Consider the following 57,671-nt stretch of genomic DNA (forward strand, 5'->3'; position numbering starts at 1 on the left):
GCCGGGACCGGGGACCGGGGACCGGGGAAGGCTCTTTGGCCTCGCTTGCCTGTCAAGCGCTTTGAAATTATCTGCGTGGACCTGAATCTGGAAACCACGCAAAACCCCCAATACAACCAACCGCCAGCCGCGGGCGCTATCTGCTGTTCGCCGATACCGACCCGCGCCAACACGCCATTGCTGGCAGCGGCGCTATGCGCGTTGCACCCCCTCAAACCGGCGCGTTCTACTTCGTGGCCGCGCTTTTCCGGGTCCCCGGTCCCTGGTCCCCGGTCCCGGCTTCTACCCCTCCATCTCCACCATCTCGAAATCGTCCTTGGTCACGCCGCAGTCCGGGCAGGTCCAGGTATCGGGCACGTCTTCCCAACGGGTGCCGGGGGCGATGCCCTCTTCCGGCAGGCCGTCGGCTTCGTTGTAGAGGAATCCGCAGACGACGCACATCCAGGTGCGGTAGGTGGTGGCGGTGGTGTCGCTCATCGGATAATCGCGGTCTACAGGCCGGGCGGAGCCGCATTGTCCCACCCCGGCCTTCGCATCGGAAGGCTCACCATGAACGCATCCCCTTCGCCACGCGGCGTGTACCTGATCACTCCCGACGACGACGACGGCGAGCGCCTGCTGGCGCGCGTGGCACCGCTGCTGGGCCAGGGCGTGACCTGGCTGCAATACCGCAACAAGCGCGCCGACGCGGCGCAGCGCCTGCATCAGGCGGCCGCATTGCAGGCGCTGTGCGCGCAGGCCGGGGTGCCGCTGATCGTCAACGACGACGTCGACCTGGCGCTGGCGGTGGGCGCGGCCGGCGTGCACCTGGGCCAGGACGACGGCGACCTGGCCGCCGCGCGCGCGCGGCTGGGCGGCGATGCGCTGATCGGCGCGTCGTGCTATGCGGACCTGGCGCTGGCCCGGGCCGCGGTCGCCGCCGGCGCCAGCTATGTCGCCTTCGGCGCGTTCTTCCCCAGCCTCAGCAAGGCCACCACCGCGCAGGCCACGCCGGCGCTGCTGGCCGCCGCCGCGGACCTGGGCGTGCCGCGCGTGGCCATCGGCGGCTTGACCCCGGAGAACTGCGGCCCGGCGATCGCCGCCGGCGCCGACCTGCTCGCGGTCATCAGCGGCGTCTGTTCGGCACCCGACCCGCTCGCCGCGCTGCGTGCGTATCGCGCGTGCTTTCCGGAGCTGCGCTAGGGTCTGTTAACGCTATCGGGATAGGCCACGTTGTCATGCCCGGCGTCCAGGCGGTCGTGCGTGGCGCCGCGGCAGGCTGGCCGCCTGTCCAAGCCGCGCGCGGCCGCCTTGGCGCCGGACAGGGCAGCGCCGCGACCTCGTGCCATCGGTTCGGTTCGCATCTGCCGCGTACGATGGCGCGCGCCTCCCGTCGCGTCGGGACCTCGCCGCCGCGCCGGCGGCTCTGCCGGTTCACTTCAGTTCGGCGATGGCGGCCGGATCGGCCTGCGCCTGCACCCGCTCGAGCAGGCGCAGCAGGTTGCCGCCCCAGATGTTGGCGATCTGCTGTTCGCTGTAGCCGGCCTGCAGCAGGCGCTCGGTGATGCGCGGCAGCTGCGAGACGTCCTCCAGTCCGGCCACGCCGCCACCGCCGTCCCAGTCCGCGCCCAGGCCGACATGGTCGGGACCGGCGACCTCGAGGATGTGCAGGATGTGCTTCATGTAGTCGTCGAAGGTCGCGCGCGCGACGCCGTACTTGGCGTCCAGTGCCTTGCGCCTGGCCATCACCTCGCGGTACTGCCCGGGCTTGATCGCCTGGCGCCCGCCGTAGCCGGCGAACAGCGCGCGCAGTTCCTCGCCGTAGGCGGGATCGCGGTTGCCCGGGATCAGGTAACCGGACAGCGAATTGACCTGGATCACGCCGCCCTTGGCCGCCAGCTTGCGGATGCGCGCGTCGTCGATGTTGCGCGGATGCGCATTGAGCTCGCCGGAGGCGGTGTGCGACAGGATGATGGGGGCGGTGGACAGTTCCAGCAGTTGGTCGAACACCGCGTCGGAGGCGTGCGACTGGTCGAGCACGATGCCCAGGCGGTTGGCCTGCGCCACCAGTGCCCTGCCCTTCGGGCTGAGCCCGTGCCACTGCGGCCCCTTGCTGTCGGTGGAGGAATCGGCGAAGTCGTTGTTGCTGGTATGCACCAGCCCGAGCATGCGCACGCCGAGCCGGTAGTAGGCGCTCAGCAGCGTCGGATCGGCGGCCAGCGGCGAGGCGTTCTCTATGCTGATGTAGACCGAGCGCCTGCCGGCGGCCTTGATCCTGGCCGCGTCCCCGGGCCCGGTGGCCAGTTCGAACTTGTCCGGATGGGCGGCGACCATCTCGCGGATCTGCGCCAGGCGCTGCAGGCCGAAGTCGCGCGCCTGGCGGTTGCCCGCTTCGCTGCGCTCGCCCTGCGCGGTGTAGATCACCCAGAAGCCGCCGTCCAGCCCGCCTTCGAGCATGCGCGGATAGTCGACCTGGGTGCCGTCTTCGTCGTAGTGGTGGTGGTCGAGGATGTTCCAGCCGGGGCGCGCGAGATTGGCCGGCGTGTCCAGGTGCGTGTCCAGCACCGGGAAGCGCGCATGCAGCGCGCGCGCCCGCGACAGCCCGTCGGCGGCCGACAGGTCGCCCCAACAGGCCAGGCACAACAGCAGCAGGAAAGGACAGGGCTTGGCCATCGGGTATCGGCTCGTACGCAGCGCGGGCATCGGCGGTGCGCGCCGGTGCCTTCGCCAAGGGAAAAGGGCCCGGCCCGCCGCGCGGCGGGCCGGTGCGTGGTCAGAAGTCGTAGCTGAGCGTGACCCGGCCCGAGCGCGGCGCTTGATACGCCACCACCTGGTCCCATAGCGGGTTCGTGCTGTTGTCGGGAAGCTGCGAGAACGGATAGATGTTGGTCGCGGTCTGCTCGTTGGTCACGTTGAACACGTCCAGTCGCAACGCCAGCTTGCCGTCGGCGAACGCAGGCTTGTAGGTCACGCCCAGGTCGAGCTGGGCGATCCAGCCCAGGCGTCCCTGCGAGCCGGGAGGCGACGGGTCGCCGGTGCCGGTTTCGGCGTTGTAGCAGAAGTGATAGGGGCCACCGGTGATCGCGCTGCCGCCGTATCCGGCCGGGTCCCTGCCGGGATAGGTGTCGCCGTAGTAGTTGCCCAGGCAGTTGCGCGGCGCGCCCGAGATCAGGCTGAAATTGGCCGATGCGCCCCACTGCGGGGTGAACTGGTAGAAACCCAGCAGCTTCAGCTGGTGGCGGTGATCGTTGGATTGATCGCCGTTGAAGTGCTCCATCAATGCCGCGTGGTCCCAGCTCTGCGTGGTGGAGACCGAGGCCTGGCCCTGGTAGCTGCCCAGCGCGCCGCCGGTGCGCCACAGGTCCGAGCGTACCTGGCCTTCGGTGGTGCCGTAGCTGTGCGACCACACGTAGTTGGCCTTCGCATACCACTTGCCGTCGAACGGACGCTCCAGATTGAATTCCAGCGCCGAATAGTTGCGCTTGAACTCCGGGAAGCCCGCCGCCTGGCGGCTCACCGACACCTCATGGAACTGCCCGTCGGTGCCGATCACGCCCCAGGTGTTGGTCTGCCCGGGGTTGATCAGCGCCGCGCCGGAGACTTGCGACCAGTCGATGGTGACGCCCTGCGCGGCGGCGGCCTCGATCAGCGCGGTGTTGGAGACGTCGTAGTTCTGGTCGTCGATACCGGCGTTCAGGCGGCGATGGGTGCCGCGGAACCCGAACACCCAGCCGCTCTCCAGCTGCTGGGTGAAGCCCAGGATGATCTCGTCCTGGTTCTCGCCCTCGATGTCCTTGGCCACCGCCGTGCGCACGTCGGCGATGCGGCCGAAGCGCGAGTTGGCCGACACCGCCGAACCCAGCTGCTGGGCGAGCACCGGCGTGCCGTCGGCGTTGACGCCGCTGTAGGTGAAGTAGGTGTCGGTGTTGGTCGCCGGCGTGAACAACCCGACCGGCGACAAAGGCAGGCCCAGATAGTAGCGGCCGACGCTGCCGAACACCTTCAGGCTGGAATCGCCGTTGACGTCCCAGCTGAAGCCCAGGCGCGGCGCCCAGGCATCGTCGACGTCGATGTAGGCGGCGCCGAACGGGGTGTAGTTGGTGAACTCGTCCTTGCGCAGCCCCAGGCTGAGCAGCAGGTTGTCGGTGACCTGCCACTTGTCTTCGATGTAGTACGCGCGCTGCTTGGCTTCGTAGGAATAGAGGCTGGTGTTGACGGTACGGATGACGTAGTAGCCCTGCGCCCCGTAGACCGGATCCACCAGGCCCGGACTCGGCGCGCCGACGCCGCCGGCCTCGTTCGCCGACTGGCTCACCAGGCCGCCGGTCTGCAGGCCGAGCGGATCGCTGGTCTGGCCGTACGTCCACGAATAGCCGGGGCCCGACAGGATCGACCCCACGTCCGTGCCCTTGGACTTCTGGTTGTCGATGCCGAAGTTGAGCGTGTGCTTGCCCACGCGCCATTCCAGATTCAGCCGCTGGTTGTCCTTCTCGTATTCGCGGTCCGGCGAACTCACCGAGGTGACCAGCTGCCGGCCGATGATCGGCGCGCCGCCGACATAGGCGGGGTTCTGCAGCGCCGCGCTGATGATCACCGGCCCGTTGCCGGCGTCGTAGTTGTACGCGGTCAGTTCGTCCGGGGTCTTCATCTTGCCGTACAGCGCGGTCAGGGTGATGTTGTCGCCGAAATAGCCGGTGTATTTTCCGGAGAACAGCGTCGGCCCGGTCTTCCACGTGGACTCGTCGGTGAGATAGCTGCCGCGCTCGCGATTGACGTAGTCGTAGCGGTAGATGGAGCCTTGGGTTTCGGCTTCGTCGCTGGCGCCGGTCACCTCCAGCAGATGGTTGTCGGTGATGTACCAGTCCAGCTTGGCGTACCAGCGCTTCTGTTCGTAGTCGTAGTCGGTCAGGCCGCCGGTGCGTCCGTTGTCCGAATCGCGATTGGAGACCGCGCGCACGCCGTCGGAATCCACCTTCTCCGCGGCCAGGAAGAAGAACAGCTTGTCCTGGACGATCGGACCGCCGATGTAGGCGCTGTACGTGGTCTGGCTGGCTTCGGCCTCGCTCTGCGGCTGGTACAGGCCGTTGGCCGAGCGCGCGTACCGGTAGGCGGCGTTGTTCACGCTGCTGCCCTGGCTGTCGGGACGCCAGTACAGATCGCGCTGGTTGGCCTTGAGGCCGTTCGGCTCCCAGATCACCGCCGCGCCGAACTTCCATTCGTTGCTGCCGCGCTTGCCGATCTGGTTGATCACCCCGCCGTTGGAGCGGCCGTACTGCGCGCCGTAGCCGCCGGTGAAGATTTCCTGTTGATCGATGGCGCCATACGGCAGGGTCAGCCCGCCCAGGCTGTTGCTGGCGGTGGTGGTGTTGAAGCCGTTGAGATAGTAGGCGTTCTCGCTGGCCGCCGAGCCGCCGAAACTGGGCAGCGAGCCGCCGAGCGGGCCGTTGTCGAAGCCGCCGCTGTTGACCACCACGCCCGGCGCCAGCAGCGCGATGGCTTCGGCGGTGCGCCCCAACGGCAACTGCTGCAGTTGTTCGGCGGTGATCACGGTGCGCGTGTCCACGCTGCTCACGTCGATCGGCGACAACCCCGAGGCGTTCACGGTGACCCCTTCCAGGGTCTGCACACCGGCCGCGGAGAACGACACGTCGGTGCTCGCGCCGACGGTGATGCCGACGTTCTCGCGGGTCTGCACCACCGCGCCATCGCGCTTGACCGTCACCGTATAGGTGCCCAGCGGCAGGTTGCCGGCCTGATAGCGGCCGCGCGCGTCCACCGGCACCTCGCGACTGAACCCGCTGTTGTTCTCCACCAGCACGCTCTGGCCGGCGCCATCGGCGACGCTGCCGGCGATGCTGCCGGTGGTGGACTGTGCGAAGGCGCCGCCGGCGGCGGCGGCCAGCGCGAGCGCCAGGGCGCTCTTGCGGATCAATCGATTCATGCTCTCTCCCCGAAGATTGAAAATCGTTGGCATCCCAACGAAAAAGGCGCAGCGCGACGCCGGGCGGCGATCCGCCCTAACACTCTGGAAAACCTGCCCGATGCATGACCAATCACCATCGGCTATCAGGTCATGCGTCCCCTGGCCGCTTCGATAGTAGGCAGCGCGCCACGCGGCACACCCGCCCGCGACGGGTAGGTCCCCCGCTTGCGGGTAGGGGCGGCATGGCGCAGACCGGCGGCAGCCGCGACAATGGGCGACATCGCTCCGCGCCCGGCCTATCGGCCCCGCCAGCCCCGTCAAGGATTCCCCGCCATGAACCATTCCCGCTCCCACGCCCTCTTCAGCCAGGCGCAGTCGCTGATTCCCGGCGGCGTCAACTCCCCGGTCCGCGCCTTCAAGTCGGTCGGCGGCGAGCCGTTCTTCGTACAGCGCGCCGATGGTCCCTACCTGTACGACGTGGACGGCAACCGCTACATCGACTACGTCGGCTCGTGGGGCCCGATGATCGCCGGCCACAACCATCCGGCGGTGCGCGAGGCGGTACAGCGCGCGATCGGCGACGGGCTGTCGTTCGGCGCGCCGTGCGCGGCCGAGGTGACCATGGCGCAGACCCTCGCCCGGCTGGTGCCGTCGTGCGAGATGGTGCGCATGGTCAATTCGGGCACCGAGGCCACGCTGTCGGCGATCCGCCTGGCGCGCGGCGCCACCGGGCGCAGCCGCATCGTCAAGTTCGAAGGCTGCTACCACGGTCATGGCGACTCGTTCCTGGTCAAGGCCGGCAGCGGCATGCTGACCCTGGGCGTGCCGACCTCGCCGGGCGTGCCGGCCGGCCTGAGCGAGCTCACCGCCACGCTCAGCTACAACGATTTCGACGGCGCCACCGCGCTGTTCGACCAGATCGGCGGGGAGATCGCCGCGGTGATCATCGAACCGGTGGTCGGCAACGCCAATTGCATCCCGCCGCGCGAAGGCTACCTGCAGCACCTGCGCGCGCTGTGCACGCAGCACGGCGCGCTGCTGATCTTCGACGAGGTGATGACCGGTTTCCGCGTCGCGCTGGGCGGCGCGCAGGCGCACTACGGCGTCGTCCCGGACCTGAGCACCTTCGGCAAGATCATCGGCGGCGGCATGCCGGTGGGCGCCTATGGCGGGCGCGCCGAGCTGATGCGGCAGATCGCCCCGTCCGGGCCGATCTACCAGGCCGGCACGCTCAGCGGCAACCCGGTGGCGATGGCGGCGGGCCTGGCGATGCTGGAACTGGTGCAGGCCCCGGGCTTCCACCAGCGCCTGGGCGATGCCACCGCGCGCCTGTGCGCCGGACTGGAGGACGCCGCGCGCCAAGCCGGCGTGGCGGTCACCACCAACCAGGTCGGCGCCATGTTCGGCCTGTTCTTCACCGATCAGAAAGTGGAAACCTATGCGCAGGCCACCGCCTGCGACATCGGCGCGTTCAACCGCTTCTTCCACGCGATGCTCGAGCGCGGCGTGTTCCTGGCGCCGTCGGCCTACGAGGCCGGGTTCGTGTCCAGCGCGCACGATGAGGCTGTGATCGCGGCGACCGTAGCAGCCGCGCGCGAGGCGTTCCAGGTCGTCGCCAGCGGCTGAACCCGCAAAGCGTGCGCTCGCGGCTTTTGCTTTTGTAGCCAACGTGTCATAAGTTGGCCACAGACCGCCAACGGACGGCAGAGGGCGGGGGCCCATGGATTCGGCGCAGCTTCGTTGCCTTCCGCGGTCCGCGCGGCAGGGCGCGCAGCGCGGCCGCTTCCGTACCGTTTCCGGAACCGCCAGAAGGCGCGACGGAAGCAGATCCAGACATTCCTGGCGTCATGCTCAAGCCTGTCACGTTGTTGAACCCGCGTTCGTCGCCGGGCGCGCACGATTGCATGGCTGTGCCCGATTGGGTGCTGGTCGACAAGCTGGTGCCGCCGCGGCAGCGTGTGGCTGCGGTGCCGCGCGAAGCGTTGCTGCAGCACCTGCAACGCGCCGCCGAGCTGCCGCTGGCGCTGCTGCTGGCGCCACCGGGCTTCGGCAAGACCACGCTGCTCGCGCAATGGCATCAGCGCCTGCGCGAGCGCGGCGACATCGGCGTGGCGTGGTTGTCGCTGGACGAGGACGACGCCGATCCGGCGCGCTTCCTGGCCTACCTGGCGCTCGCCGTGCAGGAGGCGGGCCTGGAGCTGGGCGCGGCGCTGCAGGGGCAACTGCTGCAGCACGGCCAGGACCTGGACGTGGCGACGACGCTCGCCGGCCTGATCCGCGCGATCCGCGCCGCGCCGCGGCGCCTGCTGGTGATCGTCGACGACTACGACCGCGGCCACAGCGCCGCGGTCGACGATGCGGTGCTGCGCCTGGTCGACCACGCCGGCGGCCCGTTGCATCTGCTGCTGGCCACCCGCCGCGCGCCGGCGCTGCCGCTGGCGCGCCTGGCGCTGCAGGGCCGGGTCGAACGCATCGGCCCGCGCGAGCTGGCGCTGGACGAACACGAGACGGTGGCGCTGCTCGGTCCGCAGGTGCCGCTGGAGATGGCGCGGCAGCTGCGCCGGCAGACCGAAGGCTGGGCCGTGGCGCTGCAGCTGGCGGGGCTGTGGATGGGCGACGACGAACAGCGCCGGCACGACATCGGCCGCTTCTCCGGGCGCACCGCGGAACTGGCCGCCTACCTGGCCGAGCAGGTGTTCAACGACCTGGATCCGGAGCTGCGCGAGTTCCTGCTGCAGCTCTCGCCGCTGGACCGCTTCAACGCCGCCCTGGCCGACGCGGTGCGCGATCGCCACGACAGCGGCGTGCTGCTCGCGCGGCTCGGGCATTTCCAGGGCCTGCTGGTGTCGCTGGACGGCGAGCACGAATGGTTCCGCTTCCATCCGCTGTTCGCCGACTACCTGCACCAGCAGCTGGAGCGCACCGCGCCGGCGCTGCCGCCGTTGCTGCACCGGCGCGCGGCGCACTGGTTCGACGCGCACGGCCAGCTGCTCGACTCGGTGCGCCATGCGCTGCGCGGCGACGCCATCGACGCGGCGGCCGACAGCATCGCCCGCGCCGGCACCTGGCAATTGCTGCTGCGCCACGGCACCGCGCCGGTGCGCGCGCTGCTGCGCCTGTTCCCGCGGCGCAGCGTCGGCGAACGGCCGGCGCTGAACCTGACCCAGGCCTACCTGCACATGAAGCTGGGCGAGTTCGACCATGCGCAGACCCTGCTCGAGCGCTTCCGCGATTTTCCCGAGCCGCTGCGCGCGCCGTTCGAGCGCGACTACACCGTGGTGGTGGCGCTGCTGCGCGACCTGCTCGACCAGGTGTGCGGCAATCCGCGCGGCTTGCCGCAACTGGCCGCGCAGGCCGCGGCGCTGGACGAGGACGACCATCTGGGCCGCGGCACGCTGTGGTGCATCTGCGCCACCACCGCGCTGGGCCGTGCCGAGTTCGACGCCGCCGAGCGCTATGCGCGCATGGCCGGCACCGCGATGCAGCGCAGCGGCAGCGAGGTCGGCGCCAACTACGCGCTGACCCACCTGGCGCAGAGCCACTACTACCGCGGCCAGCTCGACCAGGCCGAGGCGATCTGCCGCCAGGCGCTGGCCCTGGCGCAGCGCCAGCAGCAGCTCGACGGCGCCTTGCACGCGGTCGGCCAATGCCTGCTGGCGCAGTTGCAATGCGAGCGCGGCCGCTACGACGACGCCGCCGACTGTCTGCAGCCGGCGCTGGCCTTCCTGGAGCAGCACGACGGCTGGCTGGACATCTTCGCCGCCGGCTACGAGACCGCGCTGGTGCTGGCGCGGCAGCGCGACCGCAGCGGGCGCGCCGCGCTCGACCTGCTCGACCACATCGATCGCGTCGCGCACGCGCGGCGGCTGAGCCGGCTGAGCGACCTGGCGCTGGCCTGGCGGCTGGACGTGCTGCTCGACCAGCCGCCTTCGCCGGCGGTGGACCTGCTGGTGGCGCGCAGCGGCGGCGAGTCGCGCTTCGCGCACGCGCTGGCGCAGCCGCAGGACTGGCGCTTCCGCGCCGCGCTGGGGTTCGCCCTGGCGCGCTGGCATCGCCTGTCCGGACGCGCCAGTGCCGCGCTGGCGGTGCTGCATGGCGTGGAGGCGGCCTGCGAAGCCGCCGGCAACCGCTGCCATCTGGCCCGAACCCGCGCGCACATCGCGCTGGTGCTGCACGATCGCGGCCAGTCGGCGGCGGCGCTGCCGTATCTGCGCGACGCGCTGGCGCACGTCGCCGCCACCCAGAGCTGGCAATGCGTGCTGGAGCTGGGCGTACCCGGCAAGGCGCTGTTGCGCCTGGCGCGGCAGCAGGACCCGCAGGCCGCGCCGAACACCACGCTGGCGATGACGATCCAGACCCTGCTGGACAAGCTGCGCCACGACCAGGACAACGGCGCCGAACTGTTCAGCGAGCGCGAACGGGAAGTGCTCGCGCTGCTGGCGCAGGGCGATGCCAACAAGCAGATCGCGCGCCGCCTGGCGCTGTCGGAGAACACGGTCAAGTTCCACCTGAAGAACCTGTACCGCAAGCTGGAGGCCGGCAGCCGCGAAGCGGCGCTGGCCAGCGCGCTGCAGCGCGGGCTGTTGCGGCGCGCAGCGCCGCCGGCGCTGGACCCGGGGTCGGACTGACCGCGGCGCGTCTGCGCCGGCCGTGGGTTTTTCCATTCGCCGGGGCGTTCCGCTCGCTGGCCAGCGGATCACGTACTGTTGGTGCCGGTTTGCTGCGATGTGCTGCGCCGCGCCGGACTTCGTCTCCATCGAGCGGCGTTTTCAGCCGGCGCCTGGCCCCGGACCCTCACCCCAACCCCTCTCCCGGCGGGAGAGGGGCCAAGGCGCGCTGTGGCGGCTCCCTTCTCCCACCGGGAGAGGCGCTAAGGCGCGCGTGGCGGCTCCCTTCTCCCACCGGGAGAAGGTGGCCCGCAGGGCCGGATGAGGGTACGAGCGAAGCCTCGCGCACCCGACTCTTCCCTGATCCATTTTCAGCCGAAGACGAACTTGCCCTTCATTATCGCCCAGTGGCCCGGGAACGAGCAGAAGAAGGTGTAGTCGCCGCCCTTGCTCAACTTGGCGGTGGAGAACTTGACGGTATCGGTCTGCCCGGCGCCGATCACCTTGGTATGGGCGATGACCCGCGGGTCGTTCTTCGGCAGATAGTTGTCGGCCAGGCTGGAACCGGTGCCGGCATTGGCCACCGCCTGGAAATCGGCGGTCTTGGTCAGCACCCAGTTGTGGCCCATCACCGCCGCGTCCAGCTTGCCGCTGTGCTTGAGCGTCAGCGCCACCTCGGTGCAGTCGGCGGCGAGCTTGATCTGCGACTGGTCGAACGTCATCTGGTCGGTGCCGGTGATGGTCACCGCACAGGTCTTGGACCAGGCCGCGGGCGCGAACGCCAGTGCGGCCAGGACCAGCAACGGAGACAGATACTTCGGTTTCAAGACGGACTCCTCGAACGTTGGGGATGGCGCAGTGTCGTGCGTGTCGCCGCCGCCCGATGCGCGCGGGCCGGCGTCGCCCCGACTGTCTGCCTTTGCGCGAACGTTTGTCAACGCGCTTCGTTCGTGCATTGCAACATGCGCTGCGCCGGCCTCAGGCGTCGCGGAAGAACGCCTGCAGCGGATCGCGCAGCGCCACCGCCGGCGCCACCGGCAGCGGCCCGCGCTTTCCCGCCGCGACCTGCGCGAACGCTTCCTTGAAGCGCGCCATCTCCGCCGCGGTGCCGATGGTGATGCGCGAGCAGGTCGGCCATACCGGCCAGCTGCGCCCGACGAACACGCCGTAGCTGGCCATCGCGTCCATGAACTCCTTCGCCGGCCGCTTCACGTCGACCATGAAGCAGTTGCTCTCCGACGCGGTGCAGGCATGGCCCTGCGCGCCCAGCCAGGCGACGACGTCCTGGCGCAGCGCGCGGTTGAGCGCGCGCCGCTGCGGCACCAGCGCCGGATCGCGCAGGCTGGCCAATCCGGCCGCCACCGCGGTCACCGGCAGGCTGTTGACGCTGTAGAACTTGAGCCGGTCCAGCAGGTCCGGACGCGCCACCGCGTAGCCCAGGCGGATGCCGGCCATGCCGTAGAGCTTGGAGAAGGTGCGCAGCACGATCACCTCCTCGCCCGCCGCGACGCGGTCGACCATGCTCGCCGCGCTGTCGGCGAAATGCAGGTAGGCCTCGTCGACCACCAGCACGCTGCCCTTGGGCTTGTGCGCCAGCGCGTAGTCCAGGTCCTTGCGCGCGGTGACCGAGCCGGTGGGATTGTTCGGGTTGCAGATGTAGATCACGCCGGCCTTGGCGTCGACCGCGCACATCGCCCGCACGTCGTGCGCATGGTCCTTGCGCAACGGCACCTTGATCACCGTGGCGCCGTTGCGCGCGGCCGCGCGCCAGCCGGACTCGAAGGTGGGGTCGGCCGTGACCAGCGCCGCGCCCGGCGAGGTGAAGGCGAGCATGGCGTAGTCCAGCGGCTCGGTGGAGCCGGCATAGGCCATCAGATGGTCCATCGGCACGCCGAGCTGGCCGGCCAGCGTCCGCAGAAACTCCACTTGCAGCTCGCGCAGGTAGCGCCCGCCGCTGGGGCCGATCTCGGTCATCGCGCGCAGCGCCGCCGGCGACGGGCCGAGCGGATGCTCGTTGGCGTTGATCATCACCGGCGCCAGTCCCGCGGCCGGCGCGGCGACGGCCTGCGCCAGCCACGGCGCGCCGAGGCCGGCGCCGGCGAGCAGTGCCGAGTCCTTGAGGAAGTTGCGGCGCGAACGCGACGGCTGCTGCATGACGGTGCTCCCTGGACGATGGCGAAGCGGCTACGGGCGCACGGCGACCACTTCGATCTCGATGCGGTACAGCGGATTGCCCAGCGCGGCGATCTGGAACGCCGAGCGCGCCGGCAGATTGGGCTGCTCCTTGGTGCCGAAGAACTGCCGGTAGCCTTCCATGAAGCCGGCGAAGTCCATCTTGCCGCCCAGCGCCGGATCGCCGACCAGGAACGCCTGCATCTTGACCACGTCGCCCATGCCCAGGCCCATGCCTTCGAGCTGGGCCTTGAGCTGCGACAGCACGCTGATGGTCTGCGCCTTGGTGTCGCCGTAGGCGGCCTGCGAGTCCTTCGGCGCGCTGGCGTCGATCGGGCGCGGCACTGCGCCGCTGAGGTAGACGGTGGTCTTGCCGGCCGGGATCTCCACCGCGGCGGAAATCGGGAAATCGCTGTTGGGGATCTTGTGCCGCACGACCTCGGCGGCGCCGGCCAGTGCCGGCAGCCACGACGCGGCGCACAGGCCGCCGCGCAACACCCATGAAACGGAAGAACGACGCATGCTGGAATCCTCGCAGATGAAGGGAAGGAACGACGCATCTCAATGCCGCAGCGCGCGCACCTCCTCGGCGCCGAGCCTGCCGGGATAGTCGTTGCCGAACTGCGTGCGCACATACTGCACCACCTCGGCGACCTGCTGGTCACTGAGCATCGCGCCGAAGCCGGGCATGCCGCCGCGGCCGTCGAGCACCATCATCGCCACGTAGGGCGCCGCCGCCAGCTTCGGATTGCCGGCCAGCGCGGGATACTCGCCGCCGCCGAGCGCGCCCTGCCCGCCGGGCATGTGGCAGCCCTGGCAGATCGCGGCGTAGACGGTGCTCCCGGAAGCGGTGGAGAACGTGGCCTGCGGATACAGCGGCGTGGCATCGGAACTCTGCGCCAGCGCCGGAACGGCCGTCGGCGGCAGCATCAGGCCGACGATCGCCGCGGCGATCGCCACGCACGCCATCCAGCCGCGCCAGCGCGTCATGCGCGGCCTCCCGCGACCACGCGCCGGTGCAGCCGTTCGATCGCATCCAGCGCCGAGGTGATCGCGCCTTCCTGCCACGCCGGAATGTACGAGGCGTGCTCGCCGGCCAGCGCGATACGGCCATCGACCTGGCACAGGTTCTCGTAGTGCTCGGCGCGCGCGGCCTCGCTCCACATGCCGAAGCAGCCGTGGGTGAACGGCACCCGATGCCAGCCCACGGCGATGCCGTTGTCGAACTCGCGCGGGTACTGCGGATGCAGCTGGGCGCCGTATTCCACCGCCTTGGCCACGCGCTGCTGCGGGCTCATCGAGGTGAACTCGAACGCCTCCAGTCCCCACACGTAGGCACCGAGCAGCACGCCCTTGCCGGCGCTCTGGAAGCCAGTGCTCGGATAGCTGATCAGGCTGATCGGCAGGTCGGTATAGCTGATGCCGCCGTAGATCGCCTCGTCCTCTTCCCAGAAGCGGCGCTTGAACTGCAGCCCGACCTTCACCGACGCCGCATACGGCACCTGGCCGATCGCGGCGGCCATCTTCTCGCCCACCGCGATCGGGATGCGGCTGAGGATCGACAGCGGGATCGTGCAGATGCACCAGTCGGCCTGGGCCACCTGCTCGCCGCCGCTGCCGTCCTGGTAGGCGACGCTGACCCCCTGCGCATCCTGGTCGATGCGGGTGACCTTGGCGCCGTAGCGTATGCCGTCGCCGATCTGGCGCGCGAACGCCTTGCCGATCTGGTCCATGCCGCCAACCGGCTGGAACATCGTGGTCTGCATCTCGTAGTTGTTGCCCGCCGCCAACGTGGTCCACAGCCGCGAGCGCAGGATGTCCTGGGTGGTGAACGGTTCGGAGAACTCCGGCTTGCCGGACAGGCCGCCGCCGGGATATCTGGCGAAGCCGCGGCGCTCGCTGCTCTCGCGGCCCTTGACGTAGCCGAAGTCCTTGTCCAGCGCGCCCCAGTTGCGCAGCGACTCGAGCAGGACCTCCTGGTCCTCGCGCTGCACCAGCGCATCCAGCGCGCCTTGCCGGGTGCTCTTGGCCAGCAGTTCGGCCACATGCCCCTTGTAGTCGGCATCGATGTCGCGGAAGCGCTGCGGCTTGCCGCCGAAGCCCTCGCGGCTGTGCAGCAGCGCATTGAAGTTGAGCTGCACGAACGGCTCCAGCGCCACCCCGAACCGCTTGCAGTAGGCCAGCACCGCCTTGTGGTGGTGCGGGATGCGCCACGGGCCGGGATTGAGGTACATCCCGTCGTCGAAGCCGCACTGCTGCTCGAAGCCGCCCAGTTCGGTGTAGCGGTCGCCGCCGCGCAGCGTCCAGTTGCGCCCGCCCGGACGCGCGTTGTACTCGAGCACCTGCACCCGGTAGCCGGCCTTGCGCAGTTCGTAGGCCGCGGTCAGCCCGGCCAGGCCGGCGCCGAGGATCAGCACCGATGCGCCCCTGGCGTCGCCGTCCAGCCGCGGCACGCCGTTGAAGCGCGATTCGGCGGCCATGCCCAGGCTGTGCATCGCCTGGTACATCATCGCCCCGCCGCCGGCCAGGCCGATCCTGGCGAGCAACTGGCGGCGGGTCATCGCCCCTGGGGAATTGGCTTGCATCGCATCTCCGAAGAATCACTCGCCGGCACCGCCGCCCGCGCTCCGCGCCTGCATCGTGCGACGCGGCGCGGAGCGCAGCGGCCGGGCGCCGTTCGCATCAGAACTTGTAGGACAGGCTGGCGAAGATCTGCCGCGGCGCGACCAGGTTGTAGGAGCCGGAACTCTCGTTCGGGAACACCGCGCCGATCGCGTCGTCCTTGTCGAGCAGGTTGTACACGGACACCTGCAGCCGGCCGCCGGGCATGAACCCGTCGCTGCCGCCCTGGTAGCCGACGCTGCCGTTGACGATCACCGTCGAATCGACCTGGTCGGTGTTGAGCGTGTCGCCGTAGCGCTTGCCGGTGTACTTGGCGTCGAGATTGGCGAAGAAATGTTCGCCCTCCCAACCGCCGTTGACGCTGAACATGAACTTCGGCGAATCCGGCACCTCGTTGCCCTTGACCGGCACTAGGTCGCCGCTGACCGGGCCGAAATAGTCGTCCTGGAATTCGGACTTGTTGTAGGTCAGCGACGCGCCCAGGCGCCAGCCGTCGGCCGGACGCCACATGCCGGAGACTTCCGCACCGTAGGTCTCCACGTCGCCGACGTTGGCGTAGATGGTCGGCGCCACCACCAGCGGATTGGGATCGGTCAGGGCGATGATGCGGTTGTCGTAGTTCACCTTGTACAAGGCGATGTAGCCGCTCCAGATCGCCGACTCGGCGCGGATGCCGACGTCGATGTTCTTCGACTCCTCCGGCTTGATGTCCGGGTTGAACGCGCCGGAAGTCAGCGCCAGGCGCGGCGCCGAACTGAAGTTCTCGGCGTAGTTGCCGAACACCTGCACGGTCTGGCTGAGCGAGAAGCTGGCGCCGACCTGGGGCTGGAACCAGTCGCTGTTCTTGATCGTGGTCTGGCGGGTGAGGCTGTTGTTGAAATCGTCCAGGTTGGCGATGCCGCGGTAGTCGCGCTTGACGTCCAGGCCCTTGGCGCCGAACTCCAGGGTCAGGCGATCTTCCAGCAGGCGCAGCGTGTCCTTGACGTAGAGCTGCTTGACGTCGGTGGAGAAGTGGTTGTCGTAGTAGATGACGATCGGCAACGCCCCCTTCAGCAGCGCGCCGCTGGCCGGGTCCAGGTTGTACAGCGGGCGCACTTGGTCGAAATCGTAGGTCTCGTACCAGCCGCCGATCTCCAGCTTGTTGTGCTCGGTTTCCCACGACACCGCGGCGGTCAGCCCGTAGCGGTCGCCGCCCATGATCTCCTCGCGCCGGGTCATCGCGCCGACGTGGGTGACGTTGCCGTCGGCATCGACCTGCTGCGGATCGAGGATGGCGATGTCGGTGCGTCCGGGGGTACCGGCGATGGCGTCGTTGTACAGCCCGGTGGCGGTGCTCGGCGGGGTGCCGCCGATGCCGTAGCCGTGTTTGTTCTCGTAGTAGCCGGTGAACTTGAAGCCGATCGCGTCGTCGAACAGGAAATCGCCGCCCAGGCTCAGCAGCGAATCGCGGCGCCCGTTCTGCCACTCGGTGTAGTGCTCGGCGTCGACCTCGGGATTGCCGGTGATGCGCTCGTGCAGGTCCCAGGCCACCGAGCCGTCGGAGTTGTACGCCTGCACGTCGTAGTCCTTGCGGTTGTTGTAGATCCAGCCCAGGGTCAGGCTGCCCACGTCCCAGGCCTGGCGGATCTTGGCCTCGAAGTGGTCGCTCTTCTGCGTGGCCTGCTCCAGGTCCCAGACCCCGCCCTGGGTACGCGAGGCGGACACGTAGGCCGTCGGCCCGCCTTCCCACCAGTCCGGCGTATCCAGCCGCACGAACGTGCGCACCAGGCTGTCCGAGCCGATGGTCTGGGTTAGGTTGCCGCTCCAGCTGTCGCCCCCCTTCGGCGCCAGGCTGGTGTAGCGGATGGCACCGCCGAGCGCGTGGTAGGACGGCTGGGTGACGTCGCCGGAGCCGGCGGAGACGGTCACGTCCATCAGGTTCTCGCTGGAAACGTAGCGGGTGATGGGTCCGCCCTCGCGGGTGTCGTAGGTCTCGATCGGGATGCCATCCAGGGTCACGCCGATCTGGTTGGCGGAAAAGCCGCGGATGCTCATCGAGTCGCCGAACTCGTACAGGCCGAACGGATCGGTGGTCTGCACGTTGACCCCGGGCAGCGTGGCCAGCAACGCCTGCGGCGCCACGCCCGGCACCTGGCTTTCGATTTCCGTCACCGAAATGGTGGCGGTGGTGCGGCTGGAGCCGGTGCCGACGACGCTGATCGCGTCCAGCGTGGTGGCCTGGCCACCGCCGCTTTCGGCCGACTGCGCCTGCGCCCACAGCGGCGCGCCGGCCAGGCATAGCGCCATCGACGCCAACGGTAGCGCACCCGGGCGGCGCGAGCCGCGGACGATGACTGAAACGGCATGCGCCAGACGTGCGGCCTTGATGCGTTTACCCATTGCGATCGCCCCTAGTGGCTGGTGATGGAATCCGCACTCCCTGCCCGTGCGCTGCGGCTCCCCGAACCGGCGCGGCGCCGCGGCGAGGCGGCATGGACGACCATAACCATCGCTTCACTTCTCACCGATCGTTGCCGCGGGTAGGTGCCGGGTGGGCGGGTAGGTCGGCGACGGCGCGCGTGGCCCGCGGCCGCGCTCAGCAGAGCGCGCGATACTGCGCGCACGGCGGCGATCAACCGTCCGCGATCGCGCTCGGTGCGCGCCCAGCGCGGCCTACCCGAAGGTACGCGCGCCATCGATCCCGCCGCGAAACGGCGGCGGCTATCGCTGGCGACGGCGGATGCAGGCGCTGGCGGTCTTGGCTACCCTGGGCGTCACTTGCAGCCTCGGCGCGCGCTCGCTTGCCCACCCACCTCCATCCACGCACCAGCGCACTGCGCGATGCGCCGACCCGGGCGATCGCGGCGCCGCCGCGACTGCTGCTGCTCGACTTCGACGGCGTGCTGGCCGGCTATTCGCGCGCGGACCGCGTCGCGCACCTGGCCGCGCACTGCGGCTGCGAAGCGGCGCGGGTGCGGCAGGTGCTGTTCGAGTCCGGGCTGGAGGCGGCCTACGACGGCGGCGCCATCGCCACCGCCGATTACCTGCAACGGCTCGGCGAGGGCCTGGGCGCGCAGGTGGGCGAGGCCGATTGGATCGCCGCGCGCGTGGCCGGCAACCGTGGCGACGCCGGCGTGATCGAAACCGTGCTGGCGCTCGCCGGCCGCGTGGAGGTCGGCGTACTCACCAACAACGGCGCGCTGATGGCGCAGGCCATTGCGCGGATCGTGCCGGCGCTGTTTCCGTTGCTGCACGGGCGCGTGCTGTGCAGCGGCACGTTGGGCGGGCGCAAGCCGCAGGCCGAGGTCTACCGGCGCGCGCTCGCCCGCTTCAATGCCGATGCACGGCATACGCTGTTCGTCGACGACCTGTTCGTCAACGTGCGCGGCGCACGCGCGATCGGCATGCACGCCGAAACCGCTAGCGGCGCACGCGCCTTCCGCCGCGCATTGGCGCGGCACGGCTTGCCCTGAAATGACCCGCGGGCAACCGGCAGATCCGTCGTCGCTGTCGCCTGCTATTGCGCGCTATTGCAGCGGACTGCGTTGCCGTTGCTCAGGATCTTGATCTTGCCGCTTAGAGCGCGGTGATGGACAGGTGCAGCCCGCAGGGGATACCGCGCAGATGCGTGGCGTCTTCCGTTGGCACGTGGATGTGCCAGCGGAAAATTCCTGTCCATCTCGCGCATCGGAGCACAGCGCAGGGCGCGCGTCCGGGGTCTGCTTGACCAGCCTTCGGCCGTTGTAAAGCGCTTCTTTGGCGACCTTGATCAGCCTAAGGCTGCTGTAGAGCGCTCTTTGCACAGGCAAACAACATGACTCGCGCAACGCGCGAATGCTCTGCCCTGATGTCGATGTCCCGCCAACGCTCACTCACCGCCATCAACCGTTTCAACGCTTGCCGGCGTAGTCCTGCAGCGCCGCGCGCAACCGCTTCAGGCCCTCGGCCACTTCCTGGTCGGTGATGTTCAACGACGGCACGAAGCGCAGCACGTCCGGCCCGGCCTGCAGCGTCAGCAGGCCATGCGCCGCCGCATGATCCAGGATCACCCCGGCCTGCCCCGCGTGCGCCGCATCCAGCACCGCGCCGAGCATCAAGCCGCGCCCGCGCACCTGCGCAAACAGCTTGAACTCCTCGTTGAGCGCGGCCAGTCCCTGGCGCAAGGCGCTGGACTGGCGCGACACGTTCGCGGCGATCTGCGCCGAGGCCAGCTTGCGCAGCGCCACCCGCGCCACCGCCGCGGCCAGCGGATTGCCGCCGAAGGTGGTGCCGTGCGTACCGAACTGCATCGTCTGCGCCACCTTCGGCCCGGCCAGCATCGCGCCGATCGGGAAACCGCCGCCCAACGCCTTGGCCAGGGTCACGATGTCCGGGGTCACCTCGTCCTGCCAGTGCGCGAACAAGGTGCCGGTGCGGCCCATGCCGCACTGGATCTCGTCCAGCACCAGCAGCGCGTCGTGGTGGTCGCACAGCGCGCGCACCCGCGCCAGGAAGCCCGGCGCGGCCGGCATCACACCGCCCTCGCCCTGCACCGGCTCGACCAGCACCGCGGCCACGTCGCCGGCCGCCATCGCCGTTTCCAGCTGCACGACGTCGTTGAAGTCCACGTAGCGAAACCCGCCCGGCAGCGGTTCGTAGCCTTCCTGGTATTTCGGCTGCGCGGTCGCGGTGACCGCGGCCAGGGTACGGCCGTGGAAGCTGCCGCGGAAGGTCACGATGACCCGTTGCTGCGGCGCGCGGCCCTGCGCGGCGGCCCACTTGCGCACCAGCTTGATCGCCACCTCGTTGGCCTCCGAGCCGGAGTTGCACAGGAACACGCGCTGCGCGAAGCGCGACGCCGACACCAGTTCCTCGGCCAGGCGCAGCGGCGGTTCGCTGTAGAACACGTTGCTGGTATGCCACAGCTTGCCGGCCTGCTCGACCAGCGCCGCGAGCAGGTCCGGATCGTTGTGGCCGAGCCCGCACACGGCGATGCCCGCCGACAGGTCGATGTAGTCACGGCCTTCGCTGTCCCACACCCTGGCGCCCTGGCCGCGCTCCAGCACCAGCTGGCGCGGGCGGTAGATCGGCAGGTAGTAACGCTGGCCGAGAGCGAGCAGATCCGCGGCGGAGGAAGCGGTCATCGAAGGAACACCCTGCGGGAAAGCGTTCGATTATAGGACCGCCAGCGGCGTATGCCGGCGCCGGCCGCGTCCGGCGCCGCGGCCGGCGGCGTCACCAGACGCCGGTATTGGGCATCGACGCCCACGGCTCGGCCGGCGGCAGCGCGTCGCCCTTCTGCAGCAGTTCGATCGAGATCAGGTCCGGGCTGCGCACGAAAGCCATGCGCCCGTCGCGCGGCGGGCGGTTGATGACGATGCCCTGCGCCTGCAGGTGCGCGCACGTCGCGTAGATGTCGTCGACCTCGAACGCCAGGTGGCCGAAGTTGCGCGCGCTGCCGTAGTCCTCGTCCGAGCCCCAGTTGTAGGTCAGCTCGACCTCGGCCTCCGGATTGGCCGGCGCGCCGAAGTACACCAGGGTGAACTTGCCGGCTTCGTTGTCGATGCGGCGGGTCTCGTGCAGGCCCAGGCCTTCGGTGAAGAACTTGCTGGTCTTCTCCAGGTCGTGGACGCGGATCATGGCGTGCAGGTATTTCATGGCAACAACTCCAGTGGCTGGGGGAACCGGCGGGATCGGCAGGCGCCGCGGCGGGATCCTGTACAAGCGTATAGGGTAGCGTCCGCGGCGGGCAGGCGCGGGCTACGGGGCAGGCGCCAAGCGCACGGCAGTACGACGGAAGCCTCTGCTCAAGGCCCCTGCGCGATCACAGCGCACGCAAGTGCGGCAGGAGCAACCCAATGGCCCTCAGGCCATTCGCCTCGATGAACGAGTTGCGGAGCTTCCGGGCTGCGGACGGGAGTGTGTCGGGGCTGAAGCCTCCTACAGTGCGCTGGCCCACTGAGTAACTCCGAGCGACGAACGGATCGGTGAACTTGCCGGGCTGCGTCGAGGTTGGATCCCCTTCTACGGATGCACCAGGCACGCGCGCATCGCCACCACAGGGTCCTGCCATCCAGGCCACCGCCTTGCCGCTCCGGCTCATGCCGCGCATTCAATCCAGGAACAGATCCGGCAGCAACGGCCGCGTCGGATCCGCCGCGTAGGCGGAAAGATCGGCGACCCCCGCCGCGGCCAACACCTCGTCGTCGATCAGGAACTGGCCATGGAAGCCCGCCGCGGCGCGGGTGAGCACCGCATGCGCGGCGTCGGCCATGATCTCCGGACGCCGGCCGTTGCCCGCATCGACCCCGGGGATCATGTTCAACGCCTCGGTCGCGATCAGCGTGCGCGGCCACAGCGCATTGACCGCCACGCCCTGCGGGCCGAACTCGCCGGCCAGGCCCAGGGTCACGAAGCTCATGCCCATCTTGGCCAGGGTGTAGCCGGTATGCGGCGCCCACCATTTCGGATCCAGCGACGGCGGCGGCGCCAGGGTCAGGATATGCGGATTGGCGCTGCGCAGCAGGTGCGGCAGGCAGGCCTGCGCGCACAGGAAGCTGCCGCGCGCGTTGACCTGCTGCATCAGGTCGAAGCGCTTCATCGGCGTGTCCAGCGCGCCGCGCAGCCAGATCGCGCTGGCGTTGTTGACCAGGATGTCGATGCCGCCGAACGCCTCGACCGTCGCGGCGACCGCGGCGCGTACCTGCTCCTCCTCGCGGATGTCGCACTTCAGCGCCAGGCCGCGCCCGCCGGCCGCCTCGACCGCCTCGGCCGCGCTGTGGATGGTGCCCGGCAGCTTCGGATTGGGCACCGACGACTTGGCCGCGATCGCCACGTTGGCGCCGTCGCGTGCCGCCCGCAGCGCGATCGCCAGGCCGATGCCGCGCGAGGCGCCGGTGATGAACAGGGTTTTGCCGGTTAGATTCACGGGACTCGGGACTCGGGACTCGGGACTGGCAACAGCTTAGCTCCGCTCAGCGGCAGACACCGCAAATCCGCTTTTCCGAGTCCCGAGTCCCGGGTCCCGAGTCCCGCTCCATTCAGGGCTTCGGCCCCTGCCCCTCGTTGTCTTCCCACTTCAGGATGCGCCTGGTCACGAAGCGGTAGACCGGCTTGCCGGTGGCGAACCACAGCTCGCGCACCCACGAATGGCGCTTGAGCAGGCGCAGTTCGACCGGGGTCAGCGCCTGGCGGCAGTACATGCGCTTGTGTTTGAGCAGGTGCCGCAGGTCCTCGCGCGCCAGCAGCCGCATCCAGCGCGAACGTGGCGCGCCGCGCACCGCCAGCTGGAAATCGATCAGCGCCGGGGTGCCGTCCTCCAGCACCAGCCAGTTGGCCTCCTTGGCCAGGTCGTTGTGCGCCACGCCGCGCCGATGCACCTGCTGCAGCAGGCGCCGCGCGGCGCGGAAGTAGGCCAGGTCGCCGCGCGGCGGGCGCTGGTACATCGCCTCGCCGGCCAGGTAGCTGCGGTCCAGGAAGGTCCCGTCCCAGCGCAGCAGCTGCGGCGTGGCCGCCATGCCGTCGAGCTGGCGCAGCGCCCGCGCCTCGCGCCGCGCCAGCCACCGCGCCGGCCAGCGCAGCCACCACGGCGAGGCCGACAGGTCGCGGCGCACGAACCGCGCCGCGCCCTCGCGCAGCAGCAGGATCCGCCCGAAGCTGTCGGACTTGAGGATCTGGCTCGAAGCGGCGGACGGGTCGGTCATCACGCCAGTTTAAGCGGAACGCCATCCTCGCCCACCTATAATCCCTCCCATGAATTCATCCTGGATCGACGCCACGCTGGAGTGGGTCGCAGCGCACCCGCTCCTGGCCGGCGTGGTCATCTTCGCCATCGCGTTCTGCGATGCGGTCATTGTGCTGGGCACCATCGTGCCGGCGTTGCCGTTGCTGTTTGCGATCGGCGTGCTGATCGGGCTGGGGCAGATCTCCGGCCCGTACGCGGTGGTCAGCGCGGCACTGGGCGCGCTGGCCGGCGATGCGCTCAGCTACTGGGTCGGCCACCGCTGGGGCCACCAGCTGCGCAACTACTGGCCGTTCCGGCGCTATCCGCAACTGCTGGACCGCGGCGAGGCGATGTTCCGCCGCAATGCCTTCAAGAGCATCCTGATCGCGCGCTACGTAGGCGCGATCCGCCCGTTCGTGCCGGCGGTGGCGGGCATGATGAAGATGCCGCTGCGCCGCTATTTCCTGGCCAGCGGCGTGGCCGCGGTGACCTGGGCGCTGCTGTTCCTGGGCCCGGGCTGGCTGCTGGGCCAGGCCTACGATGCGGTGGCCGCGGTCGCCGGGCGGCTGTTCCTGGTGCTGGGCCTGCTGCTGCTGGCGCTGGGCCTGGTGTGGGCGATCGTGCTGTACGGTTATCGCTGGTCGGCCGGGCACATCGATGCGCTGCTGGCGCGCGCGCTGGACTGGTCGCGGCGGCACCCGGTGCTGGGCCGCTACTCGATCGCGGTGTTCGACCCGCAGCGGCGCGAGTCGGTGCCGCTGGCGATGCTGGCGCTGATGCTGCTGGCACTGGGCTGGGGCTGGTTCGCGCTGCTGATGGTGGTGGTGGCGCACGGCGAACCGCTGCGGCTGGACCTGGCCGTGCACGACCTGATGCTGGCGCTGCGCAACCCGCTGGCCGACTACCCGATGGCCGCGCTGGCTTCGCTCGGCGACTGGCAGGTGCTGGCGCCGGCCACCACGCTGGGCATGGCCTACCTGATCTGGCGCCGGCGCTGGATGGCCGCGGCGCACTGGCTGGCCGCGCTGGCCTTCGGCCTGGCGCTGACCAAGCTGCTCGGCAACACCATGCACGTGGTGCGCCCGCCGGCGGCCAGCAGCGGCTTCGGCTTCCCGTCGGTGGCGGTGACCCTGGCCACGATCAGCTTCGGCTTCTTCGCCGTGCTGATCGCGCGCGAACTGCCGGGGCGCTCGCGGGTGTGGCCGTACCTGCTGTCCGGCGTGGTGGTGACCCTGATCGGCTTCGCGCGCCTGTACCTGGGCGCGCACTGGCTCAGCGACGTGGTCGGCGGCATGCTGTTCGGCATCTTCTGGCTGCTGGTGCTGGGCATCGCCTACCGCCGCCGCTTCAACCGCGCGTTCTGGATGAAGCCGCTGGCCTGGCTGTTCTATGGCGGCTTCGTGCTCGCCGCGCTGTGGTACGCGCCGCGCAACCTGGAGCACAAGCTGGCCAAGTTCCAGCCGCCGCCGCCGGTGTTGCTGGACCTGCAGGCCGGCGCCTGGTGGGACCACGAATGGCGGGTGCTGCCGTCGCGCCGCAACGAGTTCGACGACAACCAGCGCTGGCCGCTGGACCTGCAGGTGGCCGGGCCGCTTGCGCCGCTGCAGCGCAAGCTCGAGGCCGCCGGCTGGCGTGCGCAGCCGCAGGCCGGCTGGCAGCAGGCATTGCAGCTGCTGGACTACCAGGCCAAGTCCGAGCACGTGCCGGTGCTGCCGGCGACGCTGGACACGCAGGTGGAGTCGCTGCTGATGCTGCGCCCCGGCCCGCGCCCGGACGAACTGTACGCGCTGCGCCTGTGGCCGGCCCCGGCGCAGCTGCAGCCGGGCAACGTGCCGCTGTGGCTGGGCAGCGCGCAGAGCCTGCGCTACGAGCGCCATTTCAACCTGGTCGGGCTGTGGCGCCCGCTGCGCGGCGCCGATCCGGCGCTCAACGCGGTCACCGACGCGCTGCAGGGCCTGCCGCTGCGCAAGGACAGCCATCGTCCGTCCGGCGTGCCGGTGCTGCTGGTGCGCAGCGAGGGCGAGGCGTCGGCCGGAGCGCAGTAACGCCCGTCCACTCCAGCCGCTCACCGCTGGCGGAACGCATGGCGGAGCAACTGTGGGAGCGGCTTCAGCCGCGACCGGCATTTACCGACACGATGACTCAAGGCCACCTTGCGTGGCGCACGCGTCGGCTCCGTAGTGCGGAACAACGCCCCCAGCCGCCGATGGCCCGTGTCGCGGCTGAAGCCGCTCCTACAACGCTCGATCGTGCCTGGATGCGGCCGACTAAGCGCCTAGCAGGCGCATGACCGTTCGCCACGCATCCGGCGCCGGCACCCCTCGCGAATCCCCAATCCCCGCCGTCAAGGTATCCACGACAGCAACTGCTCCAGCCGCTGATGCGGATCGTCCTCCTGCAGCAGCGACAGCCGCTGGCGCTCGTCCAGCGGCAGCATCTCGGCCAGCCGCCAGCCGACCCAGCCAGCCTGGTCCAGCAGCCGCGGCCCGGCCACCGGGTACACGTCGGCCGCCTGGTCGAGGATGCTGTCCAGCACCGTCGCCAGCAGCGCGTGCTGCGGGAGCAGTTCGTCGTCGCTGTCCGGCTCGCACCATTGCACGTCGCCGACCACCAGGCCGTTGTCGCGCACGCGGCTGCGCAGCACGTGGAAACGCCGCGCACCGCGCAGGCTCAGCACCAGCACGCCGTCGGCGCCGACGTCGAAATCGACGATCCGCGCCTCGGTGCCGAATGCGGCCGGCACCGCCGGCGCGCCGGTCTCGCTGCCGTCCAGGATCAGGCACACGCCGAAACCGCCGCCGTTGCGGCCGCATTCGCGCACCAGGTCCAGATAGCGCCGCTCGAACACGCGCAGCTTGATCGAGGCTCCCGGCAGCAGCACCGAATGCAGTGGAAACAGCGGCAGCGCGACCAACTCGTTCATCGCAGCGTCCTCGTGCGCCCCTGCACGCTCATTGCAGCATCGCCAGGAAGCGGCGCGGCGCGCCATCGAAACCGCCGTTGGACATGAACACCACGTGGTCGCCGGCCTGCGCCTGCGCGCGCAACGCGGCCAGCAGCGCATCCACGTCGGCCGCGGCCTGCGCCTGGCCGCGCAGCGCGGCGATCACCTTGCCCGCGTCCCAGGCCAGCTCGGGGCGATGCAGGAACACCACCGCGTCGGCCGCCTCCAGCGAGGGCGCCAGCGCATCGGCATGCGCGCCCAGCCGCATCGAGTTGCTGCGCGGCTCCATCGCCACCACGATGCGCGCCTGGCCGACCTTGGCGCGCAGGCCTTCCAGCGTGGTGCGGATCGCGGTGGGGTGATGGGCGAAGTCGTCGTAGACGGTGACGCCCTGCGCCTGGCCGATCACTTCCAGGCGGCGCTTGACGCTGCGGAACCGCGCCAGCGCCGGCATCACCTGCGCCGGCGCCACGCCGACCGCATGGGCCGCCGCCAGCGCCGCCAGCGCGTTCATCACGTTGTGCCGGCCGAGCAGCGGCCAGCGCACCTGGCCCAGCTCCCGGCCGCGGTGCAGCACCGCGAAATGGCTGCCGTCGGCGGCGAGCGGGCGCGCGCTCCACTCGAAGTCCGGATCGAAACCGAATCGCTCCACCGGCGTCCAGCAGCCCATCGCCAGCACTTCGCGTAGGTGGGCGTCCTCGCCATTGACGATCAGCCGTCCGCGCCGCGGCACGGTGCGCACCAGGTGGTGGAACTGGCGCTGGATCGCGGCCACGTCGGGGAAGATGTCGGCGTGGTCGTACTCGAGGTTGTTGAGGATCGCCACCAGCGGCCGGTAGTGCACGAACTTGCTGCGCTTGTCGAAGAACGCGGTGTCGTACTCGTCGGCTTCCACGACGAACACCGGGCGGGCCATCGCGCCGCCGTCTTGCGCAGGCACCGCGGCGGACGCGTCTCCGCCCAGCCGCGCGGAGACGCCGAAATCCTCGGCCACGCCGCCGATCAGGAAACCCGGCTCGCGCCCAGCGGCCTGCAGCAGCCAGGTCAGGATCCCAGTGGTGGTGGTCTTGCCGTGGGTGCCGGCCACCGCCAGGGTGTCGCGGCCGGGCAGCACCTGCTCGCTCAGCCACTGCGCGCCGGACACATAGCGGCGACCGCTGTCGAGCACCGCCTCCACCGCCGGGTTGCCGCGCGACAGCGCGTTGCCGATGATGACCTGGTCGCAGTCGGCGGCGATGTTCCCGGGCAGGTAGCCCTGTTTCAGCGCGATGCCCAGGCGCTCCAGCTGCGTGGACATCGGCGGATAGATCGCCTGGTCGCTGCCTTCGACGCGGTGCCCGAGTTCGCGCGCCAGCGCGGCGACGCCGCCCATGAACGTGCCGGCGATGCCGAGGATATGGATATTGCTCATCCGCCGATTGTCGCCGATCGTCGCCGCGGGCGGAAATCGCCCACCGCCCACCGCCGGCGCGAGGTCGGCGGCGGGCGGCTCGCCCAGTCCGGCTGCCTGCCGCATGCGGCCGTCAAGTAGGGAATTCCCCACACCCCCCCGGGAAAGTCCCCGATAGGCAAGTCGGGGATCGGCACCGAAAATGAACGAGCCAGCCGCAGCACCCTAAGGTCCTACTCCCCAAGAGGCCATCCCCAAGGGAGCTCATGCTGCGGGACGCTGAGCACGTCCGTTCGCTGGCACCTACGCCCCACGCCTCCCGCCTGCCTCCCGGCAGGACGGGAGGGTCGTGTCCGCAGTGCGCGCCGTGGCGAGCGGGCGCGCACCTGCATGGAAAATGGAATCCCGACCCGTACCGGCAGCCACGACAACCCGCGAGGGGCATTTCAGCTCAGGACGCTACGGGGAGCTGATCGTCCGAAGACCATCCGAACCTTCCGAGCCCGCGCAAGCAATCGCCCGCCCCGTGGGAGCCGCTTCGATCGCGAGCAGAAGCCATGCTTGCAACGGCGTCGAGCCCGCCGGGCCGACGCAGGTCTTGCGGGAGCGACTTCAGTCGCGACGAACGAAGCGGTGGCGGTAACGGCACCGGGCGCTGGCCGGGCCCTGATGGCCCAGGGCAACTCGCCGCCCTCGCATAGCGCCTTCGCCAGCAGCTTCTGCAGACCTCACGCCCAGGCAAGCATGCCGCGCCATTGCGCGGTGGCGCCTGTGGGCATTGCGCCCGGCATCGCCGCTGGCGCCCCCTGCCGGGCGCGAGCGCCGCAGCGATGCGGCGCCCGAAATGCCGGCGGCGTCAGCCGCCGATCGCGGCGCTGATGCGCGCCAGCACGTCGTCCTGCGAACCCACGCCGTCCACCCGCGCCAGGGTGCCGCGCTTGTCGTAGAAGCCGATCACCGGCGCGGTGGAGTCGTTGTACACCTGCAGGCGCTTGCGCACCGATTCGGGGTTATCGTCTTCGCGGCCTTCGGCCTTGGCGCGGCCGGCGATGCGCTCGACCAGCAGCTCGGTGGGCACGTCCAGCTGCACCACCGCGTTCAGCGGCTGGCCGAGCTTGGCCAGCAGTTCGTCCAGCGCCGAGGCCTGCGCCAGGTTGCGCGGGTAGCCGTCGAGGATGAAACCGTTGCCGACGTCCTCGCGGCCGAGCCGCGATTCCAGCATGCCGAGCAGGATGTCGTCGGAAACCAGGTCGCCGCGCGCCATCACTTCCTTGGCCTGCACCCCCAGCGGGGTGCCAGCCGCGACCTCCGCGCGGAGCAAGTCGCCGGTGGAGATGTGCGGAATCTTCAGCGTGTCCTTCAGGCGGGCCGCCTGCGTACCCTTGCCCGATCCGGGCGGTCCCAACAGAACCAATCGCATCAACCTGACTCCTAGAGAAAAGTACCGTGCGCGGCCGGCGGCGTTAGACTCCGGAGCCACGCCTGCGCTGCGCCGCAAGACGCGCAGCTTACCGCATCCGGGTAATGTCCCGGCAATGTCCCCACCCAGGAGCGAGCCCAGACCATGGCCCAAGGCACCCTGCTGTACGCCCAGTCCGGCGGCGTCACCGCCGTCATCAACGCCAGCGCCGCCGCCGTGATCGGCGAGGCCCGCGCGCGCAAGGTCAAGGTGCTTGCCGCGCGCAACGGCATCCTCGGCGCGCTGCGCGAGGACCTGATCGACACCTCGAAGGAATCGGCGGCGGCGATCCGTGCCCTGGCGCACACGCCCGGCGGCGCGTTCGGCTCGTGCCGCTACAAGCTCAAGTCGCTGGACGCCGACCGCGCCAAGTACGAGCGCCTGCTGGAGGTGTTCAAGGCGCACGACGTGCGCTACTTCCTCTACAACGGCGGCAACGATTCGGCCGACACCGCGTGGAAGGTGTCGCAGCTGGCCGAGGCCTTCGGCTATCCGCTGCATTGCATCGGCGTGCCCAAGACCATCGACAACGACCTGGCGGTCACCGACACCTGCCCCGGCTTCGGCTCGGCCGCCAAGTACACCGCGGTGGCGGTGCGCGAAGCGGCGCTGGACGTGGCGGCGATGGCCGAGACCTCGACCAAGGTATTTGTCTACGAGGCGATGGGCCGTCACGCCGGTTGGCTGGCCGCGGCGGCCGGGCTGGCCGCGCAGTCGCCCGACGACGCGCCGCAGATCATCTTGTTCCCCGAGCGCGCCTACGACGAGGCCGCGTTCCTGGCGCAGGTGCGCAAGGTGGTGGACAAGGTCGGCTGGTGCGTGGTGGTGGCCAGCGAAGGCATCCAGACCGCCGACGGGCGCTTCGTCGCCGACGCCGGCGGCGGCACCGACGCATTCGGCCACAGCCAGCTCGGCGGCGTGGCCTCCTACCTGGCCGGCAAGGTCAAGGCGGAACTCGGCTACAAGGTGCACTGGACCTTGCCCGACTACCTGCAGCGTTCGGCCCGCCATATCGCGTCCAAGACCGATTGGGACCAGGCGCAGGCCGCCGGCAAGGCCGCGGTGCAGTTCGCGCTGAAGGGCATGAACGCGGTGATGCCGGTGATCGTGCGCAGCAGCGATGCGCCCTACCGCTGGAAGATCGAGGCCGCGCCGCTGAGCAAGATCGCCAACCACGAGAAGAAGATGCCACCGGCGTTCCTGCGCAAGGACGGCTTCGGCATCACCGACAAGGCGCGCCGCTACCTGCAGCCGCTGATCCGCGGCGAGGCCTATCCGCCCTACGACCGCAACGACGGCCTGCCGAAGTACGTGGCGCTCAAGAACGTGGCGGTGAAGAGGAAGCTGGCGGCCTGGGAAGGCTAAGCGGGGCCGGCGGACCATGATAAAATCCGCCAGGCTGCGGTGGGGGGACGCGAAAGCCTGCCCGGCCGGAAGACGGCAAGAATGGCATTTCGGTGCGCGCACGCACCGAAGCGGGACATGCCCTTCCAAGAACGGCGCTGACAATTGCCTGGCGACAGTGCAGGACAATAATCGCCACGCAAGAAAAACCGTACGGAAACCCAGTCAGACGTCCCGGCATTTACCGGGACACTTCAATTGCAAATAGCCAATTCGTCTATCAAGGAAGTTAATTGATGAAGCGCCAATATATAGTTTCCGCTTTACTGCTTCTCACCGCAGCGCCGGTCTTCGCCGCAACCTGCGAAGCGAACTTCGAGAAGAAGGGCAATCCTTTCATCGGCACCAGTTATTCGACCTCGGTCAGCCTGCCCAACCTGACCGTGAAAAGCGCAATCGGCCAGATGCACGTGATTGCCAAGCAGGCCAATATGGACATCCTCAGCGAAGACGCCGATGCCGGCTCCATGTTGATTGAAGAACCCCAGACGTTGTCACACAAGCCGATTCCGATGATCATCTCGGCCAGCGTCGAGAATGGCGAAGGCAAGGTTGGAATGCTGGTCAAGCTCAACAAGGGCGCCATGGCATCTTCTGACAACATCCGCAGCGAGATGTGCAAGTTGCTCAACCAAGTCAAGCCTGGCACCGAAGGCGAAAAGTTCGCCAAGAAGACGCTGGATGCCGCTCCCGTCGAAATCGGCGCGGACAAGTTCGGATTCATGTTACGCAATCAAGCCAAGGAAAGCCCGGCCGCGATCGAAGCACGCTACAAGGACAAGGTCTATCGCATTACCGGCAAGATCAACAGCTCGGGCGTACTCAAGAGCGGCGGCACATACAACGTCGGATTCGATATCTTCACTCCAGAAGACGAGCGCTACGATAAAGTCGCCATCATCTGCTCGTTCGCCGCGAATCAAGCCGCCTATGCACTCGCGCTGCGCCCGGGAGAAAAAGTGACGCTCACCGGCGTCGTCGAACATTACGAACAACTCGGCCAAGCGCTCTGGCTGCGCGACTGCCGCGGCAACTGATCGTATGGCCCCCGTCCTTCCGAACGAAATAACCCGGCGCTTTCCCCGATTGTTCGCCTGAGCATTTGAGTCCCCGCCGGCGTTCCCGAGAATCCGATGCCATGAACGTGGCATCGGATTTTTTGTGCCCGCACATCGGCGCGTACCCGATCTGCGTGTGGCTTCCTGGCCCTCGGCCTGGAGGCGACTTCGTTCGGAACACCGAACGAAATAGGGCGAGAACGCCGGCACCTTCTCCCGAACCAAACATCCGAAGACGCGTCCCGAATCGTGTCGGAGCGGCGCTCGCTGCACGACGATAAGCATCAATATCGGCAATACAAGGGCGGCGAAGACTTCGAAGTTCGCTCCCGGTCCGGATCGTGACCGGTCGGCCGATGGAAACGGTATCGGGGCCACCGGATTTCGCCTTACCCGCCAGCGGCGCGCTATCTGCAGGCCTTGCGGACTCGGGATCGGGATTCAGCGCGCCGTTGGTCGTGGTCGAGAACAGTGGCGCGTTTTTTGGACACGCTCGATCGCGCGCGCCGTCGCGCCATGACATGACGCGGCGGAGCGGCGGGCAGTGCGCACTCACCCTGGCCGGCGCAACAGCTTCTTCAGGCCGCCCTGGACGATCTCGGCGAACGCTTTCGGTTCCCCGTAGGCGCGCGCGGTGAGCATCGCGCCGTAGACCGTGGACATGAACGACTCCGCCTCCAGGCGGGCGGAGCCTTGCAGCTCGAACAGCCCCAGCTGCGCGCCACGGGTCAGCACGGTCTCCAGCCAGTTCGACAGGTCGCGGAAGTGCGCGCGCACGTGCTCGGCCAGATCGGCAGGCAGGGTGGGCAACTCGCTGGCGAGCATGCCGGCGACGCAGAACGGGGCAGACGCATCGGCAATGCACCTCTCCCAATAACCGGTGTAGAAGCGCAGCTGTTCTTCCGGATCGAAGACGCCGCTGTCGAGCGACCGCGTCTGCGCCACGATCAGCGCGCGCGACTCCTCCACCACCGCGCGGGCGAGATCGGCCTTGGCGGGGAAGTGATGATGGATGCTCGCCTTGCGCACCTGCACCTGTTCGGCGACGTCGGCGTAGCTGAAGCCGTTGTAGCCCCGCGTCTGGATCAAGTAGCGCGCCGAATCGATGAGCTTCTGCTGCGTGTTCATGGCACGAATTTTACCAGCCAGTAGGTAGCCACACGGAAGCGGTGCCGTTCTGGAACCTTCCATCCCGGCCCCGACCAACCGACGCTTGACGGTTTACCTACCTACTAGTAGGGTGACACCTCTTTCGAGGACCCACCCATGAACTCTTTGCGAAATTTCTATCTGCTGCGCGCCGGGGTCGCCTTTGCCTGGGTTGCCGCGGTCGTCGTGTCCGCGCCGGCACCTGCGCTGGTCGCCGGTGCGCTTCTGGTGCTCTACCCGGCCTGGGACGCGATCGCGAACGTGGTCGATGCGCGGCGCAGCGGCGGCCTGCAGGCCAACCCCGGGCAGACGTTCAACGCGCTGGTCAGCGTCCTCACCGCAGTCGCCATGGCCGGCGCGTTCGCCATGCGCGGCAATGCCGGCGGCGTGCTGGTCTTCGGCGCATGGGCGCTGCTGGCCGGGATATTCCAGCTCGCCGTCGGCATCCGCCGGCGCAAGCTCGGTGGCCAGGTCTTCATGATCATCAGCGGCGCACAGTCGGCGCTTGCCGGCGGCGTCTTCGTCGTCCAGTCGTTCGGCACGGCGCCCGGACTCGTCCAACTCGCACCCTACGCCGCGTTCGGCGGCCTCTACTTCCTCCTCTCGGCGCTGTGGCTGACCTTCCGCAAGCCGCGTCCGGCGTCCTCCGCTTGAGCGCACCTGGTGAGGAAGATCTTCTGCCGAGCCGTATCCCATCGCGGGAAGACCAAAGGCGGCGGCAGCACCACGACTACGCGGCTGCTCGAGGCAGATGGGCGCTGGCTCGCGCACTCGGCAACTGAAGCTCACTGCGAATGCCGCGCTCGTCTGCCCGTCCGGACGCAGACATCGTGCCGCGCCGGCGCAGCGCGTCGACCTGCGGACGCAATGGCAAGCGCCGGCAGTTGCAAGGCCGTAGAGGATGGCGGTTCGATCTGGTCGAGAATGGCAGTTCGATCTGCCTGCACGACGCTGGACGGCCAGAGGCGCAAGCGTCTGGCGCGCGCATCGCCACGTGTCTACAGCAACTGCGAACGTCCCAAGTACCATCGAATGACCACGGACTCCGGCATCGTCCGCCGCTGAGTTCTCATGCGCGGCCGCAGGCACGCACGGCCCGCCTGTGTCAGCTGTGCATGGCACCCGACGCGCATATGCCGGCGTCGCAACGCGCCCGCATGCGTCGGTTCAATGGCAGGCGCTGCCTTCCATCGTCATCTGCGCGGTGAACAGCGTCACCTGCGGGATCTTGCCGGCCGCCGCCTGCTTCTTCGCCTCTTCGAGATAGATCCGCGACTGCCCCTGGCCGTCGAGTTCGGGCTTGCTCGCCACCGGCTTGCGCCACACCCGCACCACCGCCTGCTGCGACGGGCACGCGGCGCTGGGTACGCGGATCAGGTCGTTGAACTTCCAGCCCGCCGCTTCGCTGGGCTTGGCCTGGGCGAAGTCGACCAGCTTGGCGCGCGGCTGGCAGGTGGGACTGGTGCGCACCGCCGAGAACGAATACGGCTTGGCGGCATCGCCGGTATAGACGCCTTCGAAGCGCACGCAGGCCTCGGGGATCTGCCGGATCGTATGCACCACGCCCACCGCCTGCGCGGTGCCGGCCGGCCGCTGCAGTTCCGGCACCGGGTCGGCCGCCAGTGCCGGCCACGGCGCACAGGCCAGCGCGCTCCACGCCAGCGTCGAGATCCAACGGCGCGCGCGAGATGAAGTCGTCGATTGCATCGGCCTGCTCCCTGAGAACCATGCGCCAAGCTGGCATGCGCCGACTGAACCGTGGCCTAGGGCCTGTTGACGCTCGGGAGAGGCAACCGTGCCTGCACGTGCTGCATAGGGAGGATGAGAAACTCATCTCGATAAGCGATCGCTCGACGTCGTCACGCGCGCGCTAAGCGACAACATCCTTCGCCCCCGGCGGCCGCATACGGCTTGGCGAGACGGCCAGATGCCGCGGCACCATGATCGCCTGGATGCCGGGCGCGGCAACCCGACTGTCTCAACAGAGGCAACCGGGTCGGACGCGCAAGTCGCCAATCCCGACCCCAACAGACGCGGCTGCAACTCGTCATCTTTCGCAGGCCGCGGCGTTCCTGATGACGCAGCCGGCCCGGGCGCACGCTGCGCAGGCCGCGGACCAGCGGTAAACGGACCGGGCCGCGGCATCGGGATCGACGCCAACACTGGACGATGGATGCAGCTGCGACAGCGATGCTGCGACGCGGGGCGACCCGGCGTGCTCGTGCTTCCGAATCCTGATCGCGGTGCAGCGCAACAGCGGCGCGCTGGTCGGCACGGATGACACGCCTGCGCGGATCGTGGCTGGCGATAGCCCGGACGCGGGCGCATACTCGGGCCGTTACAGGCAAGGTCGAACATCGCGATGCGCACCACCGGCCCTGCTGACGGCCGCGGAGCCGTTCCATGCTTCAGGCTCTTCCGGTGTGACTCCCCTGCTCGTCCGCCTGGACGACATCCACATCCTTGGGAGGGGTCATGCTGGAACGATATGCGGTCACCGTGGCACTGGCGTGCGCGGCATTGGCGATACTCTATGGCATCGTGTCCACGCGCTGGATTCTGGCGCAACCGGCGGGCAACGAACGCATGCGGCAGATCGCCGATGCGATCCAGGAAGGCGCCCGCGCCTACCTCAACCGCCAATACCTGACCATCGCCATCGTCGGCGTGGCGTTGCTGCTGCTGGTCGGGTTCTTTCTGAGCTGGTACACCGCCGGCGGCTTCGCGATCGGCGCGGTGCTGTCCGGCGTGGCCGGCTATATCGGCATGAACCTGTCGGTGCGCGCCAACGTACGCACCGCCGAAGCGGCGCGGCGCGGGCTGGGCCCGGCGATGGACGTGGCGTTCCGCGGCGGCGCGATCACCGGCATGCTGGTCGTCGGCCTCGGGCTGATCGGCGTGGCCGGCTACTACGGCCTGCTGCAGTGGCTGGGGCACAGCGTCGACGACACGCTGCATGCCTTGGTCGGGCTTGCATTCGGCAGTTCGCTGATCTCGATCTTCGCGCGCCTGGGCGGCGGCATCTTCACCAAGGGCGCGGACGTCGGCGCCGACCTGGTCGGCAAGGTCGAAGCCGGCATTCCCGAGGACGATCCGCGCAACCCGGCGGTGATCGCGGACAACGTCGGCGACAACGTCGGCGACTGCGCGGGCATGGCCGCCGACCTGTTCGAGACCTACGCGGTCACCGTCATCGCTACGATGCTGCTCGGCGGCCTGATGGCGGCCGAGGCCGGGCGCAACGCGGTGCTGTATCCGCTGGTGCTCGGCGGGGTGTCGATCGTCGCCTCGATCGTCGGCACCTTCTTCGTGCGCGTGCGCCCCGGCGGCTCGATCATGGGCGCGCTGTACAAGGGCGTGATCGTGTCCGCGGTGCTGGCCGCGATCGCGTTCTGGCCGGTGACCCAGCAACTGATGGGCGACACCGCCGGCGGCGCGAACAGGCTCTACGGCTGCGCGCTGATCGGCCTGGTGCTGACCGGACTGATCGTCTGGATCACCGAGTACTACACCGGCACCCAGTACAAGCCGGTGCAGCACGTCGCCTCGGCCAGCACCACCGGGCATGGCACCAACATCATCGCCGGGCTGGGCGTGTCGATGAAGTCGACCGCGCTGCCGGTGATCGCGGTATGCGCGGCGATTTGGGGGGCGTTCGCGCTGTCCGGGCTGTACGGCATCGCGATCGCGGCGACCGCGATGCTGTCGATGGCCGGGATGATCGTGGCGCTGGACGCGTACGGCCCCATCACCGACAACGCCGGCGGCATCGCCGAGATGGCGGAGCTGCCGCCGGAAGTGCGCGCGGTCACCGACCCGCTGGACGCGGTCGGCAACACCACCAAGGCGGTGACCAAGGGCTATGCGATCGGCTCGGCGGCACTGGCCGCATTGGTGCTGTTCGCCGACTACACCCACAACCTGCGCGCCGCGAACCCCGGCGAGACCTTCGCCTTCGACCTGTCCGACCACACGGTGATCATTGGCCTGCTGCTCGGCGGCCTGATCCCCTACCTGTTCGGCGCAATGGCGATGGAAGCGGTGGGCCGCGCCGCCGGCGCGGTGGTCGAGGAGGTGCGGCGCCAGTTCCGCGAGATCCCCGGCATCATGGAAGGCACCGGCAAGCCGCAATACGACTGCGCGGTGGACATGCTGACCCGCTCGGCGATCCGCGAGATGATCGTGCCCTCGCTGCTGCCGGTGGCGGTACCGATCGTGGTCGGACTGCTGCTTGGACCGCGCGCGCTCGGCGGACTGCTGATCGGCACCATCGTCACCGGGCTGTTCGTGGCGATCTCGATGACCACCGGCGGCGGCGCCTGGGACAACGCCAAGAAGTACATCGAGGACGGCCACTTCGGCGGCAAGGGCAGCGAAGCGCACAAGGCCGCGGTGACCGGCGATACCGTCGGCGACCCGTACAAGGACACCGCGGGCCCGGCGATCAATCCGCTGATCAAGATCATCAACATCGTCGCGCTGCTGATGGTGCCGCTGCTCTAACCTTGGACCTAAATCCGTGTCTGCGCGGCCTGGCCCGCGCAGGCGCGATTGCATGAGGCGCCCCACCCGTCACACCCGCCGCACGACGCCATGCATCGTGCAGCCGTTCACTAGAGCTCGCAGGCCAACCTAATCCCTACATTGAGCGTGGATGCCAAGCCAGAGCCGACAGCCAATCTCCCGCCAGCATCTGCTAGCTATCGGCATCCACGTTGCCGATGTGCGCCCCTGAATTAGAAACAGCGAAGTTTCTGAATGAATCACCAGCCTACGATGCGATCCGATGCGATCATCGCGAACAGTTGAATGAAGCACTCACGGAAAACGCAGTGACACGGCGAATGCGGAGGCGCAAAAGCAAGGTTAAGAACAAGCAGCGATAGCAACGCCCAACTCAGCAGCGAGCAACCAGGGGGAGGTACTCCTCCCCCTTTTTCAAACAAGACCATAATTTTTTACTAGGGTACCTGACAGCAGTATATGCACAGACCACTTAGCTGATCGATCTTGCCACCTGCAATCGCGTTACACCCCAGGCAAAGCTCGCACCCGTTGGCCAATTGCTTGGGTTTCTGGTTTACATCAAAAGCTTGCGCTGACCCAAAGGCCAAGCAAGTTACAACAGCGCACCCGAAGAAAAACTTACCCACGCTTCGCAGTCTCATTATTCCTCCAATGCTTTCGTACTCGGACCAACAATCTCCTTTTGCCGGGACGAGAGAATTACTCCAAACGCGTCCTTGTCGGAGTAGATTCGACCCACGTGGACACGCTCAACCCGACCACCTCGGGATAGAACAACCAACGTCGGACTCATTCGAAACTGGATCAACCCCTGATCACGTCTGTTCGGAATTGAAACGACGGGAAAGTCAAGGTCATTTGACTTCAGAAATTTCCTGACCCCCCCAATATCCACTTCCGGCGTAACCCCAATGAACTGGATGCCATCACGCTTGAGCACCCTGGATATCTCACGAATAAACGGAATTGATGCAATACAGTGCGCACACTGCGTCGTGAAGTAGAGTAGAACCTGACGTTCATTTTTGACGTCGGCAATAGTCAAGTAATCCCCGTTGAGGTCCTTCAATGCCATTGACGGCAGCCAATCGCCTATTTTTAAATAGTACTGTTCCCGCGCGAGCTTAGCGTTCTGCTCCGCGAGCTCCTTTTTCTGAAGAGCCAAAATGAGCACAAGAACTGCCGACACGGCAAGCCCGACGTAAAAGAATTTACCCATCACTCCCTCGCGGCGCATGAAAGCTCCTTTTCTGCGACGGCACTCGCTGCACCAATGGGCTCAGCAACTCGCACTGATACTGCCGTGGGAGCCACCCCGCCGCAACATATTGGACACGTGAATGGTGCGAGTTGTGATACTCATCGCATCAAAATTCTCGGATCCATCCATTCGACTCATTCCCGAGGCGCAATGTGGACCTGCGGCTGATAACACCACCCTGGAACGCATGGCAACGAGCATGCCAGTATGCGCGCCAATCAAAGCTCCAGTGGTATTCACTGCCGTACTTTCACCGCTATCGCACACTTGCAGGGGCGTGTAGGCTCAAGTAGCCACCTTGCAGGATGGCGTCGCCGCAGATTTCTGGATTAGGGCGCGCGTCGCGCGCTCATGAGCCTGTACTGGGTCGGCCAACCATCACAGCAAGACCGGCCATAAGCCTGTCCGCGCAGGCCAATCGCAAAGCGAGTTCCATCACCAGCGTGGAATACTCCACCCTCACCGGTTGGATCAACATCGAAGCGCTGAAATGGTCCCGCTGCCTCTAATGCTTGGAACCGCTCCGGGGTTGCGAAAGGTGTTCGAAGCCTTATCCGAAGATGCCGACAACGAGTACGCGATGATCGATAGCGCCATTGTCCGCATCAGCACAGCGCCGGCGCAAAAGGGGGCGCCGCAGGCCATCGGACGCAGCCGCGGCGAACTGGGCAGCAAGATCCACGTGGTCGATGCACTGGGCAATTCGGTGGCATTTCATCTGACCGCAGGGCAGGCTTCGGACCTGGAAGGTGCAGATGCCTTGCTGCCGGAGTTGTTGGCTGCCGCCCAGCTCGCCGATTGCGCCTACGACGCCCGGGCCGGGCTACGGGCATTGAGCCAATGCAGCGACAGGGCGCGCAGATCGTCACCCCTTCTCATCCAACGCGCAAGTGCAGCGACTACGACCGGACGTTATACAAGGATCGACACCTGATCGAGAACTGCTTTGCCAAGCTCAAGCAATATCGAACCATCGCTACGCGCTGCTATCTACTGGATCGCCTCAGTCGTCCTGCTCAATTGATGACAGGTCCTAGGCGGCATGCATCTTGGCACCGGCACTGACGAACCGCCAGCGCCGGTGGCCATGGCCGCTACAGGCAGTCGATCAGGCCATCGTTGATGCTGCGGTCGCTGTGCGGCAGCGGCGCGAACAACGGGTGCTCCACCGCCAGCGCCTTGTACAGCGCCACCAGCCGGGTATGCGGCAGCAGCGGCGTCGGGCATTGCCACAGCCGGGCATCGACCTGCACCTGGCCTGTGGCAGGATCGATGCTGGCTTCGCTGGCGGCGAAGGTCCACACGCACTGGCCGACCACCCCGTCGCTCTGGCGCACCGAGCAGCGCAGGCGCAGCGGCTGGTAGTCGCTGTATTCGCCTTCGCAGAAGGTGTCGCCGCAGATCTGGTCGAAGTCCTCGGCCAGCCGCCGCTCCAGATCCAGGAATGCCTCCCAGCCCGCGCTCAGGGTGGGATAGTCGACCGCGTCCACGTAGACCTGCGGTGTCTGGGCCTGGGCCTGGACCGCACCCGAGACCAGCAGCGCGACCGCCAGCAGCCAGCGCATCGAAAACCGGGTTCCTTTCATTGCCTTGCTCCGTTGGGGGACAGTGCGCACAGGCTCGCGCCGGCCGGGTCCGGGCACTATCGGAAACGTTCCCATGCGCGCAGGTATGGAGTCCGAAACGCTTGTAGGAATAGGCCTAGGCCGTTCTCGCTGCATTGCAACAGCCAACCGACTAGAATGCCGGTCTCTTTAGAAGCCACTCCACTGGAGCTAGCGCATGGGTCTGGAATTGGTCACCCCGGGCAAGAACCTGCCGGAAGAAATCAACGTCGTCATCGAAATCCCCAAGGATTCGGAGCCGGTCAAGTACGAAGTGGACAAGGCCAGCGGCGCGATCTTCGTCGACCGCATCCTGTCCACCCCGATGCGCTATCCCTGCAACTACGGCTACGTGCCCAATACCCTGTGCGGCGACGGCGACCCGGCCGACGTGCTGGTGGTGCTGCCGCTGCCGCTGGTTCCGGGCTGCGTGGTGCGCTGCCGCCCGGTCGGCGTGCTGAAGATGAGCGACGAGGCCGGCAGCGACGAGAAGATCCTGGCGGTGCCGGTGGCCAAGGTGTTCGAAGGCTACGGCCACATCGAGGACATCACCCAGGTGTCCGGGCACTGGATGGAGCGCATCGGCCACTTCTTCGAGCACTACAAGGATCTGGAGAAGGGCAAGTGGGTCAAGCTGGACGGCTGGGGCAACGCCGCCGAGGCCAAGCAGATCCTGCTGGACGCGGTCGAACGTTACAAGGCCAGCGCCTGAGCGGGCGCCGCAGCGGCCATATGGCCCGCTGCGGCGACTGGCTTCACGTTTCCGAACGCCCGCCGGTGCCGTGTCCCGGGGTTTGGAGTACATTGCGGATCGAATATCGGGCCGGTCCAGCGTGAACCGGCCTCTCTCGTGGGGGGTAGTGTCTTGCGTATCCTGTTCGTCGGCGACGAAGCCAGCCTGCCGGCCGATGTCATCGAATATATCCGCGACCTGGGCGACGACTGGCAGGTGCAGACCGTGGCCGACGGCAATGCCGCCATCGCCGCGGTCGCCACCGTGCATCTGGACGCGGTCATCGCCGCCCCGGCACTGCCCGACCTGACCACCGCCACCCTGCTCGGCCAGATCCGCACGCTGAGCCCTGAGACCATCCGCATCGCATTGATCGAGGCCGAGCAGAGCAGCCGTGCGCCGCCGGCGCGGATCATCGGCGTGGCGCATCGTTTCCTGCCACTGCCGCTGGCGCCGGAGATGCTGCTGGAGGCGGTCACCAGCATCGAGGAACTGCAGGAACTGCTCAGCAACCCGGAGCTGCGCGCCAGCATCGGCCGCATCGAGAAGCTGCCGTCGCCGCCGCATCTGTACCTGAGCCTGATGCACGCGCTGGAGCAGGACGACGGCAGCAACGCCGCCGACCTGGCCAAGCTGGTCTCGGCCGACCCGGCGATCGCCGCCAAGGTGCTGCAGCTGTGCAATTCGGCCTATTTTTCCAACGGCCGCAGCATGTCCGACCTGCGCACCGCGGTCACCCGGCTCGGCATCGCCACGTTGCGCGATCTGGTCCTGGCCAGCGAGGTGTTCTCGGTGCAGGCGCTGTCCAATGCCGAACGCAGCGCATTGCAGCACCGTTCGCTGCTGGCTTCCAAGCTCGCCTCGAAGATGCTGCCGGCGTCCAGTTCCGAACTCGGCGCGACCGCCGCGTTGCTCGCCGACATCGGCCTGCTGCTGCCGGGCGTGCGCAACGAACGCGAGCCGCTTGCCGACGGCGAGGACAACCGTCCCGGCCACGCCGAGGCCGGCGCCTATCTGCTGGGACTGTGGGGCCTGCCGATGCCGATCATCGAGGCGGTGGCGTTCCACCGCCAGCCGCAGCGCTCCAGCACCCGCAGTTTCTGGGTCACCGGCGCCGTGCACGTGGCGATGGCATTGGCCAGCGGCACGGACGTCGACGAGGAGTACCTGTCCAAGACCGGCATGCTGGGCAAGCTGCCGATCTGGCGCGAGCAGGCCGAGAGCCTGATGGGACTGACCGCGGCCTGAGCCGTGGTCCAGGCGGCAGGCGACGCCATCGCCGGCGCTGCGTGCTGCCTGCCAAGCTGTATCGCACGGCGTTGCGCCCGTTCATGAATGCGATTGCGTCGCGCCGGATCGGCGCACCGCGATGACGGCCTTCGCCCGGTGGATTTTCCTGGCACCGTGGCCGTCATCGACGGTCCGCGCGTTGAAGCGCGGCCGCGTCCTCGGCGTCTTGATGCATCGCGCCTTTGGATCGGCGCTGCCTGGATTGCGACGGATCGGCGGGGCGGTCGCGGCCGCGCTTGCTTTCCCTGCCATCGACCCGCCACCGTATCGAGCGCGAAGACCGGCGTTCCTGTCTGGACAATAGGCAAAATCCGGCCGCGCACGGACCGGATATACGAGCGGCGCTGCGCTGCAACCGGTTTGAAACGGCATGCGATATCCATCGCGGTGGAAGCATCGAATAGCCATCGATGGCCATGTTGAAGGCAATACCGGGAAACCCACGACGAGAGAGGCCCTGCCGTTTCCTGCACGGCCGGAATCCGCAAGCCACGCAGTGCCCGATCGCTCGGTCGCAGGTTACGTGGAGACGGGACGTGGATTGCCTCGGATGCTCTCCTGTGCATCGAACGCCTTCCTGGCGGCATCGATGTCGGAGATATGGTCGTTCGCCCAGGTCCCGAGTGCGATGACCGGCGCGGTGAGCGAACGCCCGAGCGGCGTCAGTTCGTACTCCACGTGCGGCGGCATCACCGCAAAGACCGTGCGCTTGATCAGCCCGTCGCGCTCGAGCCCGCGCAGGCAAAGCGTCAGCATGCGCTGCGATATGCCGTTGATGGCGCGTTTTATTTCGGTGAATCGGCGCGGGCCGCCGGCCAGCAGCGTGATGATGAGAACGCTCCATTTTTCGCCGACCCGCGCCAATACCTGGCTGATCTTCTGGCAGTCGGAGTGCTGCAAATCCTGGGGAAGGCTGGTCACATCCATAATACTGGGTTCTCTTTATGTGCCGTATTGTCGGTATCTAAGCACACGATTACATTCGTAGCCTCAGTCACAATTCTATACCGAGACTACGCCATGACGCTTCTGCATATCGACGCCAGCATCCTCAACGAACATTCCGTAAGCCGCCAGATCACCGCGGCCATCGTCAAACAACTGAAAACCGCCACGCCCGCGATCCAGGTCGTGCGCACCGACCTTGCCGCAGAACCGGTCGGCCACCTGTCCGGCGCCGAGTTCCTGGCCTTTCAGGGCGTCGCGCCGCAGGACGCCGCCGCGGAACGGGCGGTCGAACGAAACGCCAGGCTCCTGAACGACTTCCTGGCCGCCGATACCGTCGTCATCGGGGCGCCCATGTACAACTTCTCCCTCCCGTCCCAGCTCAAGGCCTGGCTGGACCGGATCGCCGTGGTCGGCAAGACCTTCCGCTACTCGGCAAGCGGGGCCGAAGGCCTGGCCGGCGGCAAGCGGGTGATCGTGGCCTCCGCGCGTGGCGGGGTCTATGGCGAAGGCGCGCCAGCGGCATTCCTCGATCACCAGGAAACCTACCTGCGCGGCTTCTTCGGTTTCCTCGGCATCACCGAAGTGACGTTCGTCCGCGCCGAAGGCCTGGCGCTGGGCGACGAAAGCCGCGCGGCCGCCATCGACGCGGCCATCGCCGAAGTAGGGCAGCTCGCCGCCTGATGCCCCATGCGCGGGGCCGCTTCGACCGCTGGTCGGTCGCCGGCCACCGCACAGCGTACCGCTCCCACAATCCATAAAAAAAGACGGGCCTTGCGGCCCGTCTTCTGTTTCCCTGCTTCGGTCGATCAGAAGCGCTGGGTGTACTTCATGTAGAGCATGCGGCCGATGTCGAAGCTGCCGTTGTACGAGAAGTTCGAATTCGGCTGGCTGTACATGATCGGGCCTTCGTGGTTGAACACGTTGTTGGCGCCCAGCGACACGGTGGCATCCCACGGCGCGTTGTAACGGACCTGCACGTCGTGGAACGTGTTGGAACCGACCGTGCGCGACGGCTGCTCCAGCGTGTACGCCGAGGTGAAGCCCGGCTCGTTGCACTCCGAACCGCCGTTCAGATCGTACGCACACGCCTCGCGCAGACCGGAGTAGTAACGCACGCCCCAGTTGACGCCGAAGTTGCCGTAGCTCCAATCCACGTTCAGGTTGGAACGGACGCGGAAGTTGGAGCCCCAGTCGCTGCTGCCCCAGCCATTGCGCTGATCGACCGGCGTTTCCGCTTCGTTGTCGCGCTTGTATTCCTGGTAGTCCACATAGGTGGTCTTCCAGTCGAACACGAAGTTGCCAAAGCCGGTGTCGGCCAGGCGGTAGCGCACGCCCAGGTCGTAGCCGGCGGTTTCCTGATAGCCGCCGTTGATCAGCGTACGGGTCACGTCGACGACCTGGCCGCTGGTGGCATCGCGCACGAAACGATCGCAGGCCGCGCCGATGTTCTGCACGTAGCACTGGTTGAGGATGGAGGTGACCGACTCGGCCGCGATGACGTCGTCGATGCGGATCTTCCACCAGTCCAGGCTGATATCCAGGCCGTTCACGTAGCCCGGGCTGTAGACCAGGCCCAGCGTGTAGGTCTTGGAGGTTTCCGGCAGCAACTCGTCGTTGGAACCGGACAGGTACGCGTAGTTCGACTGCGACCCGGGGCCGCTCGCATCCACGCCACCGGAGGCTTCCTGACGGAAGTTCGCCGGCACGTTCGCGCCGCAGCGCGCGGCCACGGCCGGGTTGCGGGTCGCCGCACCAAACAGGGTGTCGCACGGATCGGTGTAGGGATCGAAGGTCTCGGAGGTACCGCCGTACAGGTCCGACACGGTCGGCGCACGGAAGCCCGTGGCGTAGGTGCCGCGGACCAGCAGGTCCTCGATCGGCTTCCACTTCAGGCCGAACTTGCTGTTGGTGGTGTCGCCGAAGGTGTCGTAGTCGGAGTAGCGGCCGGCCACGTCGAACGACAGTTCCTTGGCGAACGGCAGGTCGGCCAGCACCGGCACGTTGAACTCCAGGTACACCTCGTCCAGCGAGTAGCCGCCCTTGGTCGGCGCGCCGGCCAGGTCGGTGCTCAGGCCGGACTGCAGCAGCGCGTCGGGATCGTAGCGCGCGTCTTCGCTGCGGTGCTCCACGCCCGCGGCCATCGCCAGGTCGCCGGCCGGCAGCGCCATGAGGGTGCCGCTGAGGTTGGCGCTGTAGACCTTGGTGGTGCTCACCGAGGTGTCGTGCGACGGCAGGAACAGGTAGGCCTGCAGGGCCGGATCGGCCAGCGAGCCGGGGCCGGCGGCGCCGTTCGGCAGCAGCGGGTTCCACGGCGTGCAACCGGCGATCACGTTGCCGGCGGAGCCGCACTTGACCACGCCGTCGCTGTCCAGGAACGACGGGCCGACCGCGTTCTGCACATTCGGAATGAACAGGTTGCCGGTGCCGGTCTTGGTGCCCTTATTGCGGTTGTAGACGTAGCCGACGTCCCAATCCCAGTAGTTGTCGCCCAGCTGGAACGAACCTTCGAGCCCCCCGCTGAAGCGGAAGGTGTTCAGTTCGGAACGGGTCTGGCGCGGCACTTCCCAGGTACGACGCATGAAGTCGACGTCCTGGCCCGGCAGCGGGTTGAAGTAGCTATCGCCCGACAGCGCGGTGTCGTAGGCCACCGAACGGTACGGATAGCCGGCGATCTGCTGCAGCGTCTCGCGTTCGGTGTACAGCACGCTGGCGGTACCGCGGACGTTGTCGGTGAAGTCGAAGTTGCCGTTGGCGAACACCGAGCGGCGCTCGATCCCGGTCTGCAGGAACATCTGCTGGCTCGGGTTGGACAGGTCGCCGTTGCCGAACTCGTGGTAGTCGGCGAAGTTGCGCGGATCGCCGCCCGGATTCACCGAGTACATGTTGCCCAGCGCATCGATCAGCACGCCCTTCTCGCTGATCGCGCTCCAGCCGTTGGCATCTTCCGCAGTCGGGACCGGGTGGAAGTAGCCGTTCGGCGAGGCGCTGTAGTCGCGATCCTTGGCGTAGACCGGATCTTCCTTGCTGTACTCGGCGCCGAGCGTCAGCGAACCGCGGTCGGTGGTGGTGCCGTAGACGAAGTTGTAGGTTTCCTTGTGGCCGTCGCCCTGGCCGTACTGGCCGACATAGGCGCTGGCTTCCAGGCCGTCGAAGTTCTTGCGGGTGATCACGTTGATCACGCCGGCGATGGCGTCGGAGCCGTAGATCGCCGAGGCGCCGTCGGTCAGCACTTCCACGCGCTCGACCATCGAGGTCGGGATCGAGGCCAGGTCGGTGTAGCCGCCGGAGCTCACGCCCATGCGCTTGCCGTCCAGCAGCACCAGGGTGCGCTGCGGGCCCAGGTTGCGCAGGTCGACGTACTGGCCGCCGACTTCTTCGCCCGAGGAGAGCGCGTCGGCGCGGCTGATCGCCGGCGAACCGGTCGCGGCCAGGTTCTGCACGATGTCGGCAACGCTGGTGAAGCCTTGCTTCTCGATGTCGGCGCGCTGCAGCGCGATCACCGGCTGCGCGGTTTCCGAGCTCGCCTGGCGGATGCGCGAGCCGGTGACCTCGATGCGGTCCAGGTTGGTGGGATTGCTATCGGTAGCGGCCGTCTCTTGCGCGCCGGCGAGCGCCGGCGTCAACGCGATCGCGATGCTGGCGGGCAACAGGCCCAGCCGCACTGCGGAAGTGCGAAGGTTCATCAATCTCTCCAGGGTAACGTTAGGGGCGTGTTAAGTGCCCACGGAACGTTACGTCCCGGTGAGCATGGCTGCTTTGCCGCGGCCGCCCGCAGACTTTGCCGAATCTGGCGGCACCGAGGCCGCCTGCCGATATTGCGAAGCCGATACGCCGAAACGGGCGCGGAACGCCCGCGCGAAACTGCAGCAGTTGTCGAAACCGCTGGCCGCGGCGACCTCGCCGATCATCATCGCGGTGTCGCGCAGCAGGTCGGCGGCGCGCTCGAGCCGCAAGCGCGCCGACAGCGCCTGCGGGCTCTCTTCGTACAGGCTCTGGAAAGTCTTGGACAGGTACCAGCTGGAGAAATTGGTTAGCTCGGCAAGTTCGCTGATGCGCACCACGCGGTCGCGGTTGCCTTCCAGGTACAGGCGCGCGCGCTGCATCCGCCCGAACACCTGGCGCTTGCGCACGCGCGAACGTCCGGGACAGCGCTGCACGCTGCGCGACAGTTCGCCCTGCATCGAGGCCAGGTGCAGCAGGATCGGGCGCAGCGCCTGCACATCGCCGGGACGCGCCGCCGCCTGCCGCCACAGGCGCAGGGCGATGCGCGATTCGCGCGGCGGCAACTGGCCGCGACCGGCATACAGGGTCGCATCGGCCATGCGCCCGAGCGTCTTCAGCGCGTCGGCATCCAGGCTCAGGCCGATGCACAGACCGTCGCGATCGGCCTGCACCAGCGGACGCGAATCGCGCTCGAACGCCAGCCATTGCCCGCGGCGCAGCTGGAAGCGCCCTTCCTTGGCTTCGATCCAGGCGCTGCCGCGCAGCTGGATCCACACCGTGAACGTCGCCGCGGATGCCTGCAGGCTGGCCAGGCGCGCCACGCCCAAGCAGGCCGGTCCGGCGATGGCCTCGTCCGTTTCCAGCGTGAGTTGTTGACCGCGATCGGCCAGGAACGATTGCCGCATGACGCACCCGCTTTGCCGAAACTGGCGGGCAATGTTGCCGTGCGTGGCGCTGCGGTCAGGAACATCAGACGATGTTTGTCCGAATTCGCCACGAAACATGCACGAACAAATTACGAAGGCGGTTTTCCCAACCAGAACAGCCACTTGGCCGATACCACCGAGAACCAGCCGGGCTTCTCCGGCAGGTTCATGAAGCCGATGTCGCTGCCGTCCTCCACCGCCAGCGCCACGTAGACGTCGCCGCTGTGGCGGTCGATGCTGAAGCCGTTGATCGCGCTGAGCCGGCCGCGGTCCAGGCAGACGCTGTGGCTCAACCCGCCACCGATCCGGTTGAGCCGGCTGGCGCATTCGCCGGTGGGAAACAGGTAACGCGCCTCGCCGCGCGGCCCCAGCGCCCAGGTGCGATAGCGCCACAGCGACGGCAACGCGGCATCGACCACGGCCACGCTGTCCGCGCGCAGCTGCGCATCGGCGCGCCATACGCCCTTTTCCGCGGGGCGGGTGAACAGCACCTGCTGGTGGAGGTCGTCGAAACGCGCTTGCGAGACGCCGTCCAGCGCGGCCAGCAATTTCCACGGCTGTTGCCGACGGTCGTACAGGCGCAGCTGGGTGCGGCCGGCGGGCTGTCCGACCAGAACCAGCAGTTGCGACGGATCGGCCGCGTACACGCCCTGCAACGGCTCGCCGTCGGGCACCGGCAACGGCTCCACGCGCCCGCTCTGCGGCCATACCTCGAACAACCCGGCCCGGCCCTGCGCGTCGCGTCCGCTGACCAGCAGCGAGCGGCTGTCGGCCGACCACCCTGGCGCCTGCCGCGTCTCCGGATGCAGGCCTTCGATCAACCGCAGCGACTGCGCATTGCCGACGTCGCCCCACCACAGCGCGTAGCTGCCGGAGCGGTCCGAGGTGAACACCAGCTGGCGGCCGTCCGGCGCGATCGCCGGCTGGCCGTCGCGCCCGGTGGAGGCGAACAGGCGCTGGTGCTCGGGCTTGCCCTTGCCCGCCTCGGCGGACACGCGGTACAGCGCGAACTGCGGGCGGCGGTGCACGAAGCCGAGCCGGTGCCCGTCGCGCGACAGGGTCGGCGCCTGCGCATCGCCCAAGCCCAGATCGCGCAGGCGCAGCGACGCCACGTCCAGGCGGTAAAGGCGGGTTTCGCTGTCGACCCGGCGCCCGAACACGAGGCCGCGGCTGTCCTGGGTCCACGCCCAGCCGCGGATCTCGGCCACGTCCCCGGTCAAGCGCTCGGCCGCGCCGCCGGCGGCGGGCATCCGCCACAGGCCGCCCATCTGCGGATTGCGCACGAAGGCGATCCACTTGCCGTCGGGCGAATAGCGCGGTGCATAGTCGAAATCGTCGGCGCCGACTGCGTAAGGCAGCGCCTGCCAGCGCCCGCTGCGCAGGTCGAGCACGCGCAACGCGCGGCTGGCCGAGCGCCCGGTCATGCTGCCGAACAGCAGGCCCTGGCCGTCCGGCGTCCAGTCGAAGCTGAGCAGCTCGGTGCCGTCGCAGCGCGCGGCCTCCTGGGCAGTGCCGGCGCCGCTGGCGGCGATGACCATCACCTGGCAGAAGCCGTTCGCGCCCAGCCGCGCAAACGCGATCCGGCGCCCGTCCGGCGACCAGGCCGGGAGCCGGTCGGAAAATGCCGGATCCGGCTCGCTGAGCCGGCGCGGCGGCGAGTTGTCGGTGTTCTGCACCAGCACCAGGGTGCCGTCGCGGCCCTCGACGCTGGACGCGTACGCCACCTGCGCGCCATCCGGCGACAAGGTCGGCTCCAGTTCGAAGCCCGGCGCGGTGGTGATCAGGCGGTACGGACGCTCGGGGCTGCCGACGACGCGGTCCTGCTCCGCGCCGGCCTGCACCGGGTACGCATCGGATTGCAGGCGCGGCAGCAGGAACACCAGCAGCGCCAGCACCAGGCACAGGCCGATGCCCGCCGCCGCCAGCGCATGGCGCAGCGGGCGCCGGAGCACCGCGGCCGGTGCCGGCGCTGTCGTGGCCGGTTCGGCCGGAGTCGTCTCCACCGCCACCTCGACATCGGCCGCAAGCGCAGCCACAGGCGGGCTCGGCTGGGCAGCGGCGGGTTCGGCCACCGCTGCCACCGGCTCCAGCTCCGGCAGCGCCTGCACCGCCGCGACCAGGCGATACCCGGTCTTGGCCAGCGTCTCGATGTAGACCACCGGCGGCGCGCCGCGCGCGCCGGCGGCGAAGGCCTTGCGCAACTGGGTGACGGCCTGGGTCACCACGTCGTTGGTCGGCTGCGTATCCGGCCATACCAGTTCCAGCAACGCCTCCCGCTCCACCACCTGCCCGGGCTGCGCCAGCAGCGCGCGCAGCACGCCCATCGCCTTGGGCGTCAGCCGCTGCGGACGCCGCGCGCCGGGCGCATGCACCTCGCGCAGCGACATCACCACGAGGCAGTCGCCGACCTGCATCCGTTCCGGAAGCATGGGCAGGGTGGGAATCGAGGAAGACATTCGTTCTAGGACGACAACGGCACCGGCAACAGGGAACCACCATGGCAACGCATTGCGGCGTCGCGGCACCAACGACCAGATTCGGCAAACCAATGCGACGAATGCGGGCAGGCATGGCGGCGGCGACAAATTCTAACCTAGCGGACACCGCCGTTTAGCTCCGGCGGAACACCTACAGGCTCTCTCCCGCCGACGACTCCTATAAATGCTGCAAAATTACGCGCCGCTTGGCGCGTTTTTTTTTAGCTGCCGTTCAGTCTTTTCCCGTCTTCGCGTGGCGGGTGACGCTGAGCGCGATCAACCGCGACAGCACAAGTGCGATGTACATCACGCCGGCGAACTGTTCCAGCATCACCAGCGAACGCGCCAGCGGCACCACCGGCACCACGTCGCTCAGGCCCACGCCGGACAGCACGCTGAAACTCAGGTACAGCAGCTCCATCCAGGTTCTCGGCGCCTGCGCATCCACCGCGGCGGTGAAACTGCCGGGCAACCATTGCTGGCACACCGAAAACGCGAACGCGAACGCCCACGCCAGCAACGTGAACGTCGCCCCGGCGGCGTACAGTTCGTCGCGGGTCACCTCGTGGTCCTGCAGCATGTAGGCGATCAGGCTGCCGGCGGTATAGAAGTACAGCAGGCTCTCCAGCAACTGCGCCCATGCGGTCATGTCCGGATTGCCGAGCAGCGCGGCCGCGACCGACAGCACCACCGCCGCCAGCGCCAGGCACCAGGCGATCCACAGCTCCGACGGGCTGCGGTTGACCACCCACAGCGCCAGGCCCAGCACCACGATGCCGAACGCGCCGAACAGCGCGCGCCCGGAGGCGGTGTACTCCATCCACGGATACAGCAGCACCCCGAGCAACTGCACGCCGAGCAGCAGCGCGGACGGATGGCGGCGCAGCGCGAATGCGTAGCGAAGCATGACGGATCCCCAGCGGTGGCCAGCGCGCATCATAGTCGCCGCCGCATGCGCATCCGGTCGCGGCCACGCGGCATCGCGGCTTCGTTAGCGCCGCTGGATCGGGAGTCGAGCGCTTCGCAACGCCCGCGCGGCCGACCGCGGCCGCACGCATAGCCGCCGCGACGTTGCATGGCTCGCCAGCGGCGGCCGCCGGTGCGCGGCGCGGTCCCGGGCAGCCGCGCCCGCGACCGCCGCCGCCGTTGCGACGGCGACGGCGTGCCGGACGCTATTCCTGCCGGTACACCTTGGCCCCGGCGGCGAGGAACTGCGCCGACTTCTCGGCCATCCCCGTGCTCAGCGCCGCGGTCTCGTCGACGCCGTGCTCGGCCGCGTAGTCGCGCACGTCCTGGGTGATCTTCATCGAGCAGAAATGCGGCCCGCACATCGAACAGAAGTGCGCCAGCTTGTGCGCGTCCTTGGGCAGGGTTTCGTCGTGGAATTCCTTCGCCTTCTCCGGATCCAGGCCCAGGTGGAACTGGTCCTCCCAGCGGAACTCGAAGCGCGCCTTGCTCAACGCGTTGTCGCGCACCTGCGCGCCGGGATGGCCTTTGGCCAGGTCCGCGGCGTGCGCGGCGATCTTGTAGGCCATGATGCCGTCGCGCACGTCCTGCCGGTTGGGCAGGCCCAAGTGCTCCTTCGGCGTCACGTAGCACAGCATCGCGGTGCCGAACCAGCCGATCATCGCCGCGCCGATCGCCGAAGTGATGTGGTCGTAGCCCGGCGCGATGTCGGTGGTCAGCGGCCCCAGCGTATAGAACGGCGCCTCGCCGCACTCGCGCAGCTGCTTGTCCATGTTCTCCTTGATCAGCTGCATCGGCACGTGGCCGGGCCCCTCGATCATGGTCTGCACGTCGTGCTTCCACGCGATCCTGGTCAGCTCGCCCAGGGTCTCCAGTTCGCCGAACTGCGCCGCGTCGTTGGCGTCGGCGATGCAGCCCGGGCGCAGCCCGTCGCCGAGCGAGAAGGCCACGTCGTAGGCCTTCATGATCTCGCAGATGTCCTCGAAGTGGGTGTAGAGGAAGTTCTCCTTGTGGTGCGCCAGGCACCACTTGGCCAGGATCGAGCCGCCGCGCGAGACGATGCCGGTGACCCGCCTGGCGGTCAGCGGCACGTAGCGCAACAGCACGCCGGCGTGGATGGTGAAGTAGTCCACGCCCTGCTCGGCCTGCTCGACCAGCGTGTCGCGGAAGATCTCCCAGGTCAGTTCCTCGGCGCGGCCGTCGACCTTTTCCAGCGCCTGGTAGATCGGCACGGTGCCGATCGGCACCGGCGAGTTGCGGATGATCCACTCGCGGGTCTCGTGGATGTGCTTGCCGGTGGACAGGTCCATCACCGTGTCGCCGCCCCAGCGGATCGACCACACCAGCTTCTCCACTTCCTCGGCGATGCCCGAACTCACCGCGCTGTTGCCGATGTTGGCGTTGATCTTGGTCAGGAAGTTGCGGCCGATGATCATCGGCTCGCTTTCCGGATGGTTGATGTTGTTGGGCAGGATCGCGCGGCCGCGGGCGATTTCCTCGCGCACGAACTCCGGGGTGATCACGTGCTGGATGCTGGCGCCGAACGCCTCGCCGGAATGCTGCTTGAGCAGCAGCGCATCGCGCACCGCGTCCAGGCGCTGGTTCTCGCGGATCGCGACGAACTCCATCTCCGGAGTAACGATGCCGCGGCGCGCGTAATGCATCTGGGTGACGTTGGCGCCGGCCAGCGCGCGGCGCGGCAGGCGCCGGGCCGGGAAACGCACCCCGTCCAGCCGCGCGTTGTGCTCGCGGCCGCGGCCGAAATCGGAACTGAGCTGCGCCAGCGCCTCGGTGTCGCCGCGCTCGGCGATCCAGCCCGCGCGCAGCGGCGCCAGGCCGGCGGCCAGGTCGATCGCCGCCTCCGGATCGGTGTAAGGGCCGGAGGTGTCGTACACGGTGACCGGCGGGTTGTCCTCGCCGCCGAACAGCGTGGGCGTGCGGGTCAATCCGATCTCGCGCATCGGCACGCGCAGGTCCGGGCGCGAGCCTTGCACGAAGATCTTGCGCGAACCGGGGATCGGCCGGGTCACCGACTCGGACAGGGTATCGGTCTGCTGCAGCAACGGGCTGGGTACGGCATTCATCGGCATCGTCCTTAGTTCAAGAGTCGCGAGGGCTCGCGAGCGGACGAAGCGGCGGCGCCGGCCCGGCCGCGCGCGTGGGCGCGCCGGTCGGGCTTGCGAAGCTTCCCTACGCCGGTATCAACCGGATCAGGTTCGAAGGGACTGTCTCAACCGGGCCTTCGGATGAAGGACCGCGGTACCCCCGCTTCGCGGCGAATTACACCACAACCGCCCCCGCGCCGCGCGCCGGGTGGCCGCCACAGATCGGCGTCGCGCCCCGATACCGCATCCCCCATCCCAATCCCGGCCTCTCCCCATGTCGGCCGCGACACGCCGACGACACCAGATGGCGGCAGTGCGCCAAGTGTCGCCATTGGATGCCAGGCCGCACACAGCGCGAAAAACGATGGCGAAAATCGAAAGTTAGATTCCGGATAAGCCTGCGTTTTCGTTTCGTTAAGCGACGCCGCAGGTGACCTACAACGAGGCCTGTGTCGCGGCCCAATCTGTCCAGGAGTCTGCTCTTAATGAATGCCCCGACGTCTCATCCGACGTTTCGCCGTACCCTGCTCGCCGCCGCGGTCGGCATGTGCCTGTCCGCACCCGCGCTTGCCCAGGACGACGGCGACAGCAAGACCACCACCCTCGATCGCATCGAGATCACCGGTTCGCGCATCCGCTCGGTGGACCTGGAGAACTCGCAGCCGGTACTGGTGCTGACCCGCCAGGACATCGAGAAGCAGGGCCTGACCTCGGTCGCCGACGTGCTCAAGCGCATTCCGTCCAATGGCGCGACGATGAACACCACCGTCAACAACGGCGGCGACGGCTCGGCCACGGTGAGCCTGCGCAACCTGGGCTCGGCGCGCACGCTGGTGCTGGTCAACGGCCGCCGCTGGGTGTCCGGCCTGACCGGCTCGGTGGACCTGAACACCATCCCGGCGGCGATCGTCGAGCGCGTGGAGGTGCTGAAGGACGGCGCGTCGTCGATCTACGGTTCCGACGCCATCGCCGGCGTGGTGAACATCATCACCCGCACCAACTTCGACGGCGCCGAAGTCAACGCCTATGTCGGCCAGTACGGCCAGGGCGACGGCCAGCGCACCTCGTTCGACGCGACCGTCGGCGCGAGCAGCGATCGCGGCAACCTGGTGATCGGCCTGTCCAGCGTGAAGGAAGACGCGGTGATGGCCGGCGACCGCGAGATCTCCGCGGTCCCGACCTACGGCCAGGGCGCGTCCTCGTTCAGCAGCTACTCGGCCAGCGGCCGCCTGCGCACCGACAGCGGCTGGCTGGTGCTGCCCGACACCGCCGTCGCCACCGGCAACGCGGCCTATCCGCGCTACGGCCTGGACCAGTACACCGCGTTCAGCACCGCCGAGTACGGCTACAACTACGCCAAGGACAACTACCTGGTCACGCCGCAGAAGCGCGACTCGCTGTACGTGCAGGGCAGCTACGACCTCACCGACAACGTGCGCTTCAAGTTCGACGGCCTGTACAACCACCGCCAGTCGGCGCAGCGCCTGGCCGGCTACCCGCTGTCGTCGGTGGGTACCGGCATCCTGATGAGCGGCGAAAGCTACTACAACCCGTACAACACCGAGTACGGCGGCGACGGCAGCGACGTCGGCTGGTCGCACCGGCTCACCGAGTACGCGCGCCTGTACGAGCAGGACGTCAAGACCGCGCATGTCTACACCGGGCTGGAAGGCGATTTCCGCTTCGCCGAGCGCAGCTTCAGCTGGGATGTCGGCTACGCGCACAACCAGACCGACCAGACCGAGACCCAGTACGGCGACGTCAACCTGCTGAACCTGCAGAACGCGCTCGGCGCCTCGGCGATCGTCGACGGCGTGCTGTCGTGCCTGGACAGCGGCGGCGCGGTGATCAGCGGCTGCGTGCCGTTCAACCCGCTGTCGCCGGCCGGCGCGGTGACCCAGGAGCAGCTGGACTACATCCTGTTCACCGCGCACAACACCTACCAGTACAAGAACAGCAGCGTCACCGGCAACCTGTCCGGCGAGCTGTTCGAACTGCCGGCCGGATGGCTGAGCTTCGCGGCGGGCTTCGAGCATCGCGAGGAAAGCGGCTTCTCCTCGCCGGACGCGCTGATCTCCTCCGGCTACACCTCCGGCAACTCGTTCACCCCGACCTCCGGCGGCTACACGCTCAACGACTACTACACCGAACTGGCGATCCCGGTGCTGAAGGACCTGCCCGGCGCGCAGTCGCTGGACCTGAGCGTGGCGGCGCGCTTCTCCGACTACAACACCTTCGGCAGCACCACCAACTACAAGTTCGGCTTCAAGTGGAAGCCGTTCGCCGACCTGCTGGTACGCGGCAACTACGCCACCGGCTTCCGCGCGCCGTCGATCGAGAACCTCTACCTCGGCGCGTCCGACAGCTACGACAACTACTCCGATCCCTGCTCCACCAACAGCACCGCCTACACCAGCGCGATCGCGGCCGCGTGCGCCGCCGCCGGCGTGCCCAGCGGCTTCGTGGCCGAGTACAACAGTTCCGACGGCAACTCGGGGCAGACGATCTATCCGTTCACCTACACCAGCAACGCCAACCTGCAGCCGGAGAAGTCGAAGAACTACACCTTCGGCTTCGTCTACAGCCCCGCGTACGTGCAGGGCCTGGACCTGTCGCTGGACTGGTGGAAGATCGACATCACCGACGCGATCACCGAGTTCAGCGCCAACCAGATCCTGTCGCAGTGCTACGAGCATGACGTGTCCTCGTTCTGCGACCTGGTCACGCGCGACGCCGACGGCAACGTCACCAACATCGTGGTGCAGCCGATGAACGTGGGCCGGCTGCGCATGGAAGGCTACGACTTCACCGCGCGCTACAAGCTGCCGGAAACCCGCGCCGGGCAGTTGGTGGTCGGCCTGGACTCGACCTATGTGGCGCGCAACGAGCAGCAGCAGGACGACACCTCCGGCTGGGAGTCCTACAACGGCATCTACCACACCGACAATCCGAACTGGCGCGTGCGCGGCACGTTCAGCGTGGACTGGAGCCTGGGCAACCTGGGCGCCAGCTGGAGCCTGCGCTACTACTCCGGCATGAAGGACTACGACTCCGGGGTCGACGAGGACGGCAACTACCGCCATGTAGCGGCCAGCGCGTTCAACGACGTGCAGGTGTCCTACCAGCTGCCGTGGAACGCCACCGTCCGGGTCGGCGTGAACAACGTGCTCGACCGCGACCCGCCGGTGGTGCTCAGCGCGTTCGCCAACTCGTTCGACTCGGCCTACTCGATTCCCGGCCGCTACAGCTACCTGCAGTACACCCAGCGCTTCTGACCGCATCGGCGGCGACGGCGCACGCGCGGCGGCCCTGGCGACAGGGCCGCCGCTTTCTTTTCGAAGTGCGGCCGCCCGCTGAACCGGACGCAACCGCAGCCGGTTGTTGCCGGCGTTGCCACATACCCAGGCCGCAGCGGCAAACGGCGGGCATACGCCAGGCCTAGGCTGGCAGCCACAAGAACGACGTCTCTCTCTCCCTGCCGCCGGCTGACCCCGGCGGCTTTTTTTTTCGCCTCTCGCCGCGCGAAGCGTCCGCCCCCGAAGCGGCGCGGACGCGACCTCACTCCAGCACGTAGGCCACGCGCAGCCCGCCCCAATGCCGGTTGCGCACGTACACCGGCACCGACAGGTCGAACATGATGTGGCCGGTGTCGCGCCGGTACACCTGCAACAGGTAGGGCTCGGTGTGGCGGCCGGCGCCGAGCCCGACGCGGTCGGCGAACAGGCGCTTGGTGCGGTTGCCGACCAGGTCGCGGGCGCGGTCGCCGGTGAGCGGCTGGCTGTAGCGCAGGTTGTGGGTGGGCACGTAGCCGTCGCCGTTGATGCTCATCGCGAACACGATCCACGGGTGCGCGGCGAGCAGCGGCTCCTGCAGCGGCGGCAGCAGTTCGTCGCACAGCGCGTCGAACGCGGTGCGGTACTTGGGCGGGTCGACGCCGTCGATCGGATGGTATTCGGTGGAGAACAGCGCATCGGCGCCGATGCGCCCGCGCGCGACCGCATCGCCGAGCACCTGGCCGATCCGCGCCGCGGTCGCGGTCGCCAGTTCGCGCACCCGCGCATGGCGCGGCTGGCGCATCGGGTCGTCCGGCAGGCGGAACAGGCCGACGCAGTCGTGCAGCGTCGCGCTGCTGGCGGCCAGCGCCTCGCTACGCTCGACCACGCGCGAGGCATGCTCCAGGTTGCTGCGGCTCAGCCCGACCACGTGTTCGACCGTGCGGTCGATCTCGCCGATCTCGCCGCCCTGCGCGGACACGCGCGTGGCGACCGCCTCCATCGCGCCGCTGGCGCGGCCGAGCAGTTCGCCGATGCTGCCGAGCACCTGCTCGGTGCGCTGCGCGGACGCGGCGCTTTCGTGCAAGGCGACGCCGGTCTCGCCGATGATCACCCGCACGTCGCGCGCCGCGGTGGCCGCGCGCTCGGCCAGGCGGCGGATCTCGCTGGCGACCACGGCGAAGCCGCGCCCGGCGCTGCCGGCGTGCACCGCCTCGATGCTGGCGTTGATCGACAGGATATTGGTCTGGAACGCCACCGAGTCGATCACCTCGATCACTTCGTTGGCGCGCGCCGAGCGCCGCTCGACTTCGCGCATCGCCTGGCCCAGCGCGCGCGCCGCTTCCACGCCCTGGCGCGCGCCGTCGTCGGCGCTGGCCGCCAGCGCGATCACCGAGCGCAGCTCCTGGCCCATGTCCTGCAGGTTCTGCAGCAGCCGTCGGGTGCTGGCG

Annotated in this window: 40 protein-coding genes, 1 pseudogene and 1 riboswitch (1 of these 42 running past the window's edge); of the genes and pseudogenes, 14 read left to right on the forward strand and 27 right to left on the reverse strand. The window is 68.3% G+C overall.

Features of this window, described 5'->3' with window-relative positions; all coding sequences use genetic code 11:
• Positions 1-282: 282 nt before the first annotated feature.
• A complete protein-coding gene (locus tag JR065_RS17200) occupies positions 283-477 on the reverse strand; it encodes a rubredoxin (protein ID WP_206235553.1) in 195 nt (64 codons plus the stop codon).
• Positions 478-549: 72 nt separating this feature from the next.
• Between JR065_RS17200 and thiE the strand changes: the two genes are divergently transcribed.
• Positions 550-1,182 carry a thiamine phosphate synthase gene (gene thiE / locus JR065_RS17205; protein WP_206235554.1) on the forward strand — a complete coding sequence of 211 codons (633 nt, stop codon included), beginning with the start codon at positions 550-552 and terminating at the stop codon, positions 1,180-1,182.
• A gap of 231 nt (positions 1,183-1,413) precedes the next feature.
• On the opposite strand, the gene JR065_RS17210 is transcribed toward thiE, so the two are convergent.
• The gene (locus JR065_RS17210; RefSeq protein WP_206235556.1) at positions 1,414-2,652 is read right to left on the reverse strand and encodes a dipeptidase; all 1,239 of its coding nucleotides are present in this window, start codon (positions 2,650-2,652) and stop codon (positions 1,414-1,416) included.
• 100 nt (positions 2,653-2,752) lie between these two features.
• Complete coding sequence (locus JR065_RS17215) at positions 2,753-5,920, reverse strand: TonB-dependent receptor (RefSeq protein WP_206235557.1); 3,168 nt, start codon at positions 5,918-5,920, stop codon at positions 2,753-2,755.
• 315 nt (positions 5,921-6,235) lie between these two features.
• On the opposite strand from JR065_RS17215, the gene hemL reads away from it, so the two are divergent.
• Both hemL and JR065_RS17225 read left to right on the forward strand, forming a co-directional pair.
• Positions 6,236-7,528 carry a glutamate-1-semialdehyde 2,1-aminomutase gene (gene hemL, locus JR065_RS17220; RefSeq protein WP_206235558.1) on the forward strand — a complete coding sequence of 431 codons (1,293 nt, stop codon included), beginning with the start codon at positions 6,236-6,238 and terminating at the stop codon, positions 7,526-7,528.
• 221 nt (positions 7,529-7,749) lie between these two features.
• The gene (locus JR065_RS17225) at positions 7,750-10,530 is read left to right on the forward strand and encodes a LuxR C-terminal-related transcriptional regulator (RefSeq protein ID WP_206235560.1); all 2,781 of its coding nucleotides are present in this window, start codon (positions 7,750-7,752) and stop codon (positions 10,528-10,530) included.
• 350 nt (positions 10,531-10,880) lie between these two features.
• On the opposite strand, the gene azu is transcribed toward JR065_RS17225, so the two are convergent.
• The 6 genes from azu to JR065_RS17255 form a co-directional block, all read right to left on the reverse strand.
• Positions 10,881-11,321: an azurin gene (gene azu, locus JR065_RS17230; RefSeq protein ID WP_206235605.1), complete on the reverse strand. Its 441-nt coding sequence runs from the start codon at positions 11,319-11,321 to the stop codon at positions 10,881-10,883.
• A gap of 166 nt (positions 11,322-11,487) precedes the next feature.
• Positions 11,488-12,663, reverse strand: a complete 1,176-nt coding sequence (locus JR065_RS17235) for a pyridoxal phosphate-dependent aminotransferase (RefSeq protein WP_206235561.1) — start codon at positions 12,661-12,663, stop codon at positions 11,488-11,490.
• 30 nt (positions 12,664-12,693) lie between these two features.
• Positions 12,694-13,203 (reverse strand): RidA family protein, encoded by a 510-nt coding sequence (locus tag JR065_RS17240; protein WP_206235562.1) that lies wholly within the window; start codon positions 13,201-13,203, stop codon positions 12,694-12,696.
• 39 nt (positions 13,204-13,242) lie between these two features.
• Positions 13,243-13,650 carry a c-type cytochrome gene (locus JR065_RS17245; protein WP_206235607.1) on the reverse strand — a complete coding sequence of 136 codons (408 nt, stop codon included), beginning with the start codon at positions 13,648-13,650 and terminating at the stop codon, positions 13,243-13,245.
• 17 nt (positions 13,651-13,667) lie between these two features.
• Positions 13,668-15,266, reverse strand: coding sequence for an NAD(P)/FAD-dependent oxidoreductase (locus JR065_RS17250; RefSeq protein WP_206235563.1), 1,599 nt, complete (start codon positions 15,264-15,266; stop codon positions 13,668-13,670).
• A 97-nt stretch (positions 15,267-15,363) separates the two neighbouring features.
• Complete coding sequence (locus JR065_RS17255) at positions 15,364-17,682, reverse strand: TonB-dependent receptor (RefSeq protein WP_241093708.1); 2,319 nt, start codon at positions 17,680-17,682, stop codon at positions 15,364-15,366.
• A gap of 434 nt (positions 17,683-18,116) precedes the next feature.
• Here JR065_RS17255 and JR065_RS17260 point away from each other — a divergent pair, with 434 nt between their 5' ends.
• Positions 18,117-18,755, forward strand: a complete 639-nt coding sequence (locus JR065_RS17260; protein ID WP_241093712.1) for an HAD-IA family hydrolase — start codon at positions 18,117-18,119, stop codon at positions 18,753-18,755.
• Between the two features lie 417 nt (positions 18,756-19,172).
• On the opposite strand, the gene JR065_RS17265 is transcribed toward JR065_RS17260, so the two are convergent.
• The 4 genes from JR065_RS17265 to JR065_RS17280 all read right to left on the reverse strand — a co-directional run bounded on the left by JR065_RS17265 (position 19,173) and on the right by JR065_RS17280 (position 22,964).
• Complete coding sequence (locus tag JR065_RS17265) at positions 19,173-20,405, reverse strand: acetylornithine transaminase (RefSeq protein ID WP_206235565.1); 1,233 nt, start codon at positions 20,403-20,405, stop codon at positions 19,173-19,175.
• Between the two features lie 91 nt (positions 20,406-20,496).
• Positions 20,497-20,919, reverse strand: a complete 423-nt coding sequence (locus JR065_RS17270; protein ID WP_206235566.1) for a VOC family protein — start codon at positions 20,917-20,919, stop codon at positions 20,497-20,499.
• Positions 20,920-21,373: 454 nt separating this feature from the next.
• Positions 21,374-22,189, reverse strand: a complete 816-nt coding sequence (locus JR065_RS17275) for an SDR family oxidoreductase (RefSeq protein ID WP_206235567.1) — start codon at positions 22,187-22,189, stop codon at positions 21,374-21,376.
• A 112-nt stretch (positions 22,190-22,301) separates the two neighbouring features.
• The gene (locus JR065_RS17280; protein ID WP_206235568.1) at positions 22,302-22,964 is read right to left on the reverse strand and encodes a serine/threonine protein kinase; all 663 of its coding nucleotides are present in this window, start codon (positions 22,962-22,964) and stop codon (positions 22,302-22,304) included.
• Positions 22,965-23,013: 49 nt separating this feature from the next.
• On the opposite strand from JR065_RS17280, the gene JR065_RS17285 reads away from it, so the two are divergent.
• On the forward strand, positions 23,014-25,029 hold the full coding sequence (locus JR065_RS17285) for a bifunctional DedA family/phosphatase PAP2 family protein (protein ID WP_206235569.1): 2,016 nt from the start codon (positions 23,014-23,016) through the stop codon (positions 25,027-25,029).
• A 299-nt stretch (positions 25,030-25,328) separates the two neighbouring features.
• On the opposite strand, the gene JR065_RS17290 is transcribed toward JR065_RS17285, so the two are convergent.
• The 3 genes from JR065_RS17290 to JR065_RS17300 all read right to left on the reverse strand — a co-directional run bounded on the left by JR065_RS17290 (position 25,329) and on the right by JR065_RS17300 (position 28,738).
• A complete protein-coding gene (locus tag JR065_RS17290) occupies positions 25,329-25,907 on the reverse strand; it encodes an LON peptidase substrate-binding domain-containing protein (RefSeq protein WP_206235570.1) in 579 nt (192 codons plus the stop codon).
• Between the two features lie 28 nt (positions 25,908-25,935).
• A complete protein-coding gene (gene mpl / locus JR065_RS17295; protein WP_206235571.1) occupies positions 25,936-27,339 on the reverse strand; it encodes a UDP-N-acetylmuramate:L-alanyl-gamma-D-glutamyl-meso-diaminopimelate ligase in 1,404 nt (467 codons plus the stop codon).
• A gap of 835 nt (positions 27,340-28,174) precedes the next feature.
• Entirely contained in the window at positions 28,175-28,738 is a 564-nt protein-coding gene (locus JR065_RS17300; protein WP_206235572.1) for an adenylate kinase, read from the reverse strand.
• Positions 28,739-28,882: 144 nt separating this feature from the next.
• Here JR065_RS17300 and JR065_RS17305 point away from each other — a divergent pair, with 144 nt between their 5' ends.
• Together JR065_RS17305 and JR065_RS17310 are read left to right on the forward strand one after the other, a co-directional pair.
• On the forward strand, positions 28,883-30,142 hold the full coding sequence (locus tag JR065_RS17305) for a 6-phosphofructokinase (RefSeq protein ID WP_206235573.1): 1,260 nt from the start codon (positions 28,883-28,885) through the stop codon (positions 30,140-30,142).
• Between the two features lie 275 nt (positions 30,143-30,417).
• Positions 30,418-31,218 (forward strand): hypothetical protein, encoded by an 801-nt coding sequence (locus tag JR065_RS17310; RefSeq protein ID WP_206235575.1) that lies wholly within the window; start codon positions 30,418-30,420, stop codon positions 31,216-31,218.
• 573 nt (positions 31,219-31,791) lie between these two features.
• Here the strand turns inward: JR065_RS17310 and JR065_RS17315 are convergent.
• Positions 31,792-32,430: a TetR/AcrR family transcriptional regulator gene (locus JR065_RS17315; protein ID WP_343237293.1), complete on the reverse strand. Its 639-nt coding sequence runs from the start codon at positions 32,428-32,430 to the stop codon at positions 31,792-31,794.
• Between the two features lie 75 nt (positions 32,431-32,505).
• Between JR065_RS17315 and JR065_RS17320 the strand changes: the two genes are divergently transcribed.
• Positions 32,506-33,042: a hypothetical protein gene (locus tag JR065_RS17320; protein ID WP_206235576.1), complete on the forward strand. Its 537-nt coding sequence runs from the start codon at positions 32,506-32,508 to the stop codon at positions 33,040-33,042.
• A 513-nt stretch (positions 33,043-33,555) separates the two neighbouring features.
• Here JR065_RS17320 and JR065_RS17325 read toward each other — a convergent pair.
• Positions 33,556-34,095: a hypothetical protein gene (locus JR065_RS17325; RefSeq protein WP_241093709.1), complete on the reverse strand. Its 540-nt coding sequence runs from the start codon at positions 34,093-34,095 to the stop codon at positions 33,556-33,558.
• A 768-nt stretch (positions 34,096-34,863) separates the two neighbouring features.
• Here JR065_RS17325 and JR065_RS17330 point away from each other — a divergent pair.
• The gene (locus tag JR065_RS17330) at positions 34,864-36,891 is read left to right on the forward strand and encodes a sodium-translocating pyrophosphatase (RefSeq protein ID WP_206235577.1); all 2,028 of its coding nucleotides are present in this window, start codon (positions 34,864-34,866) and stop codon (positions 36,889-36,891) included.
• Between the two features lie 664 nt (positions 36,892-37,555).
• Here the strand turns inward: JR065_RS17330 and JR065_RS17335 are convergent.
• Complete coding sequence (locus tag JR065_RS17335) at positions 37,556-38,152, reverse strand: TlpA family protein disulfide reductase (RefSeq protein WP_206235578.1); 597 nt, start codon at positions 38,150-38,152, stop codon at positions 37,556-37,558.
• Between the two features lie 537 nt (positions 38,153-38,689).
• Here JR065_RS17335 and JR065_RS17340 point away from each other — a divergent pair.
• Positions 38,690-39,200 (forward strand): annotated as a pseudogene (locus tag JR065_RS17340) (IS5 family transposase); the annotation flags it as partial.
• 70 nt (positions 39,201-39,270) lie between these two features.
• Here the strand turns inward: JR065_RS17340 and JR065_RS17345 are convergent.
• Positions 39,271-39,762: a hypothetical protein gene (locus tag JR065_RS17345; RefSeq protein ID WP_206235579.1), complete on the reverse strand. Its 492-nt coding sequence runs from the start codon at positions 39,760-39,762 to the stop codon at positions 39,271-39,273.
• Between the two features lie 196 nt (positions 39,763-39,958).
• On the opposite strand from JR065_RS17345, the gene ppa reads away from it, so the two are divergent.
• Together ppa and JR065_RS17355 are read left to right on the forward strand one after the other, a co-directional pair.
• Positions 39,959-40,492, forward strand: a complete 534-nt coding sequence (gene ppa, locus JR065_RS17350) for an inorganic diphosphatase (RefSeq protein ID WP_206235581.1) — start codon at positions 39,959-39,961, stop codon at positions 40,490-40,492.
• Positions 40,493-40,645: 153 nt separating this feature from the next.
• Complete coding sequence (locus JR065_RS17355) at positions 40,646-41,761, forward strand: HDOD domain-containing protein (RefSeq protein WP_206235582.1); 1,116 nt, start codon at positions 40,646-40,648, stop codon at positions 41,759-41,761.
• Positions 41,762-42,322: 561 nt separating this feature from the next.
• Here JR065_RS17355 and JR065_RS17360 read toward each other — a convergent pair.
• On the reverse strand, positions 42,323-42,730 hold the full coding sequence (locus tag JR065_RS17360) for a winged helix-turn-helix transcriptional regulator (protein ID WP_206235583.1): 408 nt from the start codon (positions 42,728-42,730) through the stop codon (positions 42,323-42,325).
• 93 nt (positions 42,731-42,823) lie between these two features.
• On the opposite strand from JR065_RS17360, the gene JR065_RS17365 reads away from it, so the two are divergent.
• The gene (locus JR065_RS17365) at positions 42,824-43,432 is read left to right on the forward strand and encodes an FMN-dependent NADH-azoreductase (protein ID WP_206235585.1); all 609 of its coding nucleotides are present in this window, start codon (positions 42,824-42,826) and stop codon (positions 43,430-43,432) included.
• Between the two features lie 125 nt (positions 43,433-43,557).
• Here JR065_RS17365 and JR065_RS17370 read toward each other — a convergent pair whose 3' ends face one another.
• From JR065_RS17370 to thiC, 5 genes are all read right to left on the reverse strand, one after another.
• Positions 43,558-46,434, reverse strand: coding sequence for a TonB-dependent receptor plug domain-containing protein (locus JR065_RS17370; protein ID WP_206235586.1), 2,877 nt, complete (start codon positions 46,432-46,434; stop codon positions 43,558-43,560).
• A gap of 48 nt (positions 46,435-46,482) precedes the next feature.
• A complete protein-coding gene (locus JR065_RS17375) occupies positions 46,483-47,379 on the reverse strand; it encodes a helix-turn-helix transcriptional regulator (RefSeq protein ID WP_206235587.1) in 897 nt (298 codons plus the stop codon).
• Positions 47,380-47,489: 110 nt separating this feature from the next.
• Positions 47,490-49,829 carry a winged helix-turn-helix domain-containing protein gene (locus JR065_RS17380; protein ID WP_241093710.1) on the reverse strand — a complete coding sequence of 780 codons (2,340 nt, stop codon included), beginning with the start codon at positions 49,827-49,829 and terminating at the stop codon, positions 47,490-47,492.
• A 280-nt stretch (positions 49,830-50,109) separates the two neighbouring features.
• Positions 50,110-50,784, reverse strand: coding sequence for a two pore domain potassium channel family protein (locus JR065_RS17385; protein ID WP_206235589.1), 675 nt, complete (start codon positions 50,782-50,784; stop codon positions 50,110-50,112).
• 265 nt (positions 50,785-51,049) lie between these two features.
• On the reverse strand, positions 51,050-52,927 hold the full coding sequence (gene thiC, locus JR065_RS17390) for a phosphomethylpyrimidine synthase ThiC (protein ID WP_206235590.1): 1,878 nt from the start codon (positions 52,925-52,927) through the stop codon (positions 51,050-51,052).
• Between the two features lie 85 nt (positions 52,928-53,012).
• Positions 53,013-53,120: riboswitch (TPP riboswitch) on the reverse strand.
• 313 nt (positions 53,121-53,433) lie between these two features.
• Between thiC and JR065_RS17395 the strand changes: the two genes are divergently transcribed.
• Complete coding sequence (locus tag JR065_RS17395; protein ID WP_206235591.1) at positions 53,434-56,223, forward strand: TonB-dependent receptor; 2,790 nt, start codon at positions 53,434-53,436, stop codon at positions 56,221-56,223.
• A gap of 283 nt (positions 56,224-56,506) precedes the next feature.
• On the opposite strand, the gene JR065_RS17400 is transcribed toward JR065_RS17395, so the two are convergent.
• A protein-coding gene (locus JR065_RS17400) for a methyl-accepting chemotaxis protein (RefSeq protein ID WP_206235592.1) crosses the window boundary here: on the reverse strand, positions 56,507-57,671 show its 3' portion. It continues 683 nt past the right edge of the window; 1,165 of the gene's 1,848 nt are visible here — the last part of the coding sequence; the start codon falls outside the window, past its right edge; its stop codon occupies positions 56,507-56,509.

Origin of the sequence: Xanthomonas sp. (assembly GCF_017163755.1) — a bacterium.
Lineage (GTDB): Bacteria > Pseudomonadota > Gammaproteobacteria > Xanthomonadales > Xanthomonadaceae > Xanthomonas_A.

What these genes read in the sequence shown, in the direction of transcription:
- JR065_RS17210 (WP_206235556.1), bottom strand. Translation starts at nt 2,652, where the DNA reads ATGGCCAAGCCCTGTCCTTTCCTGCTGCTGTTGTGCCTGGCCTGTTGG.
- JR065_RS17305 (WP_206235573.1), top strand. Translation starts at nt 28,883, where the DNA reads ATGGCCCAAGGCACCCTGCTGTACGCCCAGTCCGGCGGCGTCACCGCC.
- JR065_RS17325 (WP_241093709.1), bottom strand. Translation starts at nt 34,095, where the DNA reads ATGCAATCGACGACTTCATCTCGCGCGCGCCGTTGGATCTCGACGCTG.
- JR065_RS17370 (WP_206235586.1), bottom strand. Translation starts at nt 46,434, where the DNA reads ATGAACCTTCGCACTTCCGCAGTGCGGCTGGGCCTGTTGCCCGCCAGC.
- JR065_RS17365 (WP_206235585.1), top strand. Translation starts at nt 42,824, where the DNA reads ATGACGCTTCTGCATATCGACGCCAGCATCCTCAACGAACATTCCGTA.
- thiE (WP_206235554.1), top strand. Translation starts at nt 550, where the DNA reads ATGAACGCATCCCCTTCGCCACGCGGCGTGTACCTGATCACTCCCGAC.
- JR065_RS17270 (WP_206235566.1), bottom strand. Translation starts at nt 20,919, where the DNA reads ATGAAATACCTGCACGCCATGATCCGCGTCCACGACCTGGAGAAGACC.
- JR065_RS17335 (WP_206235578.1), bottom strand. Translation starts at nt 38,152, where the DNA reads ATGCGCCGCGAGGGAGTGATGGGTAAATTCTTTTACGTCGGGCTTGCC.
- JR065_RS17240 (WP_206235562.1), bottom strand. Translation starts at nt 13,203, where the DNA reads ATGCGTCGTTCTTCCGTTTCATGGGTGTTGCGCGGCGGCCTGTGCGCC.
- JR065_RS17320 (WP_206235576.1), top strand. Translation starts at nt 32,506, where the DNA reads ATGAACTCTTTGCGAAATTTCTATCTGCTGCGCGCCGGGGTCGCCTTT.
- JR065_RS17345 (WP_206235579.1), bottom strand. Translation starts at nt 39,762, where the DNA reads ATGAAAGGAACCCGGTTTTCGATGCGCTGGCTGCTGGCGGTCGCGCTG.
- JR065_RS17360 (WP_206235583.1), bottom strand. Translation starts at nt 42,730, where the DNA reads ATGGATGTGACCAGCCTTCCCCAGGATTTGCAGCACTCCGACTGCCAG.
- JR065_RS17280 (WP_206235568.1), bottom strand. Translation starts at nt 22,964, where the DNA reads ATGACCGACCCGTCCGCCGCTTCGAGCCAGATCCTCAAGTCCGACAGC.
- JR065_RS17380 (WP_241093710.1), bottom strand. Translation starts at nt 49,829, where the DNA reads ATGCTTCCGGAACGGATGCAGGTCGGCGACTGCCTCGTGGTGATGTCG.
- ppa (WP_206235581.1), top strand. Translation starts at nt 39,959, where the DNA reads ATGGGTCTGGAATTGGTCACCCCGGGCAAGAACCTGCCGGAAGAAATC.
- JR065_RS17265 (WP_206235565.1), bottom strand. Translation starts at nt 20,405, where the DNA reads ATGACCGCTTCCTCCGCCGCGGATCTGCTCGCTCTCGGCCAGCGTTAC.
- JR065_RS17225 (WP_206235560.1), top strand. Translation starts at nt 7,750, where the DNA reads ATGCTCAAGCCTGTCACGTTGTTGAACCCGCGTTCGTCGCCGGGCGCG.
- JR065_RS17245 (WP_206235607.1), bottom strand. Translation starts at nt 13,650, where the DNA reads ATGGCGTGCGTGGCGATCGCCGCGGCGATCGTCGGCCTGATGCTGCCG.
- JR065_RS17250 (WP_206235563.1), bottom strand. Translation starts at nt 15,266, where the DNA reads ATGCAAGCCAATTCCCCAGGGGCGATGACCCGCCGCCAGTTGCTCGCC.
- JR065_RS17330 (WP_206235577.1), top strand. Translation starts at nt 34,864, where the DNA reads ATGCTGGAACGATATGCGGTCACCGTGGCACTGGCGTGCGCGGCATTG.
- JR065_RS17395 (WP_206235591.1), top strand. Translation starts at nt 53,434, where the DNA reads ATGAATGCCCCGACGTCTCATCCGACGTTTCGCCGTACCCTGCTCGCC.
- JR065_RS17235 (WP_206235561.1), bottom strand. Translation starts at nt 12,663, where the DNA reads ATGCAGCAGCCGTCGCGTTCGCGCCGCAACTTCCTCAAGGACTCGGCA.
- JR065_RS17310 (WP_206235575.1), top strand. Translation starts at nt 30,418, where the DNA reads ATGAAGCGCCAATATATAGTTTCCGCTTTACTGCTTCTCACCGCAGCG.
- JR065_RS17215 (WP_206235557.1), bottom strand. Translation starts at nt 5,920, where the DNA reads ATGAATCGATTGATCCGCAAGAGCGCCCTGGCGCTCGCGCTGGCCGCC.
- JR065_RS17385 (WP_206235589.1), bottom strand. Translation starts at nt 50,784, where the DNA reads ATGCTTCGCTACGCATTCGCGCTGCGCCGCCATCCGTCCGCGCTGCTG.
- JR065_RS17315 (WP_343237293.1), bottom strand. Translation starts at nt 32,430, where the DNA reads ATGGAAGGTTCCAGAACGGCACCGCTTCCGTGTGGCTACCTACTGGCT.
- JR065_RS17290 (WP_206235570.1), bottom strand. Translation starts at nt 25,907, where the DNA reads ATGAACGAGTTGGTCGCGCTGCCGCTGTTTCCACTGCATTCGGTGCTG.
- mpl (WP_206235571.1), bottom strand. Translation starts at nt 27,339, where the DNA reads ATGAGCAATATCCATATCCTCGGCATCGCCGGCACGTTCATGGGCGGC.
- JR065_RS17300 (WP_206235572.1), bottom strand. Translation starts at nt 28,738, where the DNA reads ATGCGATTGGTTCTGTTGGGACCGCCCGGATCGGGCAAGGGTACGCAG.
- JR065_RS17375 (WP_206235587.1), bottom strand. Translation starts at nt 47,379, where the DNA reads ATGCGGCAATCGTTCCTGGCCGATCGCGGTCAACAACTCACGCTGGAA.
- JR065_RS17285 (WP_206235569.1), top strand. Translation starts at nt 23,014, where the DNA reads ATGAATTCATCCTGGATCGACGCCACGCTGGAGTGGGTCGCAGCGCAC.
- JR065_RS17255 (WP_241093708.1), bottom strand. Translation starts at nt 17,682, where the DNA reads ATGGGTAAACGCATCAAGGCCGCACGTCTGGCGCATGCCGTTTCAGTC.
- hemL (WP_206235558.1), top strand. Translation starts at nt 6,236, where the DNA reads ATGAACCATTCCCGCTCCCACGCCCTCTTCAGCCAGGCGCAGTCGCTG.
- thiC (WP_206235590.1), bottom strand. Translation starts at nt 52,927, where the DNA reads ATGAATGCCGTACCCAGCCCGTTGCTGCAGCAGACCGATACCCTGTCC.
- JR065_RS17200 (WP_206235553.1), bottom strand. Translation starts at nt 477, where the DNA reads ATGAGCGACACCACCGCCACCACCTACCGCACCTGGATGTGCGTCGTC.